Below are 57,233 nucleotides of genomic sequence, written 5' to 3'. Positions count from 1 at the left end.
AATACTCACGTTGGCATAAATCAGAGAGCCACCGCCCACGCCGGCCCCCATGGCTACGCTCATATCGCCAAAATAGCGAAAATCGATCCAGCCATTCTGTTTTTCCGGTTCATCTTCATCCCACAGCCAGTGTTTCTGACTGACTGAAGGGTAATCGGAAGGCAACCAGCGTCGGCCACGCTCAAGCACCAGAACCTTGCTTCCTTTCTCTGCCAAACGGCAGGCCATGACTGCACCACCGAAACCGCTGCCGATGACCAGGACATCCACTTTTTCCATGTTTTCCCCGAATTTTTTATGGACGACGACGTCACTGTCGCGTCATTTTTCCCTATCGAAAAGCACTATAAAATCTGCCGTCAATCCTGTCTATTTTGGCTACTTTCAAGTACTCTCTGCGTCACATTTTCTTGTGTCTGATTGCCCTGCCCCATGGAACAAATTGATTTTGTCAGCGTTGAAGAACAACAACGCCCCCGCAAACGTAACGGTGTCAACGTCAAGGCAGCAGCTCGCGCAAGTAACGGCAACCGGACTACCCGCCAGGGGGCCGCTCGGGAAGGCTATCGACGTCTCACCGCAGATATCCCTGCCGATCTGCACAAGCGCCTGAAGATGCAGGCATTGATGGAAGACCGCTCTGTCACCGAGCTGATCGTTCAGGCTGCTGAGAGCTTCCTGCGCAACCGCGACTGACCTGCAGGCACCCCGCACACCGTCATCACAGCTTCATTGTCCTGTCATGCTTTCGTACCGGAGGCATCGCAGCATGGCGATATATCGTCCATGGAGTTTCACTATGGCTGCCGATCTGTTTCTGCTCGTCTGCGCACTGGTTGCTGCAACCAGTTTCCGCTTCCTGTTTCGACATCTGCCAGAAGAGCGCTGGCAATTCGTTGCTTCTCTGCCCCTGAAGAAAAATGACGATGGCTCCTGGCGGGGACTGAACCTGACGTTCTACGGATTATTCACCGGCCTGGCAGGCGGTATCGGGGTGGCTACGTTCATCCTGCTGACCGCTTCTGTGCAGGTACCACTGGCCACTTCTCTGCTGCTGACGCTTGGAGTGCTGGCCATCTGCCTGCCTGCCGCCAAGATCATTGCCACAGTAGTGGAAAAAAATCGCCACGGTTTTACGGTGGGAGGAGCCAGCTTTGTGGGTATCCTGATCGCCCCGCTGTTTCTGTGGATGGCAGACCGGCTCTGCCAGCAGTATTTGAATTTCTCCCTGCCAGTACTTCCCATGCTCGCCGCAATGGCCATTGCCTATGTCATTGGCGAAGGGATTGGCCGATTGGCCTGCATCAGTTTCGGCTGTTGTTATGGCAAGGCATTGGCGCAATCCCCTCTCTGGGCAAGACAACTGTTTGCCACGCTTCATCACGTCTTTATCGGAAAGACCAAGAAGATTGCCTTTGCCGGAGAAATGGAATCGGTACGGGTCATCCCAATCCAGGCTGTCACCTGTGTGGTCTACACCGTACTGGCGCTGGTCTGCAGTGCACTGTTCTTCCACAGTGAATTCGGATTGGCTTTTTCAGTGGCCCTGATCGGCAGTCAGCTTTGGCGAGCCTGGTCGGAAACCCTGCGCGCGGATTATCGCGGTGGCAGTAAATTGTTCTCTGCCTATCAGGCAATGGCCCTGTTCGCGGCCATCTACGGGATTGCTATCACCGTTATCATGCCCGCCCATAGCGGGCTGACACCAAGCCTTACCAGCGGTTTAAACGCCCTCTGGACGCCCGCTGTCATCCTCAGCCTGCAACTGATCATGGTGATCATGTTCTTCTTCTCAGGCACCAGCACCATCACTACCGGAGAATTACGCTTCGGGCTGGCGGCAGACTGGCGCTCGCAGGCGGGATGCGAAGAGGAAGGGTGTGAACGTACGGGGAATGCGGCCGTCTGAGAGGGACTAGCTGCAAGCTACAAGCTACAAGCTGCAACGCGGGTTGAGGAGGCGATGATTTTGAAAACATGGAGGCCGCGCCCAATCGATGTGCGCGGGCAGCAACGCCTGGGTTCGGTAGATCATTCGTCGCGTTGTAGCTTGTAGCTTGTAGCTTGCAGCTTGAAACTCAAAGCTCGCCGCTCATAGCTGGAATTTAAACCAACGCCACCGCCTTCACCTGCGCAAACACCGCCTCCCCCGCCACAATATTCAATTCCCTCACCGACCGGGATGACAACCTGGCCAGCAGCACCTGGGATTGCAGCGACAGCCGGACCAGATGCTGCCCTGCACCCAGCGGGGAGACCTCATCAACGGTGACCGGCAGAATGTTGAGAATACTGGATTGCTGTGGCGGCTGGCGGCACAGGCTGACATCACGGGCGGCAATTCGCAGCCTGACTGACGCCCCCCTGGCCCGAATTTGCGCACTGGGGACCAGCAAGGATGTCTGTCCGACAGTGACGGTTTGCAGGTGATCAGCAGGATCATAATCACCGCAGTCACCACTCAATAGGGAGGTGGCATCACTACGCTGCGCCAGAGGTCCCGTCAGGGAAGCCAGCGCCTGGGCCACCGGCCCCTGGGCGATCAGCTGCCCCTGCTCCATCAGCCAGACCTGATCGGCCAGCATTAGCAGCTCATCCATGCTGTGCGTTACATAGAGAATCGGCACGGTTCGCGACACCGCCAATATCATGTCCAGCAGGCTTTCCCGGTGTGGCAGGTCCACCGCAGACAATGGCTCGTCCAGCAGCAGCAGTTCAGGCTGGCTTGCCAACGCCCGAGCCAATGCTACCCGCTGCGCTTCGCCGCCGGATAATTGTTGCACGGAACGCCCAAGCAACGGCTCGATGCGGGTGGCTGCAATGATGCCATCCAGATCTTCCGCCTTGCCCCGGCGACGTTGTACGTAATCCAGGTTGCCGCGAACGCTGAGATGCCTGAACAGGGCCGGCTGCTGCATCAGCATACCCAGCGGGCGCTGCCAGACCGGTAACAATGCCCCCTCAGGCTCATCCTGCCAGAGCTGGTCTGCAAACCGGATAGTGCCAGTACAGGGATAGAGTCCCGCAAGCATTTTCAGCAACGTGCTTTTGCCCGTGCCCGACGAACCAAACAGTACCGTCACACCGCTGGCCGGCAGGTGTCCGCCAGCCTGAATCGTCAAGTTACCCGCCTTGCCGGTCAGGGAGAATTCCAGACTCACAGCCAGCTCCCCGCATCACGCCGACGCTGCCAGCGAAACAGCCCCCATAACATCACCAGCGACATCACCAGTAGCACCGCCGCCAGTCGATGGGCGTTACTGTAATCCCCGGCTTCCACATGCTCATAGAGTGCCACCGAGGCCACCCGGGTCTCTCCTGGCAAACTGCCACCGATCATCAGCACCACACCAAACTCCCCAAGGGTGTGGGCAAAACCGAGCATGGCAGCACTCAGGTAACCTAGCCTTGCCTGGGGAAGCACCAGACTGAAAAAGCGATCACGGGGGCTGGCGCCGCACACCGACGCCATGGCCAGCTGATTATTGTCCAGGGTGGCAAAGGCGTTCTTCAGGGGCTGCAGCACAAACGGCAGTGAATACACCAGCGAGCCAATCACCAGCCCCGGAAAACTGAACGCCAGGGACCGCCAGCCGGCCAATTGGGCAAACCAGCCGCCCGGGCCATTAGGCCCCAGCATCAGCAAGAGATAAAAACCCAGAACCGAAGGCGGCAACACCAGTGGTAGCGCAAGACTGGCTTCCACCAGTGACTGTCCCGGCCACTGCCGACGTGCCAGCCACCATGCCAGAGGCGTACAGATCAAAAGCAGAAGGATGACCGTGACCAGCGAGAGCTGGACGCTGACCCATAACGCCAACCAGTCCGCGCTACTGAGCATCTGCAACCCGGTAACCATGACGCTGGATGACCTCACGGCCTTCCTTGCTGAACAGATACTGATAGAACCGGGAAACCGCCGGCGAGGGATTCAACTGGATGGCTTGCTGGAGGATGGCTGGATAATCGTTTTCCGGGATCTGCCATAGTGAGCCGCTTAGCTCGCGCACCTGACTATAGGCCACGAAGGCAGCGGCAGCCCCGCCACTATGGGCAAAATGAAAACTCTGCCCCACATTTTCCGCCTGTACCAGCTGCACGCTGGCAGGGATATCCAGTTCATCAATCACGTAACGGGCAGCCAGACCGTAGGGAGCTGTACGCGGATTGGCCAGTGCCAGTGGTTCTATTTCGCCGTCGCGAAGCGACTCCGGGGTGAGATTAAGATCCGCTTGCGGAGACCACAATACCAGCACGCCGCGGGCATAACTTTTTACGCTGTCCGACACCCCGATTTCTTCTTCAGCAAGTTCACGGGGGCGACGGGCATCAGCAGCGAGGAACACATCGTAGGGAGCCCCCTGGCGGATTTGTGCCGCCAACTTGCCGGTGGAGGCCACCGTCAGGGCAATGTCAATGTCGGGATGCAGCTGTTGATAATTCGCCACCAGCTCACGTAGAGGCTGGGCAAAATTGGCAGCCACCGCCACCTGGATGCGACTGGCATTGGCCACCAGGGAAAGGCAGCTCAACAGCACGAAGAGAAGCAGACGCATTTGAACCTCGCAGCAACAGGTCTGTTCAGTCTAGGTGAGTCACAGGGGGCTGTCAGGCCTTTCCTTTTTCACTGCTGCTATCTGTGCTGCGGGGGTTTTGCCCACGATGAGCCTGGCCACGCGCCCGGGCCAGTTCAATCTGTTTCTGGCGCTCGGCAAAGCGGGCTTTCTGCTCGGGGCTGGATTCGTCATAACAGTGAGGACAGGAGACACCCAGCTGAAACAGTTCGGACTGCTGGTCCGCTTCGCTGATTGGCCGGCGACAGGCGTGACATTGATCGTATTCACCCGGGTTCAGGTCATGATCCACGGTGACCCGCTCATCGAAGACAAAACACTCCCCTTCCCACAGGGAGTTTTCCTTCGGTGTTTCTTCCAGGTATTTGAGGATGCCGCCCTTGAGGTGGTAGACCTCTTCGAAGCCCTGCTCCTTCAAATACGCGGTGGACTTTTCACAACGAATGCCGCCGGTGCAGAACATGGCTACTTTCTTGTGTTTGGCAGGATCGAGCGTGTCCTTCACATAGTCGGGAAACTCGCGGAAGGTGCGGGTGTGAGGATTGATGGCACCCTTGAAGGTGCCCACTTCCACTTCGTAATCGTTGCGGGTGTCGATGAGAATGGTCTCCGGATCACTGATGACCGCATTCCATTCTTCCGGCGACAGATAGGTGCCCACGGTCCGGTTGGGGTCGATCCCCTCCACACCCATGGTGACAATCTCTTTTTTCAGTTTCACCTTGGTGCGCAGAAACGGATGCTCATCGTGGAAGGATTCCTTGTGCTCCAGATCCACAAGACGGGCATCGCTGCGCAACCAGTCCAGAACCGTATTGATGCCCGCACGGGTACCGGAAATAGTGCCGTTGATCCCTTCGCTGGCCAACAACAGGGTGCCACGCACATCCTGCTTCATCATCAGATCCAGTAACGGCTCCCGCAGCTGCTCGTAGTCTTCCAGCACCACAAACTTGTAAAGGGCTGCCACGACAATACTGTCGGCCGTTTCCACAGAATGACGGTTACTCACTTGCCAACTCCAATCAGGATCTGAAACCAGAAAACCCGCTAATCACGGCCAGGCTGTTCAGCCGTTGCCGAATTCAGGGTCGTGCTTGCTGCCGCCGAGACAATCCGGCGAGTCAGCGACTTCACCGCCCAGCGCAGTCCATTCCGCAACGGTATGGGTATGCAGCGCCAGCGCATGTACCGGACCGGCCAGCTCGTCTGCCAGCAACTGATACAACATCTGGTGGCGACGCACCGGCATCATGCCGGCAAAGGCATCGCTGACCAGTACCAGCTTGAAATGGGTTTCCGAATTCGGCGGTACGCTGTGCTTGTAGCTCTCGTTTTCCAGTGACAAATGCGCCACCGGCATGGCATCCCTGATCTTGCTTTCAATCTGCTCTGCAACCGCCATGGGCTCACCTTGAAACGATAAATTCAGTCCCGCCTCAAGGAGGCGGGCGCGTATTCTACGTCTTTTCGACAGCGGGAGAAATGTCAGCGGGCGGTTGCCGGGACAGGGATAATGGCTTCCCACAGCGCTTCACCCTGCGCATCAAGCAGGCTCACCAGTGAGTCTCCCGGACCGAATTGTTGGACCTGTCGGCCCTCCCTCCAGGCGGGCCAGTCCGGCGCATCACCATGAGCGAATCGACCCCAGACATTCATTACCTGTTCAGAGAGAGCCCGGGCATCGTCTCCGCCTCCGGTGAAATACACCCCCGCGGGGGTGTCGGTAACCCCGAACACGAAGGGAATATCCACGACATGACAGGCACCCAGCGGCACCCCGAATGGCGCACTCGGCCAGGTGAACTGGAAACCCCAACAGGCCGGGTTCTGATTTGCCTGGGCATCCAGCAAACGCAGGGTCGGTACCCTGAACAGGCGATCAGATTCCATGGCAGAGAGGCGATCCAGCTCGGTTCGTTGTGGATCCGGTGTCACCGTGTCCCGGTAGTAACAATCAGCCGCCTCTCCATGGCCCGGAAGCCCTCTTTCAAAACGGCGCAGCAATTCCGCATCATCAATCTCGCGCAGGGCTTCCATGGTGGTTTGCCCGGCCAGCACACCGCCGTACTGGAAAAAGGTGTACTCATCGGCACAGACCCCCGCCAGCAGGCGCTTGTCTCGCGCAGCACCCGCCGCTATGGCATCGATGGGTAATTCAGGCAGCAGATCGCCATCTACTACCGGCAGGAAATTCATCGCAAATTGCGGTGTGGTATCACGCAGGCCACGATTCACCAGCACCTTGATCGAAGCATTCTGAGCCCTGATCCAGTCCTTGTCAGAACAGCTCTGCAGGCGCTCTGCGGCACTGCCCTCCCCCGGCAAGGCAGCCACCATGGCGCTGGCCACCTTGTTGGCCTCCTCATGGCTGAGGGCAAAATCCGCAGCCCCGGATTGCACAATGGCTCCGTGAAACAGGGGGCTGGCAGCGGGACAGGCCAATAGCGAACAGACACTGAAGCCCCCGGCAGATTCGCCGAAAATGGTCACGGCATCGGGGTCGCCTGAGAAGGCGACAATGTTTTCGGCCACCCATTCCAGCGCCGCCACCTGATCGCGCAAACCGGCATTGGTGACCGCCTGCAGTTCCGGCGCCACCGCGGAAAAGTCAGCAAAGCCCAATGCCCCCAGACGATAGGCGGCATTTACCACTACAACCTGCTGGGTACGGGCCAGCTCTGCACCGTTGTACAACACCTGGGAAATGGAGCCGGAGAGATAGCCACCGCCATGAAACCAGACCATGACGGGAAACGGCCCCTCCCCCTCAGGACGCCAGATATTCAGATACAGGCAGTCCTGGCTGGATTCATTCACGCCCATGATGGGATTGTTCATTTGCAAGGAGGCCAGCGGGAACTGATCTGCCCAATAATGCTCCTTGCCTTCCGGCAGCGGTTCGGGAGCCTTGAACCGACGCTCCCCCAGCGGAGCCTGGGCAAACGGGACACCCCGGTATTCCCAAACTCCCTTGTGCTGAAGGCCTTGATACTGCCCCTGACGAATCACTGCTGTCATGAGGTCTCCCTGGTAGAAAGTGAATGAGAAATAGCGCTTTTGTTACTGATTCGTAACTGAATCCAACTCATGTTTTATTGTTCTACAACAACCAATCCCGGCCCTGAAGCCTGACCTACACTTGCCTTGCCATTGCTCACATGGCAGCCAATCAATCTAAGGAGGGATTCTCCAATGAGCAACACTGTTATGACCCAGTTCAATGAGCGCTACGAGCAGATCAATGCGGAAACCCGTGCTGCTGCGGAAAAAGTCAGCAATGCCCTGCGTGGTGCGGCCAAGCGTGTTGAACAATCCAGCACCGAGCTGTTCGACAGTCTGGTAAAGACCGGCGAGAAGCGTCAGCAGGAACTGGCCAAGAGCGCCAAGACTACCGCAAAGAAGGCGGCCGACAAGGTATCCGCGCTGGACGAGCTGCGCAGCAAACTGGCCAGCGCTCTGGGCCTGCCCACCCAGAGCGAAGTGGAAGCCCTGAACAAGAAGCTGAACACCCTGACCCGCAAGGTCAACAAGCTGGCAAAAGACAGCAAGTAATTCAGCTGGCAAGGATTGGCGTGGGGAGCCGGAGGGCCCAATGGGTAGCCATCAAATCGGCCCATGGTGCTTCTCCCTCCCCGCCTTCCTGCCGATCGGCCCATTAGAACGGTTGACTTGAGCGCCCCGCTCTCGTTATCTACTGCTCGAGATAACAACAAATCACGAGCACATGCCCCCCAGTCATTCAACACTGCTGCAACAACGAACCGTGGCCCCTTTCTGGCTGGAATTCCTGCTGGATGCCGCCCTGCGCGCTGGTGTGGATCTCAGCGCTGCACTGGTGGATCTGGGTGTCAGCAATGACGACCTGGAGAATCCACAGTCCCGCATCGCCATGACGATTGAGGATCAGTTGATCCGGCTGGCCCTAAAACACAGCAACGACCCGCTGTTCGGTCTGCACATGGGCGAGGCCATCCGCCCACGCTTCATGGGCGAACTGGGCTACGCCAGTATGTCCAGTGCCACCCTGCGCGATGCCATCGAGTTGATGATCCCTTTCATGAAAGTCACCACCGAATACGCCGCCATGCGTTTCGAGTGGCAGGATGACAACCTGTGGTTGATCTGGGACAGCGATATGGAGTTGCTGCCCACCTACCCCATGCGCATCGATGCCAATTTTGCCGCCGCCATTACTTTCGGCCGCTGGATTCTCGGGCAGAACCACAATCCAGAGCAAATTCGTTTTCGCCACCCACCCCAGGGAGATGCGCAGGAGTATCAGCGTATCTTCAACTGTCCGGTGTTATTCGAGCAGGCAGAGAATGCCATCGTACTCAGCAACCAGTTACTGGATCTGCCCCTTCGCGACGCTGACCCGGATGTCCACAAGCTTGCACGCTCGCGCATGCAACGGGCCGTCACCCAGTATCACGCCCGTGACAATCTGCTCGACCAGATCCGTCTGGAAATCCAGAAGTGCTTTCAGCATGGGGTGCCGCAACTGGAGCCTATTGCGGATGAACTCGGTGTCAAACCCTGGACACTGAGACGACAACTTCGAGCCGAAAACACCGACTTTTCCAGCTTGCTGGAAGAGGAACGCCGCCGCCTGGCCTGTGACTGGTTACTGCACAGCCAGCGATCAGTGAACCAGATCGCCCTGGACCTGGGCTACTCCGAGCAAAGCGCTTTCAACCGGGCATTCAAGCGCTGGTTCGGGATTACCCCGGTAAGCTACCGGGAACAGGGCCATGAGGCGCCACCGCCACTGTGAATTGCCGGACATAACCTAACCTCACAGCGCACCAGCATATGCACGCCCACCAGCGTGGCCCTGGCATTAGGCCAGACTGGTGGCCCCGCGCCAGCGGCGTTTGCACTGTCCAAGGGTGTAACCGCGGGAAAACCCGTCCACCAGGGTCTCTCCCAATGTACCTTTCAGGATCGGCACAGAAACCGGTAGCAGGCCATAGAACAGCGCGGAAAGCTGCTTTACCTTGACCAGCTCCTCGCGCCAGTCCTGCAGTGAATCCCGGTATTTTTCAGGTTTGCCCGCCAGCAAGGCTTCAGCCACCAGCTGGCCACTCAATACGGCGCCGTAAATCCCCTCACCCAGCAAGGCCTCGCTACAGCCGGCCGCATCACCGGCAAACAGGATCCGCCCCTGTTGCAATCGTGCCTGCGGCAGCCAGGTACCCAGCGGAAAGCCGGAAACCTTGTGTGGCTTGACCCCCAGACGCTGCAGACAATACTGGTCCAGGGCCTTGCGATCGGTGGGTGCCAGGCCATGCTTCCAGATATACAGCCCCACATTAATGTGATCCCCCTTGGGGAACAGCCAGCCGTAGCCGCCCTTGATCGCCTGAAAATCCAGCGTCATACCCGGATAGTGCTTCAGGTCGGCGCGGTCAATGTGTCCCTCGATAGCCATGGCCCCTTTCCAGGAGGTTTCCCCCAGCAAATGGCGCACCTTGCTGTTGGCGCCATCAGCGGCGACAAGGTATCCCGCCCGATACTGTTTTCCTTCGCGGGTCGTGACCATCACGCCGTTCTCGTCCTGCCGAACCGACTCGATCCCCCGGGTCTGCTCGAACACGGCACCCTGTTCCCGGGCCTGATCCAGGCAATAGCGATCCAGTTCGCTGCGCTCGGTCATCACGCAGAATGGAGCAGGCGCCTTGAGCGCACTTTCCTGGTGGGGGAAACGGCTGACATAGAGGGTGTCCACAGTCTCTCGTGCCAGTGGCGCAATGGAAAAGCGGTAGCGGTTTAGGGTTTTCAGCGTGACTCCACCCGCACAGGGCTTGCCCGCCCCGGCCGTTCTTGCCAGTACCAGTACCCGCTGTCCGGCAGCGGCCAGATCCCAGGCCGCAGCACTCCCCGCTTGCCCTGCCCCTACTACCACTACATCCCAGGTATTCATATTCCTCCTTAGGAGTTCGTGCGATTAGTCGCCGGCTCCTTTATAATGCGCGCCGTTCGGACCTCTGACCCATGCACGGCATGGTTCAGAGGTTCATCGTTCTGCCACCTCTCCCGAATTAAAGCTAGGAGATTGTTCATGAAAGCACCCGTACGCGTAGCCGTTACCGGCGCCGCTGGCCAAATCAGCTATTCCCTGCTGTTCCGCATCGCTTCCGGCGATATGCTCGGCAAAGACCAGCCCGTTATCCTGCAGCTGCTCGAAATCACCCCCGCTCTGGAAGCCCTGAAGGGCGTCATCATGGAGCTGGAAGACTGCGCATTCCCGCTGGTTGCCGGCATTTCTGGTACCGATGACGCCAACGTGGCCTTCAAGGACGCTGATTATGCACTGCTGGTTGGTGCGCGTCCGCGTGGTCCGGGCATGGAGCGTAAAGATCTGCTCGAAGCCAACGCTGCAATCTTCTCTGCCCAGGGCAAAGCCATCAACGACAACGCCAGCAAGGACATCAAGGTCCTGGTAGTCGGCAACCCGGCCAACACCAACGCCCTGATCGCCCAGCGTAACGCGCCGGACATCAACCCGCGCCAGTTTACTGCCATGACCCGTCTTGACCACAACCGTGGCATGGCGCAGCTGGCCACCAAACTGGGCAAAACTGTCAACGACATCAAGAAGATGACCATCTGGGGCAACCATTCCTCCACCCAGTACCCTGACCTGCACCACTGCGAAGTGGACGGCAAGGTTGCGGTAGACCAGGTTGAGCAGGACTGGTACGAAGGCACCTACATCCCGGAAGTTCAGCAGCGTGGCGCCGCCATCATCAAGGCCCGTGGCGCGTCTTCTGCCGCTTCTGCTGCCAACGCCGCCGTGGACCACATGCGTTCCTGGGCACTGGGCACTGCCGAAGGTGACTGGGTTTCCATGGGCATCTACAGCGATGGCTCCTACGGTATCCAGGAAGGCCTGATCTACTCCTACCCCTGCACCTGCAAGGACGGCGACTGGACTATCGTTCAGGGCCTGGAAGTCAACGACTTCTCCCGTGCGCGCATGGAAGCGACCGAGCAGGAACTGGCGGAAGAGCGTGATGCTGTTTCCCACCTGCTGCCGTAAGGCGTAGCGCTGAAGCACAAAAAAAGGCCGATCATTTGATCGGCCTTTTTTGTGGGCCGCTTCGCGGCCGCATCATTCTTCACGCAACAGGCAACACGCAACGCCTGCTGGCATCAGCGATCACTGGAAGTTTTCGAACTGCATTTGTGCCTGTTCGGCACGCTGTACATAGTCGGAATAGGCATCAATGGTGATCGGCATCAGCACGCCGAAATACCCCACCATCAACAACAGCATCAGCGCAAAGGCCACTTTCACCCCACCGGAATTACTCACCGGAGCAGCACCATAGTTGTTTCCGCCCTGGCTACCCTTCTTGAAGATCAGGATCAGGGCCAGGATGAAGTTCACCAGCGGCACCAGCATCAGCAGACTCAGCCAGCCACTGGCATTGATGTCATTGAGCCGTCGCACCATATAGCCCCACGATATGATCATCATGCCGATGAAGGCGGCCAGCCCCACCATGCTCAGAACAATGGCAACAATGCCCATGGCGCCTTCGCTGCCTGCGGCAAAAGCCGGCACCAGTATCGCCGCTGCGACACCCACGACCAGATAAAACAGTATGCTAAGACCGGTGGCATAAACGAAATATCGCATCCGCCCGATACGCCCGGACAAGGACAGGAATTGTGGTTGGTAGGTCTCGTTGCTGGATACAGCAACATCGGCACCAGGTGCCTGGTACGGCTGGTTCATGAATATCCCCCTAAAGGATCGTTATCAAAATAGAAAAGGTCAGGAAGGGTTACGGTTGAAATCATCCATGGCCCGCAACAAATCACGACGACTGATCTGCCCCACCAGCTTGTCGTCATCGACCACCGGCAAGCGCCGGCGATGATCCGCGAGAAAGATTTCCGCGGCATCGAGAATGGATGTCTGACCGTTCACCGTCTGCAGGTCAAGAGTCATGTACTCACTGACGGTGCCAATCTCGGTATCGTGGTAACTGGCCTGCAATGCCCCCTTGAGGCAATCTGACTCAGAAAACATGCCAATCAACTGGCCGTTCTCATTGACCACCGGAGCACCGGAAATCTGGTTTTCGAGTAGTACACGAATGGCATCGTGGACGGATTGATCGGGAGAGAGGGTAATGACCCGGCGGCTCATATAGTCCGCCACCAACATGGATTTGAGCATGACACGTCCTTGCCGATAAGTGGGCTTCGCCCAATGATTCCTTTCTGTCTTTATAACAGAAAACGCCAGTGAAACCAGAGTCCTAGCCAAGTTTTGGACCTGTAGCTGGGCTTTCCTTACATGACCTGAACCCGGGTACCATTCAGATAAACGGTTATGGAAAAATCAAATCATGAAATGCTATTTTGTGTATATAAAAAAAGTAACAAACACCAACGTCATGGGGGAAGAGCATGGACTGCCGAGAGGACGATCAGAACCAGAAGACCTGGTTCCGTAGCGACCGATTCTTCAATGAAGGCCCGGACTGGTATTTTTCCACTCGTGAAAACACGGTGGAAGGCCCTTTCAGTAGCCGCGAAGATGCTGAAGCCGGCTTGATGATGTACTTGCGTGACATGCAGGTGCGGGAACGATACGGACTCAAGCCGGACACAAAGGTGGCGAACTGAGTCACCACCCCGGTTACGCCCCGTGTCACCTACAAAAGTGATACCGGTGCAGTAATGATACCGTTGTTGTCGGCGTAGACATATTCGCCCGGACGGAATGTCACCCCACCGAATTCGATATCGATATTCAGCTGCCCTTCATCGCGGCGTACTGATTTAATCGGCACGCAGCCCAGGGTTACCACTCCGATATCCAGCTGGGCCAGTGCATCCACATCACGACAGGCGCCGTAGATAATAACCCCTTCCCAACCGTTCTTGACCGCATTCTCCGCGATCATGTCACCGATCAACGCATTACGCAGGCTGCCACCGCCGTCCACAACCAACACCTTACCCGTGCCATCAGTACCCAGGTGCTCTTTTACCCGGCTGTTATCTTCAAAGCACTTCACCGTGACAATTTCACCACCAAAGGCATTGCGGCCACCAAAGCTGAACCAGTTGAAGCCGGTCACCACAGACACCTTGTCGGCATTGTCATCACACAGATCACAGGTCACGAACGTCATATCTACTCCTTGGTTGTATCCGCATTGCGGCGAAATTATTGCCCGGTTTTTGCCTGTCTTTCGCGCAGCTTGCCCGAGTAGACCAGAAAATCCCGGTAGCGCAGTTTGTAAAGACCGGAATCCGGTCCTTCCAGGGCCATACCGACCATGCCTTCAGCCACCTTGCTGGCATCCACCGGCAACCAGTGGGCATCGGTCCAGCGGGTCAGCGGTTCGATAATGCGGTTGATCAGGTTACCCCAGTCTTCAGCGGGCCGCTTGTCATCGCGCTGACCGCGCAGCAGGGAGGGCTGCACCAACACCAGCAGAGGCAACTCAAGATCCTTCAATGCACGCTCCATCTGTCCCTTTACCCTTGAGTAGAAGAACGGTGAACGGGAATTGGCATTGATGGCCGACACCACCAGGAAGCGCTGTACACCCGCACGACGTGCCATCTGTCCTGCCAGCACCACCAGATCATGGTCCACGTGCCGAAACGCCTGTCGTGAACCCGCCTTCTTCATGGTGGAACCCAGACAGCAGAACACATCATCTACTTGAAAGTGATCTTGCAACCCTTCCATGCGGTCCAGATCCACGACCTGCCAGTTCAGTTTGGCATGTTCAATCTCACCAGCACGGCGGGACAGGACGGTCACTTTTTCGTATTCGTCACTGTCGAGAAGCTGCTGCAGGCAGTGCTGGCCAACCAGGCCGGTCGCCCCCAACAGCAAGGCAGTTCTTGTCATTATTCTTCCTCGTTATTTTCTGCCGGCTGCTCGGGCAGCCAGCGCCGCAATACGGTTTCCAGTGCATCCAGATGCACCGGTTTGGCAAGAAAATCATCCATCCCTGCCGCCAGACACCGCGCCTGCACGCCTTCCGCCGTATTCGCGGTAATCGCCACCACCGGCGTGCGTTCTGCGCCGCGGGTCTTTTCCAGGTCACGTAATTGCCGGGTGGCCTCGAAACCATCCATTTCCGGCATCATGCAATCCATCAGCACCAGGTCAAAGTCTTCCTGCTCAAGCAATGCCAATGCGGTTTCACCATTGCTGACGGTCTTCACCTGATACCCCAGCTTGCTCATCATCCCACGGGTAACCAGCTGGTTGACTTCGTTATCTTCCACCAGCATGACCCGAAAGCGTTTACGCCGCTGACGTTCTTCCGGTGTTTTCAGGGGGGCATCACCCACTGGCACCTGACGCTGCAGGCCCAGCAAACGGGAAAGCGCATGGCGAATACTGGAACGGTGGGCTGGACGGACCAACACCACCAGATCATGCCGATCCACCATTTTCTGGATCGCAGGAAGACCACGCTCCTCGATCGTCGCCATCAGCACCAGCCGAACCGGTCGCAAGGAAGGATCTTCCATCACATTACGGCACAGGTTCAGCGCCAGCTCCGGCCGCGAACAGGTATCGACAAACAGCAGGTCAAAATCGGTCTGTTCTCGATGTCCAGCGCGTAACGCTTGCAGGGCATGATCGTAGCCCTCGGCGGAGGAACACTGACAGTCCAGCGCCTCCAGTTCTTCCTGCAGGCACGCCACGGTACCGGCAGCCGCGCCCACGACCACAGCCTGGGCGCCATTCAGGGCTCGAATCAGGCTTTGCGCTTCACGCATGTCCGGCTGCATCTGCACCGGCACGGTAAACCAGAACGTGGAGCCTTCACCGGGTACGCTCTCGGCATTGATATGGCCACCCATGGCGTCCACCAGGCCTTTGCACACCAACAAGCCAAAACCGGTATGGTTGCTGCTGTAGGCGTCCTGGCCGTCTTCAAAGAATCGGTCCAGGAACAAATGGCGAACCGTTTCCGGATCCATGCCTGCGCCCTGATCACTGACCCGTACCCTCAGTACGCCATTACCCTCACTCTCCACCGTGAAATCCACATCGAGACGAATTTCACCGCTATCGCTGAACTTGATCGCATTGCTGAACAAGTTATTGAGAATCTGCATCAGCCGTTCGCGATCACCACGAATCCGCTTTGGCAACATGCTGTCGATCACACAGGTCAGTTCAAGACCGCTGGCCTGGGCCATGGGACCAAACGCTTCCAGGGCTTGCTCAATGGCGCTGCGAAAATCGAAAAACTCAGAATTGAGGGTGACGCGGCCGGACAAGATGCGGGAATAATCGAGCACATCATCAATCAGGGTAAGCAACAGCTTGCCACTGCGCCCGGCCACCTGCATGTAATCCTTTTGCTCGTCATTCAGGTGAGTATCTTCCAGCAGGGACATCATCCCCATCAGGGAATTCATCGGGGTACGAAGCTCATGGGCCAGTCGATAGACCAGGCTTAGCTGGATTTCAGTATTGGTCCGGGTGGGCTGCTGACTGGTCTGCGATTGCAGCCGCCGTTCGCGGGTTACCGCATGCCAAAAAGTTTCGTACTGGCCCCGATACAGGCGGAACAGATAAAACGCATAACTGGCGATCAGGATGGCAATCACCCAGTCGTGCAAGGCTCCGGTCACAAACAGCACCAGCAAAGTGGGCAGGAACATCAGCACGATATAGGCCTGCCGTACACGCAGACCCGCCATCCACGAGGAGCCCAGTGCCGTGGTCACACCCACGTTATAGAGCAGGATGGCAAAGAAATTGAAACCGGTGCCGACACGGGAAGCCAGCCATGCCGGAATCAGCCCCCACAACAGGGCATGGAGCACCAGCCCGACGCCGAACAACTTTCTCCAGCGTGCCGGACCAGCGCCATACAGCGCATCGAAGCGGGCAAACAGCCACAAACGGTAAGCAGTTACCACCAGTACTGCTCCGCCACCGACCAGCGCTTCCAGTTCATGACTCTGGTACACCTGCCCCCAGGCGAACACCAGCGCATAAACCAGCAAGGCCGCCAGCACTCCCATCAGGGAATTCTTGGCGGCCCCGTAATCGACCTTTCTTAAAACCTTGCGATCTTTCTTGTACGTCACAGTGTATGTTCCGTAGAACCTGTTATGTGGCGCTACGTTAGCACTGCTTTCCCGGGCTGGCTAGGCCCGGATTGTCTTGCGTCTGCGGTCCAGCGCCACCAGCAAGGGAACGAAAAAGAAGAAGTCGACAATCAGTGCCATGGCGATGGTAATCGCCGACAGCAGGCCCATACTGGCATTGGGGTAGAAATGGCTGGTGCCGATGACGGCAAAGTTGGCGACCAGCACCACAGAAGTCGCCACCAGCGCCACCCCGACGGTACGCAGGGCGTATTCCACGGCTTTTTCTGTATTGAGACCCAGCTCGCGTTTTGCCCGTACATACTTGCTCAGGAAATGAACAGTGTCGTCCACCACGATACCCAGCGTCATACAGGCCACCACCGACACTGCCAGACCGATTTCACCATTAATCAGACCCCACAGGCCAAACGCCATGCCCGCCGGAAGCAGATTGGGGATCAGCGACAGCATGCCGTAGCGGAACGAGCGTAATGCCAACACCAGCAGCACCGATACACTGATCAAGGCGATCAGGGCACCGGACAACATGCTCTGAATATTGCGCATGGTCACATGGCCAAACAACACATCCATGCCGGTGCCCTTGGTCTGCATGTAATCCGGCCAGTTGGCCGCCATCCAGTCTTCCACTTTCTGGTTGAATTCCAGCACCGGATGCGAACCGATATTTTCCAGCATGACAATCAGTCGCGCCTGGGATTTATCGATATCCAGCTGATCCTCAAGGCCCAGGCCCTGCGGCAAGGACAACTCATACAGCAGCGTGTACTGGGAAATCAGCTCACGGGATTCAGGAATGCGATAGTAGGCCGGATCACCGCCGTGCATGTCACGGTTCAGGCGCTTGATCACGTTGGTGTAGGCAGTGGCATAAACTACATGATCCTGCTGCTCAAGCCAGTTCACCAGATTATCCAGATTGCGCAGGTATTCCGGCTCCATGGCGCCACCGGAATCCGCCGACGGTACCGCATAGTCGATTCGGTGCATGCCGGTGAGTTCTGCCATGGCAAAATCATTGACCCGACGCACCTCGAAGGTTTCATCGAAGTACTCATTGAACACATCATTGATGCGGTTCATGCCAATGCAGCCCATCAGCACCACTACCACCACCGACATCCCCATCAGCCATGACCGGTAGCGGCGAGTAATATGCCTGGCCAGGCTGGCCATCAATGGAGAAAAGTCCCGCTGCTTGCCCGGCTCAATCTTGTGAGGCACCAGCATCACCAGGGCCGGCAACAACACCACAGAGAACAGAAATGCCAGCAGCACACCGATCAGCACCACGTTCCCCAGTGCACGGAACGGCTGGGATTCGGAGAAGTTGAGAATGGCAAAACCGATGGCGGTGGTCAGACTGGTCAGCCACACCGGCTGCAGGTTGATGCGCAGACTCTCGACAATACTGGCTGCCTTGTCCTTGCCCTCCAGCCGTTCATGACGATAACTGGCAAGGATATGCACCGAGTCTGCCACCGCCAGTGTCAGGATCATGGCCGGAGCCATGCCGACAATGGGCGAGAACTCGATCCCAAGCCACATGGCCACCCCCATGGCAGAGGCAATCGAGAAGTTGATGATGAACACGGTCACCACCACAAACATCACACTGCGCAGAATCAGCCACAAACACAGCAACATGATCACGAAGGCCAGCGGCAAGGTGCTGGACATGGACTGTTCTGTGGCTTCCGCGGAAGCCTGATTGAAAACCACGGTACCGGTCACCATGAACTCGATATCGGGATAACGCTGGTTATATTCCCGCGCCATCTCCCGGGCTGCAGCCGTAATTTCCGGGGCTTCGGTTTTTCCCTCCCCCATGGTCACGGTGGCAGCAATACCGGCAACATGTCCCTTGGCGGACACCATTCGGCCCACCAACGATGGCTCATTGACAGCGATCTCGCGTATGCGGGTCAGATCCTCATCGGAAAGGGTATCGGCGTACTCTACCAGTGGCGCCACGTATAATTCGTCGCCCTCCACTTCGGTATGCTGGAAGTTTGCCAGGGAATCCACCCGGGTGGCATGGGGTAACAACCAGGCATCCTCAGTGAGGGACTCGATGGCGGTCAGGGTCTCATTGGTAAACAGATCATCATCTTTGGGATGAATCACGAACAGCACCACCTCGTTGGCAGTGAAACTGTCTTCCAATGAAATGAAACGTTTGAAATCCGGGTTGTCTTCAGTAAAGAAGATGCGTGGATCGTTATTGTTCTGGAACTTGGTCAACCCACTGGCCAGCGCCACCGTCAACGCGATACAGCCCAATAGCACCCACACAGGATGAGCGACCACCCAGCGACTCCAAGCGTCTTTCATGCCTTCCCCTTAGATTAGCGATCACGCATTTCGCGCTTTTTTGCATACCCTGTATTAAACAAAACAAGGAAATTTTCAGCCTGAAGTCTATTCAGGGGTAAACACCGTGTCACGGACCGATAAGGCCAAAACCGGATCAAAAGTTACAGCTTTACGTTAACGTAAACTTCCCCTACTCTTTCCCCATGAACAAAAAACAGACTTACAGCATCGGCGAGCTGGCACGGGAATTTGACGTGACCACCCGCACCATCCGGTTCTATGAGGATCAGGGACTGGTGTCCCCTGCCCGTCGCGGACAGACCCGAGTCTACTCCCCGGCGGACCGGGTCACCCTGAAACTGATCCTGCGCGGCAAGCGACTGGGATTCTCCCTTGCCGAATCCAAAGAGCTGATCGGCATGTACCAGCCCAGTGGCGACAACCGTCATCAGCTGCTCGCCCTGCAGAACAAGATCCGCCAGCGGCGGGACCAACTCGAACAACAACTGCGCGATATCCACGCACTTCAGCAGGAACTTGATGACGCTGAACAGCGCTGTGTGGATGCAATGAATGATCTGGAGAAATGACCATGTTCAACAGCAACTTCAACTTTGATCTGGACGAGACCCTGGTGGCCCTGAGAGACAGCGTCCGTCAGTTTGCCCAGAAGGAAATCGCCCCGATTGCCGCCGAGGTTGACCAGAGCAACCAGTTCCCGCTGGAGATGTGGAAAAAGCTGGGTGATCTGGGAGTGCTGGGTGTCACCGTGAGTGAAGAGTACGGTGGTGCCGACATGGGCTACCTGGCCCACACCCTGGTCATGGAAGAGATCTCCCGTGCCTCCGCTTCCATCGGTCTGTCCTATGGCGCCCACTCCAACCTGTGCGTCAACCAGATCTACCTGAACGGCAACGATGCCCAGAAAGCCAAATACCTCCCGGGACTGGTCAGTGGCGACCAGATCGGAGCCCTGGCCATGAGTGAGCCGGGCGCCGGCTCGGATGTAGTGAGCATGGGCCTGCGCGCCGACAGAAAAGGCGACCACTATGTGCTCAATGGCAACAAGATGTGGATCACCAATGGTCCCGATGCCCACACCTACGTGATCTACGCCAAGACCGACACCAGTGCCGGCCACAAAGGCATTACTGCCTTTATCGTGGAGCGCGACTTCCCCGGGTTCTCTCGTGCCCAGAAACTGGACAAGCTGGGGATGCGCGGCTCCAACACCTGTGAGCTGGTGTTCGAGGATTGCCAGGTCCCTGCCGAGAATATCCTTGGCCAGGAAAACCAGGGCGTAAAAGTGCTGATGAGTGGCCTGGATTACGAGCGTACCGTGCTGTCCGGCGGCTGTACCGGCATCATGCAGGCCTGCATGGATGTGGTAGTGCCCTATGTCCATGAACGCAAACAGTTCGGTCAGGCCATCGGTGAATTCCAGCTCATGCAGGGCAAGCTGGCGGACATGTACGTCACCCTGAATGCCAGCCGCAGCTATCTCTATAACGTGGCAAAAGCCTGTGACCGTGGCGAAACCAACCGCAAGGACGCCGCCGGAGTCATTCTCTATTGCGCCGAAAACGCCACCCAGATGGCCCTGGAAGCCATTCAGACCCTGGGCGGAAACGGCTACATCAACGAGTACCCCACAGGCCGCCTGCTTCGCGATGCCAAACTCTACGAAATCGGCGCCGGCACCAGCGAAATCCGCCGCATGCTCATCGGCCGCGAGTTATTTAATGAGACCGCTTGACGCCAGATGCACGATGCCAGACGAAAACAATGGGGTGTCAGGCGCTAAGCGTCTGGCGTCCAGCGAGACATGCCATGCCAAAGATTAACAGTCAGATCAATGCTGCCAGTCCTGAGTTTCAGGCTAACCGGGAGCACAACCTCAAGCTGCGTGAGCAACTACGCGCCAAACTGGACCATATCGCCCATGGGGGCGGCGAGGCCGCCGAGCAGCGTCTGCGCGAAAGAGGCAAGCTGCCGGTGCGTGAGCGGATCAATCTGCTGCTGGACCCGGGGTCCCCGTTTCTTGAAATCTCCGCTCTCGCCGCCGAGGGCGTTTATGGTGAAGACGTCCCAGCCGCCGGTTGCGTCGGAGGTATCGGTCAGATCCAGGGCGTGGAATGCATGATCGTGGCCAACGACCCCACCGTGAAAGGCGGCAGCTACTACCCGCTCACCGTGAAGAAACACCTGCGCGCCCAGGCCATCGCAGCAGAAAACCGTCTGCCCTGTGTCTACCTGGTGGATTCCGGTGGCGCCAACCTGCCCCGCCAGGATGAGGTGTTTCCGGACCGGGAACATTTTGGCCGTATCTTTTTCAACATGGCCAACATGTCGGCCCGTGGCATTCCGCAAATCAGTGTGGTGCTCGGCTCCTGTACCGCCGGTGGCGCCTATGTGCCGGCCATGGCCGATGAAGTGATCATGGTAAAGGAACAGGCCACCATTTTTCTGGCCGGCCCGCCACTGGTGAAAGCGGCCACAGGTGAAGTGGTCAGCGCAGAAGAGCTGGGTGGCGCCAATCTGCATTGCGAACAATCCGGTGTGGCGGATCATCTGGCTGAAGATGAACCTCATGCCCTGGACCTGGCCCGACGCTGCATCGCTCACCTTAACTGGCACAAGCCGGATCAAGTCAAACGTCAACCGGTGCGTCCGCCTGCGTACCCGAGCAACGAGCTCTATGGTGTGATCCCGACAACGACCCGCCAGCCCATGCCCGCCCGGGAACTGATTGCGCGCATTGTGGATGGCTCGGAACTGGATGAGTTCAAGGCGCGTTATGGCACCACCCTGGTGTGCGGCTTTGCCCATATCCATGGCTACCCGGTGGGCATTCTCGCCAACGATGGCGTGCTCTATTCCGAGTCCGCGCAGAAAGGCGCCCATTTCATCGAGTTGTGCAATCAACGCAAGATACCGCTGCTGTTCCTGCAGAACATCACCGGCTTCATGGTCGGCAAGAAGTACGAATCGGAAGGCATCGCCAAGCATGGCGCCAAGATGGTCAATGCTGTGGCCTGTGCCAGCGTACCGAAATTCACCGTGATCACCGGCGGCAGCTTTGGTGCCGGCAACTACGGCATGTGTGGCCGCGCCTACGATCCACGCTTCATGTTCATGTGGCCCAACGCGCGCATCTCTGTCATGGGGGGCGAACAGGCCGCCAGTGTACTGACCCAGGTCAAACAGGCTTCCCTGAAGAAGAAAGGCGAACAATGGAGCGATGAGGAAGCTGCGGCCTTTCAGGCCGACATGACCGAACGCTATGAGCAGATGGCTCAGCCTTTCTATGCCAGTGCTCGACTTTGGGATGACGGCGTGATCGACCCGGCGGACACCCGGGATGTGTTGGGCCTTGCCATCTCCGCCAGCCTGAACGCACCGATTGAAGAGACACGCTATGGCGTATTCAGGATGTAGGAACGCTGGACGCCTGATGCCAGACGCCCGACGAAGAACAGGAAGCACAGAATGACCGTAAGCACACTAAACGATGGTCCGGTAGCGCGCATCACGCTGGACAATCCCGACAAAAGAAATGCGTTTGATGACCGCATTATTGCTTCGCTGACCGAGGCATTTGAGACGGTTGGGTGTGATGACAGCATTCGCGTAGTGGTACTGCAGGCCGCCGGGAAACATTTTTCCGCTGGCGCGGATCTCAACTGGATGCGTGCCATGGGCAAGCTTGATGCTCAGCAGAACCGTGACGATGCCCTTCGTCTTGCCCGGTTGATGCAGGTAATCGACCAGTGTCCCAAACCCGTCGTTGCCCGTGTTCAGGGTGCGGCCTTTGGTGGCGCATTAGGATTGATCTGTGCGGCGGACATGGCGGTGGCGGCTGATAACGCCCGTTTCTGCCTCAGCGAGGTAAAGCTGGGGATTGTGCCGGCGGTGATCAGCCCTTATGTGGTCCGCGCTCTGGGCGCCCGCCAGGCAAACCGCTATTTCATGACCGCCGAAGTCATCCCCGCCGAACGGGCCGTGGCTCTTGGCATCGTCCATGAAGTTGTTGCCGAAAGTGAGCTTGATACCAGCGTCGATGCACTGGTGGCGTCCTTGTTGAGCGCCGCGCCACAGGCGCAGATTGAAGCGCGAGAGCTGATTGCGCAGGTGAGTCACGGCCCCATTGATCAGGCCATGCTCAACCACACCGCCGATCTAATTGCCCGCTTGCGCACCGGCGCAGAAGGCCAGGAAGGCTTGAGTGCCTTTCTGGAAAAACGCAAACCGAACTGGAGGTAAGCAACAAGCTTCAAGCTACAAGCTGCAACGCGAGTCCAGGTCTGTGCCCATGCCAGCATTTGAATTCACGCGCCCATACCGCTTTTGCGCGGGCACGTAATGCAAAACATGACCAGCCAGCACGCGTTGTAGCTTGAAGCTTGAAGCTTGAAGTTAAACCATGGCCAAGATAAGAAAACTGCTGATCGCCAACCGCGGGGAAATTGCCCGTCGTATCATGCGTACCTGCCGCCAGCAGGGGATTGCCACCGTGGCGGTCTATTCCGACATTGATGCCACCCTGCCCCACGTCCGGGAAGCAGATCAGGCGGTGTGCCTGGGAGCCGCACCGGCACGGGAAAGCTATCTGGTGATCGACAAGATCATTGCCGCTGCCAAAGACACCGGCGCAGACGCCATCCACCCGGGTTATGGCTTCCTGTCAGAAAATACCGAACTGGCTGCCGCCTGTGAAAAGGCCGGCATTATTTTTGTCGGCCCCAATGCCCGGGCCATCGAGGTCATGGGCGACAAGGCCGCGGCTCGCCAGCTGATGGCTGCCAGCAAGGTGCCGGTATTGCCGGGTTTCGATGAAGAAGGGGCCAGTGATGAAGCCCTTGTCAAAGCCAGTACCGATGTGGGTTTTCCGTTGCTGATCAAGGCCGTTGCCGGTGGCGGTGGCAAGGGCATGCGCGTGGTCAACAGTGAGGCTGAATTCAATGAAGCCTTGGCTTCTGCACGCCGCGAAGCGCGCAATGCCTTCGCTGACGATCGCGTACTGCTTGAGCGTTATCTGCCGGCGGCACGACATGTGGAGGTGCAGGTATTTGCCGACAATCACGGCAATGCCGTGCACCTGTTCGAAAGGGACTGCTCGGTGCAGCGTCGGCACCAGAAGATCATTGAAGAGGCGCCGGCACCGGGACTGGATGAAGCCACCCGCCAGGCCTTTGGCGAGGCCGCCGTACAGGCGGCCAGGGCCATCGACTACCGCGGCGCCGGCACCGTGGAATTTCTCTATGCGCCCGCCAGCGGCGAATTCTTCTTCATGGAAATGAACACCCGATTGCAGGTGGAACATCCAGTCACCGAGATGATCACCGGCGAAGATCTGGTGGCCTGGCAGCTGGCGGTGGCAGGCGGAGCCCCCCTGCCGCGCAGTCAGCAGGACATTCGCCGTCACGGCCATGCAATGGAAGTGCGGCTCTACGCGGAAAATCCACAACAGGGCTTCCTGCCCTCCTCCGGGCGACTCCAGCATTTACGCTGGCCCCATGAGTTGGCTCGGGTAGACGCCGGCTACGAATCCGGTGACAAGGTAGAAGAATACTATGACCCGATGATCGCCAAACTGATCTGCTTTGGTGAAGACCGGGATGCAGCCCGTCAGCAGCTGATCAGTGCGCTACAAAATCTGGAGCTGCATGGCATTCATCACAATGCCCCCTTCCTGCTCCGGGTGCTGGCTGATGATGCCTTTGCCAATGCGGACCTGGACACTCGCCTGCTCGAACACCGGCCGTACCTGATGGAGGCCAGCACCACCGCCCCCGAATTACTGGCATTGGCTGCCGGTCGTTTGCTTGCTGATGAAACACAGCACGACAGTAATCCCTGGCAAGGTCTGCACGGTTGGCGCCCGCTTGGCCGTCAGTTCATCCTCAACCAGCTGAAAGTGGATGAAGCCCTGATCACCGTGCGTGAAATGGACGGCAGCACGACAGTGGCAGAACAGGACCATGCTCTCGACGTGACGGGCGACGGACAGCGCTTTCGACTGCACTGGGGCAACCAGGGTCTGCAGGGGCGCTATGCGCTGCTGGATACCGATACCGTTTTGCTGTTCGTCGATGGGCAGGCCCATTGCATCATCCGCAACCCCAGTCGCGACAGTGCCCAGCAGGCTTGCGAAGGCGGCTTTGTAGCGCCCATGAGCGGCGCCATCGTCGCACTGCATGTGGCGCCAGGCAGTCAGGTTGATGCGGGCGATGCGGTAATTACACTGGAAGCCATGAAGATGGAACATACCCTGCGCGCCACCGCGCCGGGCACCGTTCATGATTTCCATGTGGCGGAAGGCGACAGTGTCAGCGAAGGCACCTTGCTGGTGGAATTCGAGGCGAGTTCCGAATCATAGCCCGAAGATAGTCCGCAGGCGGAGTTTCCCTGCGGGGAATTTCCGCCCTGCACCCCAATCAAACACCCCAGGGTGGAAATGACTGTCAGCCCGTTTCCGCCATTTGCAGGAGTTCTCCATGGCATCCCCACTTTGGCAACCCGGCCCGCAACAACAGCAAAGCCAGCTGGCCCGATTCTGGCAAAAAGCCAGAGACAACAGTGGCCAGCCGTTGACGGACTACCGGGAACTGCACCGGTGGTCCGTAGCGCAGCCGGAAGTGTTCTGGCGGCAGGTCTGGGATGACTGTGGCGTGGTGGGCCAACCCGGCGATACCGTGCTGAAAAAGGGAGACCGTTTCCAGGACACCCGCTGGTTCCCGAACGGCCAGCTCAACTATGCGGAAAACCTGCTGCGCCGAAACGACAAACACCCGGCTCTGGTCAGCGTGCTGGAAGACGGCCGCCGTGAAGAGATCAGCTATGCCGGCTTGAGGGTGGCCGCCGGCCAGGTGGCCGCACAATTATTGGCCGCAGGCATTCAGCCCGGTGAACGTGTAGCCGGTTACATGCCTAACCGGATTGAAACCGTGGTAGCGGCTCTGGGCGCCGCCTGGATTGGTGCCGTCTGGTCGTCCTGCTCACCGGATTTCGGAGAGTCCGGAGTGCTGGACAGATTTGGCCAGATTGAACCCCGCGTGCTGGTTGCCTGCGATGGCTATCATTACAACGGCAAGTGGATTGACCTGGAAGATCGCATTAACGCCTTGCATGATGCGCTGAAACCAGAGCTGCTGGTGGTCGTTCCCGGCAAAGGTAGCAGCAGCCGCGTACAGAAAGCTCTGATCTGGCAGGCCTGGTTGGAAGCCGCCGGGCCGGCGCCGGCATTTGCACAACGGCCCTTCAATCATCCACTGTTCATTCTGTATTCCTCTGGCACCACCGGTCAGCCCAAGTGCATTGTTCATGGAGCCGGCGGCACGCTGCTGCAGCAGACCAAGGAACTCCAGCTGCATGGAGACGTTAGCCGTGATGACACCCTGTTCTATTTCACCACCTGCGGCTGGATGATGTGGAACTGGCTGATCTGTGGCCTGCATACCGGTGCCACCCTGGTGCTATACGATGGCAACCCCGGCTTTCCGAACACGGCACGGCTTTTTGATCTGGTGGACGAAGAAGGTATTACCCACATGGGCACCAGCGCCAAGTTCATTCAGGCGGTGGAAAAATCAGGTCTGGTGCCAAGTGAGAGCCATGACCTCGGCACCTTGCGCACCCTGTTCTCGACAGGCTCCCCCCTGCTGCACGAAAGCTATGACTTTCTCTATCAGCAGGTCAAAAACGACCTGTTGGTGAGCTCCATTTCCGGTGGCACCGACATTATTTCCTGCTTTGCTCTCGGCAACCCGCTACTGCCGGTTTATCGCGGTGAGCTGCAGTGTCCGGGCCTCGGTATGGATGTGGCAGTTCTGGATGATAACGGCAATCCCCTGACCGGCAGCAAGGGCGAACTGGTCTGCCTGCAGCCCTTCCCCTCCTGCCCGGTGCAGTTCTGGAACGATGCCGACGGAAGCCGTTTCCACAAGGCCTATTTCGCCCGCTTCGAGGGTATCTGGGCCCACGGCGACTATGCCGAGGTGGTAACCCATGAACACCATGACGGCCTGATTATTCATGGCCGATCGGATGCAGTGCTGAACCCGGGCGGAGTCCGCATCGGTACCGCAGAAATCTACCGTCAGGTGGAAGCCCTGGGAGCCATACGCGAAGCCATTGTAGTGGGCCAGGAATGGCAGGGAGATGTACGCGTGGTGTTGTTTGTGGTGCTGGCGGAAGGAGAGACACTAAGCGATGAGCTGCAGGCCACCATCCGTAAGGCCATCCGGGAAGGCGCCAGCCCACGTCACGTACCTGCCGTCATCCTTACCGTGCCCGAAATTCCCCGCACGGTGAGCGGCAAGATCGTGGAACTGGCGGTGCGTGAAATGATTCATGGCCGTGAGGTGAGCAACCGCAACGCCCTTGCCAACCCCGGCGCCCTGCAGCATTTTGCCCACCGCAGCGAACTTGAAAGTTGAAGCCACTCCGGCGAAGCCATTGACGGGCCGGCAGAAAGCGTCATCATGTGCAAAACCACAGTGATGTGACACAGAACACATGAAGAAGAACGACTTTTGCCGGCTTGCCGTTTTCCTGGCGCTTCTGGTTCTTCCCTTTAGCCTGAACGCTCAGATCGTCACCCTCACCGGTGCCGATTTCACTCCGCTGCATGGAAAGCAGACCGGTCTTTACTCTTTTTTTGCTGTGCGGGACGGCAGGCTTCAGCCCGTTCCACATCAGTGGGTGCAGTGGTCCGAGCAGGGCTACCCCTTCTTTGACGAAGATGACAGCACCACCCTGTCTGGTGATCCGACCCGCATCGATGAACAGGATCGGCTGCTATTGCGCTTCGAAGATGGCGGCAGTCCACTGAGCGGACATACCACGGAAAAGGTCGTCGCCGAATTATCAGTACATCAAGGCCAGCAAACCCGACTCTTCTATCTGGTCAAAAACGCCTATCTGCAGAGCACCGAGCGGTATGTGCAGTTCGATCCAGAGACTCTGACCATCAAGAGTACGGATTTCGCGCTCTCCATGGCCGACAAGAACCTGTTCAAATGGAACGATTTCTATTTTCGTGGATTCCAGGGCGAAAGCGGCAAAAGGCAAAGCATCCTCGACACGCTCAAACTACGCCTCAGCGCCGGTCTGTTTGGCGAAAAAAATCGTATTACCCTGAACAACGACAACCTGGACCCCAAGGTAAAACAGATCATCAGCGGGCCCCTCGCCTCGCTGGTCTACGCCGCCACCTCGGTGAAAGTGGCCCGGGTACCGGTGCTTCGCATCCATAACTACTTTCTGGTGATGCCGCAGCAGGTGGACATCCACAGTCGCTTCACCCTTCCCGGCCTTGCCGACACGGTGCTTGAGCGTCCCGCCCTGGACATCTCCCTGGACGGCAATGCGCTTTACAACAGCAAGCTGGTCACCAGCTGGACCGGCAATAACGTGGCCATTACCGATGGCAAGCTGTCCAAATCCGAGAAAGCCATGCTTGAGCAACCCCTCAAGGGAGATAACTGGCTGTGGTTTGGTACCGGACGCGGTTTTGACCTGCTTGCCCAGCTGGCCTTCGTAAAGGGATTCGACACACCGGCACGGTTGCTCTATCAGGATGACGCTAGCCAGATCAATGATCCCGAACGCTTCGTGGGACAACTGCCCAATGTGGGCTTCTCATTGACCGATCTGCCCTTTGGTCAGGAGTACTATTTCATCACCCGTTTGTATTTCAGCAAGGACAGCAACCAGATGAACCCAGGCCAGTATGCTGAAAGCACTCTCGCCATGCCGAAAGCCAGCCTGACCCTGAAATAACGCTAAAATAAGCGGAAACACCGTGTTCACCACAGAGGTCACCGAGTGCACTGCGTAAAACCGTTTTATCTCTGTGTGCTCCGTGGCCTCTGTGGCGAGCACGCTCTTGCATCGAAAAGGGAATGGCGCCGCCTTCGCTGAAGGGCAAAAGAGCGACGCGTCGGTGGGAGATCTTCTTGATCAAGCGTATCAGCTTTCTCGAACAAGCCGCTGATAGATATGGTCTTTCAGCTGAAGGCGCTGGTGTTTCATGGTCTCCATTTCGGTATCCCCCAGCGGGCTTTCCCGCATTTCCAATCCCCTGATCTGCTTGTCCAGTTTGTCATGCTGCATAACCTGATCCCTGAAAACCGGATCCTCACGGGTAAGATGGTCGATTTTGTCGTGAAGGTCGGGAAATTCATGATGAATGCTGTGATTTTCGCCCAACATGTTTATGACTCCTGTCGCCAGATGGGGGGTTACCAGTGACATACCAAGATGCTCACTGAACTCAACTAAATCACCACAATTCCTGATTAGATTCAAACGCTCATCGCCGTACCATTGATAAGCATCAAGGACGGTGTACTGATCCGCACCCTGCTGTCAGATCGCCGCAAGCTGGCCCGGGATGGCCAGCCCCCTCAACCACACAGGGAGGCGTGGAAGATGGCATTACCTCACCTTGTTACCCGGCACGATATCGAGGCAGGTATCGGCAAGGCCAGCGAACCCTGCCAGCAACCGGATGCAGGCCTGTTCGGTCCCGGTTCTGTCAGCTGGCAATTATTGCGGGAAAACATCACGGTACTCGGTCAGGGGCGCATGCTGGTTCTGGCACTGGCCCATAGCCGGCTGGCACAACTGCTTCAGGATCCTCACAGCGCCGTTCAGCGCCTGCAACACAGCCAGCGTTTTCTGATGAAGATCGTTTTTGGCAATCAGGAACAGGCACTGATGACACTGGCTAACAGGTCGATGCGTCGAAAAACCCTGTTTGACGTCCAGGACGGGGGGACCCTCCTCTACGCCATCAGCGCCTGGATGGACTCCTGTCTGACCCTCTACGAAGAGGTGATCGGACCACTGACCAGTGCCCTTGAAGAACGGTTGTTTGAGGAAACCATGCTGCTGGCCAGCGCCATGGGGGTACCGAAAGCACAGCTTCCTGAACACTGGCATGCCCAACGTAGCTGGTGGCGGCAGCAGCTTGCCAGACCGGCGTCAGTGAGCCCAGCCAGACGGGAACTGGGGCATCTTCTGATCCGTGAACAGGGCTTTCCTGAACGGGTACCCTTCGGCAGTTTCAATCCTCTTGCCAGCTTCACAGTCCCGGGACCGCTGGTAGACACCTTCAGGCTGGAAGCGGTAGATCTGGCCAACCATCGCCGCTATCAGCGCCAGCTAAAGCGGTTGATGGAGATTACCCGCCGCCTGCCCGAAGCCCTTCGCTTTCAACCGGTCTATCACGAGGCCTGCCAACGCCTTCAGGGACGCGCCCGAGCCGGGCTGGCAACACGCCTGCTGAATCGCTGGTGGAGCGGAGAAAGCGAGCTGGTCAGCAGCGGCTGGGCGGTACCACGGGAACAGCGGCGTACGGGGGTCAGCTTCTAGCTACGAGTACGTGTTTCGACAATCAGAACCGGCGAGCGCCCGGTATTCGATTACTCGTGACTCGAAACTCGTCATTTGATTGCTGATTCCTGCCGGCCTAGCGAAATCCGCGATGCTCCTTGAGCATGTCGTAGGCCTTGCTGATTTCAGCGGTCTTTTCCGTGGCCAGGCGAATCATTTCCTCCGGCACTCCACGGGCGGCAAGCTTGTCCGGATGATGCTCGCTCATCAGCTTGCGATAGGCCCGTTTAATTTCCTGATTGGAAGCTGACTCTGCCACCCCCAATACCTGGCAGGCCTGGGACAGGGGCGGTCGCGCTCGGCCAGGGGCGGATTGCTGGCCGCCATAAGCACCTTGCGGCCCTGCGCCACCAAACTGGGCCTGGGCCAACAGCATGTTGAGAATCTGGCGAAATTGCTGTGGCGGCACCCCGAGACCTTCTGCCACCTTGAGCAGAACCGCTTCTTCTTCCCTGTGCAGGTTGCCGTCCGCCAGAGCGATCTGCAGCAGGATCTCAAGAAACACCAGGATCAACTGCTTGCGGTGCCGAACAGACGACGCAAACGTTGCAATGGTGGCCTCCAGGGGAAAGTCTGCAGATTTGCCCTGATTGAACAAGGCGATGGCCGCCTTGCGCTGCTCGTCATCAAGTTGCATCCGATCCATGACCGCACGCGCCTGGGCGATCTCGTCCTCGCTGACCCGACCATCTGCCTTGGCCAGATGCCCCATCACCGAGAATACGGTGTCGAACAGGGCCTTGTGGACAGCCTCCTGTTCACCGGGACCATAGGGGCGGAACGGATTGAAGCTTTGTACCCGCTCGGCTCCCCGGTCGAGCATGTGACCAATGAAAAGGCCGATGATCAGGCCCACCGGGCCGCCCACCAACATGCCAAGCAAGCCCAGAATGATCTTGCCACCCCAATTGAATTGCATCATGAATCCGTAGCGTTGAATGAATTACTGGCCAAACCAGCCCAGGCTGGATGCCGTATCTGTTTGCGGATGGTATTCCGCACTGACCCAACCGTCGTAGGGAAGACTGTCTATATGGCGAAACAGGTGCTCAAAGCAGATTTCCCCCGTCCCCGGCTCATGGCGACCCGGATTATCGGCAAACTGGATATGCCCTATATGGGAACATAATTGCGAAAGGGAACGGCACAGATCCCCTTCCATGATCTGCATGTGATAAATATCGTATTGCAGACGTAGATTGTCCCGCCCCGCCGCCTCGATAGCTGCCACGGCAATACCCGAACAATCCAGGAAGAAACCCGGCATATCCACCTTCGAGTTGATCGCCTCCAGCGTCAGGGTGATCCCTTCTGCTGCCAGCAGATCCGCAGCAAAACGCAGGTTCTCTACCAGGGTGTCAAAAGCCACTTCATCTGGCAGTCCATCCGGCTTGAGTCCAGCAAGACAGTTGATGCGCTGGCATTTCAACCGGCGAGCATAATCCAGGGCCTCAAAGACCCCTTCCCGGAATTCTTCAACGCGATCCGGCAGACAGGCAATACCCCGCTCACCCCGCTCCCAATCGCCCGGAGGCAAATTGAACAGCACCTGTTCCAGCTGGTGAGTCTTTAGTTGCTCTGCCAACTGATCGACGGGCCACGCATAGGGAAACAGATACTCAACGCCGCGAAAACCGGCGTTGGCGGCAGCGGCGAAACGCTCCAGAAACGGCAGTTCAGTGAACAGCATGGTGAGGTTGGCAGCAAAGCGAGGCATCAGGAATCCTTGTCCGTGACTGCAGCGTTATCCAGTCTGACGCCATTGAGCCTTTCCAGTTCCAGCAACAGGCCACTGTGGTCCACTTCTCCATGGCCACTGGCCAGCAACGCACGGTATTCCTCGAACACCCGCTGGCTCAGGGGCAGGCTTAGCCCTTCTGTGCGGGCTTCATCCAGGATCATGCGCAAGTCCTTGAGCTGGATACGTGACGGTGCGCCGGGCTGGAAGTTGCGCTGCAGCATACGCTCACCGTGTTGTTCGAGGATCTTGCTGCCGGCAAAGCCGCCGAGCAGGGCCTCGCGAACCTTCTCCGGACGCGCGCCTCCTTTGGCCGCCAACAAAAGTGCCTCGGAGACGGCGCCGATGGTAATGCCGACAATGGCCTGATTGGCCAGTTTTGCCAGTTGCCCACTGCCAACCGGGCCGATCGAGGTGGCACGCCCCATGGCCTGAAACACCGGCATGGCTCGCGCAAAGGCATCATCCTCCCCACCGGCCATGATCGACAAACTACCCGCCTCGGCTCCCCGCGTCCCACCGGAGACGGGTGCGTCAAGATAGCTGCCGCCCTGTTTCGCGACCACCACGCCATGCTCCCGGGCACGGCCGGGTTCGATGGAGCTCATATCGATCACCAGCGCCCCCTGCTTGAGCTGCCGGATCGCACCACTGCGGTAAAGCACCTGATCGACCACCTCACCGTTTTCCAGCATGGTGATCACCACATCGGCATCGGCCACAGCATCGGCTGCGGATCCGGCAATACGTACACGGTCGGCAAAGTGCTCTGCTTTTCCGGCAGTCCGGTTCCACAATGTGAGATCGAAGCCGGCATCGAGCAGACGCGACACCATGGGTGCCCCCATCAAGCCAACACCGAGAAAACCAATAGATCGAATCGAAGACATGGCAACTTATCCCGAACAAAACAGCAGGCAAAAGCAAAAACGGCAGGACCGCAGCCGCGATCCTGCCGTATGGGCAGGGATTATCCCTGAAACGCCGGACTATCTCACCCGCTCAGACAGGCATCAGCCTGTCACGCTGCCTGTTGCCGGCCCCGTAACCAGAGGAAGACACCCAACGCGACGGCCACGACCTGTGCCAGCACTCCCTGAATGGTCGGGTGTAGCCCCAACCAGTCGATGGTCGGCACATTCAGGTAGAAGGCACTGATCAGGCCCGCTTCCTGCAACGCAGCAATGCCCTTGCCAAGCAGAATCACCGACAGGACCAGCAGCACAATACTGGTGCTACGGAAGAACAGACTCAGCGGAAGCTTCATGCCGATGCGGAAGAACATTACGCACACCACCGCCAGCGCCGCCACCGCAGAGGCAATCCCGTAGAACAGATACGGCTTTGTCAGCGGTGTGACCTGACTCCAAAGAGCCTGATAGAACAGCACGGTCTCAAAAATTTCCCGGTAAACGGAAATGAACGACACAAACGTCAGGGCCCAGACGGTGCCGTTGCCGAGGGCATCATCCACCTTGTTACGAATATAACCGAGCCACTTCTGGCTGTTGCTGTTGCTGTGCATCCAGAAGCCAACGTAGAACAGGATTAGCGCGGCAATGATACCGGCCACACCTTCGGTGGTTTCCCGGGAAGCACCACTGAAGGTCACCATGGTACTGGCCACGTACCAAGTCAGCCCTCCTGCCACCAGCGCGGTTATCCAGCCAACATGAATATGCCGGGTGGCCCGGGAGGCATTGGCCTTGCGGGTAAAGGTAAGCAGTGCAGCCACCACCAAAAGGGCTTCCAGTCCTTCCCTGAAAAGAATGAAGAAGCTGGCAGAAAGCGTAGCCACGGGGCTCAGGCCGTCGCCGGCCAGTGCCGACGCCACCAGTCCCAGAGTGTCATGGGCCTCAGCAATATGACGGCTTACCTGGTCAGTACTGCGATCGCGTTCAATCCCTTCCCGCACGGCCATGAAGCGTGATTCCGCCAACCGCATCAGTTCCGGGTCCACCGCCGCCACCTGCTGTTCGATCATTTCGTAACCGTCCAGGTAGGCAGACAACGCTGCCGCCTTGGCCCCAGACTTGTCCCCCTGCTGGTAGGCCTGATCGGCTTCGTTCAGCTTGTCATGGCTGAGAGCAATAAAGCGGTTCTTGTTGAACACAGCCTGGGGATGGGTACGCAAGTAGCCCATGGCTGCATAGGCTTCTGCCCCCTGACTATCGAAAACATCTTCCGGGGCCTTGGCCACCAGCGCATCCAGCGATAGTGCCTTTTTCATACCCGGGATGGTGTTGAAAGCACTGCGGCCTGATTCGGCCACCGAGGGCATCACTGCCTTGCTGCCCACATAGAAGGCCAGGTCCCAGCGCTGTTCATCGCTTAACTGACCTTCATAAGCCGCCATGCCGGTGCCTTCCACCCCCTGGGAAATGGTAGTGAAAAGTCCCAGCAGGGAGCGGCCGTCGTAGCGTGATACGTCGGTAAAATCCGTGGGTGCAGGCTCCATCGCCAAACCGGCAGGCCCGTCCCCCTGCCCAGTGACACCATGACAGGCCGCACAATTGGTCTGATACAGGTTGGCAGCACGGCTCATGTCCGGCGCCTGCTTGGGGGCAACCGGTATGCCATAAACCGACACAAGAGACCCACGAATGGATTGGGCAAGAGACTTGATCTGCTGTTCGTCTGCCTGTCGGGCTACCGCCTGCTGCAGCGCATTGGCCTGAGCTTGCAGTGTGGCCTTGCCCTCTGCCTCAGGCAGGGCCGCCACCCCTTCAGCAAGCAGCGTCGAAAACTCGGCCATTTCGGCATATTCAGCGTCACTGACGACTTCACCATCAGCGACAGCGTTGATGTAATCCGCGCCAACGTATTCGACCAGCTGGACAAGCGCGGTCTGATCATTGGCAAAGGCGGGCTGGAAGAAACAGATAAATACAAGCAGGACGGAAAAAAGGCGCCCCGGCATCTGAATGAATGACATGAGAAATCCCACAGGAAATTGGTAAAAGCGACTCATTATCATTTATATGGCGATTACCAGCAACAAGGAACATTGATCCAGAGCAAGGCTTGTGCGGGTTTTTGTTTCCAGCACGGGGATTTGCAGCTCCTTTACAGCCAGCAAGACGGCCAGCAAGCCCTGCCAAATGATCAACCGGGCTATCACCCGACAGTAAACGCCAGCACCTTGCTGATATGGGCCTGGGGCCAGCCACTCTCCTGCTGCCAGGCATTGAATGCCTGTTGGGCTGCGCGCTGGTCACGCTGGCTTGCCGGCGCCTTGTCGATCAGATTTTGCGCCTTTAGCGCCGCCACCACATCATGGGTGGGGTACCAGGTGTCACGTCCGGTCATGCGCAGAAAAGCGGCTCCGGAATTGCCTCCCAACTGCTTGCCCCGCTTCTTGAGCAACATCCACATGCCTACCGTATCGTCAGCGGGCCAACCAGCCAGCCATTCCCCGACACTGCCGTATTCCTCGGCCAGATCCAGCACAAACTGCGCGTTATGGCGGATGGCTTTCATCTTCCCCCAGTGACGAATCAGACGTGTGTCCTGCATCCGCTCGTCCAGCATGGTATCTGGCATCAGTACCAGCTTTTCAGGATCGAAACCGAAGAAGGCGTCTTCAAAGGCCGACCACTTGCTGTCCACCAGGGAATGCTTCAGACCGGCCCTGAAAATGCGGCGGGTCATCACCGACAGGTACCAGGCATCATCCCGGCTTTTCAAGGTGGCCGCATCAGCCACCCCGGGCAGTTGCTGCTTTACCACTTTCAGGCTGCCCTTGCGGTTCACGGCCAGGGCCAGAAGATCCTTGAAGGGGGTCATCGTTTACTCCATTTTCCCATTTCCCCTGCGGGCGGTGTGATCTGTCCCTAACGGATGGATCAAACCCTGACGCCGCGTATACAGTATTTTAGCAGCGATGTAGAATCGCTGTTTGGCCCACTTTCAGCAATAACGGGAAGCGCATGAGCAGCGATCAATACCACGTCAACAAGTCTGACAAACTCAAGGGTGTCTGCTATGACATCCGCGGCCCGGTGCTGCGTGAAGCGCATCGCCTGGAAGACGAAGGGCATCGTGTCATCAAGCTGAATATTGGCAACCCTGCCCCGTTTGGTTTCGATGCGCCGGAAGAACTGCTTCAGGACGTTATTGCCAACCTGCCCGAGTCAACGGGCTACTGTCACTCCAAAGGCCTTTTCCCGGCACGCAAGGCGGTCATGCAATATACCCAGACCAAGGGTATTGAAGGCGTGACGGTGGACGATGTGATCATCGGCAACGGCGTCTCCGAGCTGATTGTCATGGCCATGCAGGCGCTGCTCAATCCCGGCGACGAAGTGCTGCTGCCCGCCCCGGATTACCCTCTGTGGACAGCCTCCGTACGGCTGTCTGGCGGCACCCCGATCCATTACCTGTGCGACGAGCAACAGGACTGGCAACCCTCCCTGGAAGATATTCGCGCCAAGGTCAGCAAGAACACCAAGGCACTGGTGATCATCAACCCGAACAACCCTACCGGCGCCAACTATGAGCCGGCAATGCTGCAGGAATTGCTGCAGATTGCCCGGGAAAACAACCTGATCGTGTTCGCCGACGAGATCTACGACAAGATTCTCTATGACGGCGAGGAGCACACATCCATCGCCTCCATGGCCGATGATGTCCTGTTCATCACCTTCAACGGCTTGTCCAAAAACTACCGCGCAGCGGGTTTCCGTGCAGGCTGGATGGTCATTTCCGGTGCCAAGCATCGTGCCGAGAGCTATATCGAAGGCCTGGACATGCTGGCCAGCATGCGACTGTGCGCCAATGTGCCCAGCCAGCATGCCATTCAAACTGCACTGGGTGGCTACCAGAGCATCAATGATCTGGTGCTGCCCACCGGGCGCCTGGGCCGGCAACGGGATCTGGCCTGGGAAATGCTGGACTCTATCCCCGGGGTCAGCTGCGTCAAACCCAAATCTGCTCTTTACCTGTTCCCGAAACTGGACCCCAAGGTGTTCCCGTTCGAAGACGACGAAGCCTTCGCCCTGGATCTGCTGCGCGAAGAAAAGGTATTGATCGTCCAGGGCACCGCGTTCAACTGGCCTGAGCCGGATCACTTCCGGGTGGTATTCCTGCCAAGAGTGGACGACCTGGAAGATTCCATCGGCCGCATCGCCAGGTATCTGGACCGGGCACGAAAAAAATAGCGTTTTTCGCTGTTAACTTTTCACTGTTAACTGTTAACTGATTCTATGTCCCATCTCCACATCGACGATTTCAGCCATGACGTAGCCCGCATCCTGATGCAGGCCTACATGCAATTCCCCCGCCCCGGGGCGTTGTATGTGGAGGACATTATCGGCCCTACCGAAGTGGATGATGTGGGCCTGCACAGCAGTCGCCACATGGCCTGCCTCGGCGCCATGATCTGGCTTGCAGAAGAAGGTTTCATTCGCTATCAGGCCACCATCTTTCACGAGGGCCTGGAACAGGCGGTGCTGACCAACAAGGCGTTTGTACTGCTCACCGCACTCAGTGACTTGCGACTGGACAGCACCGACCCGCAACTCCCCGCCACGGTACAACATGAAAAGGCCACCCTGGCCGAGCAATTCATGCAGGCCATCCGCGCCCAGGATTCCGTGCGCACCACCGCCGTGGTGCGTTACCTGCTGTCACGGCAGCCGCAACCGGTCCCCGCGGAAGAGTTCTCGAATCTGATCAAACCGGAGAATCCGGAAAGCGATGAGGAATGGTTATAAAATCAGCAACGAGTTTCGAGTAGCGAGTTTCGAAAACCTGAAAACCCATCCTGGTCTTGATTTTCGCAACTCGTAACTCGTAACTGGAAACTATTCTTCAGTTATCCAGTTCTTCAGGACGGGTGTAGCGATAATGGATGGTCTTCAGGGCCGGCTCCCCGGCCTCGTCAAAGCCTGCCGCGCCGGGCAGACGTGACACCTTCTCCGCACCGGGCAGATTGTCTGCCACGCACTGCTCCAGCCAGTCGTAGTCCAGCCAGGGGGCATTCACGCAGGCGAGAATCTCTGCTTCCGGGGCAAGCAACTTGTGCAGCTTGCGCAGCACCTTGGGGTAGTCCTTCTCCACCATGAAGCTGCCCTTCTGGGCACTGGGTGGATCAATCACGATGATGTCGTAACGCCCCAGGCTGTGCAGCTTTTTCCAGCTGCGAAAGATGTTATGCGGCAGATAATGCACCTTGGCATCCTGAAAACCATTGAGTGCGTGGTTCTGTTTGCCTAGCGTAAGAGCAGCATCGGACAGATCGATATTCACTACCGACTGGGCGCCACCCGCCAGGGCAGCGACGGAAAAGCTGCAGGTGAAACTGAACAGGTTGAGCACCTTCTTGCCTTCGGCGCGCTCACGAATCCAGCGCCGCCCTTCGGCCATATCAGCGAAGAACCCCAGGTTCTGACCTCGCTGGAAATCCAGCTTGTAACGAAGTCCGTCTTCATCCGCAACAGGAAGCTCAGGCAGTTCGCCACACACCAACTCGTTATCGGCCTTGCCGTCATAGCGGTGCTGGATAACCAGCACCGTGCAATCCAGCAGCTGCAGCTGATTCTGCAGACTGTTGCGCAGAGCCATCATCATTTCCGCAGATTGCTCACGGAATACCGTTGCCACCAGCACCGGGGCAAAGCGGTCCACGGTGAGCCATTCCAGTTCCGGGACGGTTTTACCCCGACCATGAAAATAACGAATTTTCGAGGGCTCTCCGGGAACCAGAAAGTCACCAAGCAGGTCTGAAAGACGGGAGGCAGGCATAGGGTACAGTTCAATTGGGCCAACAGAAGGGTGCGAAGTATCGCATACCTTGTGCACGAGCGCCCTGCCCCCATTATCTGAACCTCGTAATCAATGGAGAACACCGACGATGATGCGCATCGCGCTTTATCTGCTGACCAACCTGGCCGTGATTGTCGTGGCCAGCATCACCCTGAGTCTGCTTGGGGTGAACACCTATTTCGCCAACAGCGGTGGCGGACTGGATCTCACCAGCCTGCTGATATTCAGTGCAGTGTTTGGCTTTGCCGGCTCACTGGTCTCCCTGTTTATTTCCAAGCCCATGGCCAAATGGTCAGCCCGGGTCAGGATCATTGATCAACCCACCACCCAAGGCGAGCGCTGGCTGCTGGAGACGGTCAAGGAGCTGTCTGACAAGGCGGGTATCAAGATGCCGGAAGTGGGCATCTTCCCGGCCCAGCAATCCAACGCCTTTGCCACCGGCTGGAACCGAAATGATGCCCTGGTGGCCGTGTCAGAGGGCCTGTTGCAGCGTTTCCGTCCGGAAGAAGCCCGTGCCGTATTGGCCCATGAAATTGGCCATGTGGCCAATGGCGATATGGTTACCCTGAGCCTGATCCAGGGCGTAGTGAATACCTTCGTGATCTTTGCTGCCCGTGTGGTGGGCTACGTGGTGGACAGCTTCCTGCGTCGCGATGACGGCTCCGGCGGCCTTGGCTTTGGTTATTACATTGTGGTGATTGTGGCGGAGATTATTTTCGGCATCGCCGCCAGTGCCATCGTCATGTGGTTCTCCCGTTTCCGTGAGTATCGTGCCGACGAAGCCGGCGCCACCCTGGCGGATCGCAACAGCATGATTGCCGCCCTGCAACGCCTGAAAGCGGAATACGAAGTCCCTAACCAGATGCCCGACACCCTGGTAGCCTTTGGCATCAACTCCGGCTTCAAGCAAGGCATGAAAGCCATGTTCGCGTCCCATCCGCCCCTGGACGACCGCATCCGCGCCCTGCAGAAGCAGTGAACAGCGACGCACGCCGGGTTTGCTGTTAACAGAAACCTGAGAGGCCGCGCCCAGACTATGGGCGCGGCCTCTTAGGTTTAATTCCATGACGCCCCGGACCGCGAAGCTGTTCACTGTTCACTATTCACTGTTAACTGTTAACTGATCCATCCGTCGCCACCCGATACAAAATCTGATCCTCATACCCGGTGATCACCGGCCACAAACCGCACAATGCCTGATCCAGCTCCGCATCACCGCTATCCACCAACAACGGCCTGCCCTCCAGAGTATTGATCTTGGTTCGGGTAGCCAGTATCTGGATGCTGTCCTTGCCCAGGCGCCGGATCAATTCCGGACTGAATTGCTGGTTGCCGCGGCCGAACAGATGTCCCTGCCCACCGATCACCGTGATCACTGCCCGGGCCGGCTGGTCGCCGATCAGCTCCAGCAATTGCCGGGCACCAAGATCCGTTGCCACCACCTCGTGGTTATAGACGGCATCCACGCCAAGCAGGGTGTTCTCCAGCCCCAACTGATCCATGACCACTGCCACGGTGGAACCGGAACCCATCAGGTACCAGGTGTCCTCCTCCATGGAGTCGGCCACCCACGCTGCTACCTCGGTTACCACCAGGTCTTCGACCTCTCGACCGCCACATTTGACCTGTTGCAGGTAGCGAGCCTCGGCGGGGACCTGCAATTCACCGTAGTGGCGGGCTCTCACCACCCCCTGACGAAAGGCGTCCTCATCGATATCACGGACCTCCGCCTGCTGCAGGGCCACCAACTTTCCCTCCGCCAGTTCGGCCAGCAGGCTGCCGGCCGCTTCCGGATTGACCGCATACACAGCTGAATGCATTTTGCATCCAGCAGGCACGCCAAGCACCGGCATGGATGTCCCAACCGCGTCGACCAGGTCCCGCGCCGTGCCATCACCACCGGCAAACAGCAGCAATTCCGCTCCGGCTTGCTGCAGTTGTTTCGCTGCATCACAGGTGTCATCCGGTCCACTCGGCATGGGTGATTCACCCACCACCTGACAGGGCAGTCCTGCTTCCATACAGCTTTGCTCGCCCATGGCCCCGCCCCAGGTCAGTACCCGGATATTGTTCCTGGTGGCCAGGGAGGACAGGGCTCTTGTCATTCGTCGTGGCGCCTGGGGGGTCGCGCCGCGACGCAAAGCCTCATCACGGGTGGTCTCGCCATCACTGCCTTTCAAGGCAACACTGCCGCCAATACCCGCGAAAGGGTTGACCAGAACACCAATAACAAGGACTTGCGGATCTTTCATAAAAGGGTCATATCCAGAAACAAAAATGACGTTGCTGACACCGTGGTGTCAGGCAACCATGGGTATTGTGAACCAGTCGAGGGGCTTCAGCCATGAACGTACACAGCCAGCAGCAACACCCGCAATTCAACGGCGGTGCCATCATTGACGACCAGGGCCGTGAAGTTCCCATCACCGAGGCCATGATCCAGCACGCCTGTGAGAACCTGGCCCGTGACTGGAGTTACCCCCTGCCCCGCAAGGCAAAAGCTACGCCGGAGCAAAAAGCTCGCTGAGAATAGGGGCAAGTGAATCGCTGGCATGGCCCTGCCAATGCCAGCGATGCATTTCTTGTCGAAGCGGATATTGCTTTCTCAGTTGGTCAAAGGCTCTGCCCGGGTCTGCATCATCCAGGCTGGCTTTGAGACGACGGCAGTCATCAGGCAAGCAGTAGGCTTCCTGCAGCAGGGCCAACAGTTCAGCTTCACTTTCCACATTCTTTGTCAGCACCGGCAGGTCTGCCTCTGACGACACCTCACTCGCCGCCACTCCAAGCCACTGGCAGAACGCCTGGTATACCATACCTGTGCCATTCTCCTTGCCCTGCACGCTGTATCCGGCGATATGCGGGCTGCCCTGTTCCACCAATGCCAGTAATGACGCCGGCACCAGCGGTTCATGTTCCCAGACATCCAGCACGGTGGCGGGCCCCTGCCCTTTATCGAGCAGTAACGCCAGCGCGGCATTGTCGACCACCGGGCCACGACAGGTATTAATCAGGATTCGCCCCCGCCCCATGGCCGCCAGTCGATTCGCATCGAGCATGTGCCGGGTGGGCCAGGGACCGCTGTCTGTCAGTGGAACATGCAGTGTCAGCACGTCGCACTCCAGCATTGCTGACAGAGGCTCCAGAGAAAACGCAGCGGTCTGCCCCCGGGCGGCCAACGGTGGATCACAGGCTTTCACCTCCAGACCAAGCGCCGACAACCAGCGCGCAACCCGACTCCCAACATTGCCCATGCCGACAACACCCACGGAAAGATCCGCAGCGCGCCTGCCCTGCCCCTGGCTCACCAGCAGCAACGCTTGCAGCACATACTCGGCCACCGCGCGGGCATTGCAGCCCGGCGCATGGGCAAAATGACGTCCGCTCTGTTGCAGCCATTTCAGGTCAACATGATCGGTGCCAATGGTGGCGGAACCCACAAAGCGGACCGGGCTATCCGCAAGCAGACGTTCGTCCACCCGGGTAACCGAACGTACTAGCAGCACCTCCGCGTCAGCCACCGTCTCCGGGCCAATCTGACGCCCGTCTACCCTGATTACCTCTCCGTGGGGTGCAAAGACATCCAGCCCCGGCATATTGGCATCAGCAATGATCTTCATGGCGAAACATGTCTCCGGTTCAGTCCTGCAGCAATTGACGGGTTACCCGGCTCACCGAATCGGCGTAGCTGGCACCAAACAGATTGAAATGGTTGAGAAGATGGTACAGATGATAAACCTGCCAGGCACGGCGTTCTGAACCACTTGGCAGACGCCCCTGATACGCCAGATAAAAGCCGTCCGGGACGCTCCCGAACAGGGTCATCATCGCCAGATCCACCTGAGGGTCGCCATAGTAACAGGCGGGATCGAAAAAAACGGCAGCATCCTGATGCAGCCCGAGGTTGCCGCTCCAGAGGTCGCCATGCAGCAGCGCGGACGCAGAAGGTTCGGGCAACCATTCAGCAATACGGGAGATCACCTGTTCGATATCGGACTTCAGGGCTGCCGGAAGCCCCACGGCCATGGCCAGCTGCGGTTCAAGCCGATGGAGTGCGCAAAATTCACGCCATGACGTTTGCGGCGTGTTCTGCTGCGGGGTACTGCCAATGTAATTATCGCTTTCAAAGCCAAAATAACTCTGGCGACAACTGTCAGCATGAAGTGCAGCCAGGCTGGCCGCCATTTTTTGCCAGTCCTGCTCTGTGACTGGCCGCCGGATAGACAGCCCCTCCAGAATCAGCACCCCGACATCGTTGATTGCTCCACAGTATTCAACCTGTGGAACACGAACGTATCGGGACATGGCCCCAAGCCCGACGGATTCTGCAAGCAAAAGATCAATATCCGGGTGGAACTTGGCAAACAAATGTCCCGATTTAGTGGCCAAATCAACGGAAAATGCCGTATCTCCTCCCGAACTCAGCTTGTACTGAAAAGGCCCGGTAATACCGATTTCTGATAGCGCCTGGGTGATGATGTGTTGTATTTCCATGCTCTGCGCCTCTCTGCCTATGCCAATTATTGACACCGCCGGCCGGGAAAATTGCCTTCAGGGTCAATATTGAAGGCGCTTCGGCCTTGATTTAAGCCATTCTTCTGAATTACAACTAGTGCAACTGCCGGATACCGGCGAATAACAACAAAATAGCGATCGCAAGCCCATGAAAGCTCTCTTCTCCTTGTGCAGCGCCCTGTTTCTGGCTCTGTACTCGCCGGTTAGTGCCGCCAGCGACGACGGCCTCTCCGAGCAGATTCGCCAGCTCAAGAACCAGGCCCTGGATCTGAACCGTGACCTGACCCTGCTCGAGCGCGAGCTCCTCTATGCCACACCGCAAACCAGTATTTTCGTTTCCGTGGATGTGGGCACACCAATCCGACTGGTGGACATCAATCTCACCATTGATGGCGAGCATGTGGGCTACCACTTTTACACTGACCAGGAATTCGAAGCCCTCACCAAGGGCGGCATCCAGCGCCTTTACACTGGCAACTTGACCAGCGGCCGCCATCAGCTGGAAGCCACCATCACCGGCTACGATCCCCAGGGCAAGGATTACCAGAAAACCACCAGCTACTCTTTTACCAAGGGTGCCGGCAAGAAAATGCTGGAAATGCAGGTAGTCGACGACCTCAACAACCACCAGCACAAGTTTGAATTCCGTGAATGGAATCAACAATGAAGCGTGGACAGCTGAAACAGTGGCTGTTGGCGGCCTGTGTTGCCGGTACCTGCGCCACGGCCCAGGCTGCCAAGGTCGAATTCTTTGACGAAATCGATACCGGCCCTGCCGAGCTCAGCCTTGAGCAGCATCGATATCTCGCCTTTGGCGAAGTCATGTATGACTTTTATCGCCACGCCACCTTTGACGCCATCAACCTGTTGCTGGTGAACCAGCAACAATCCCTGTTTGATGACGATACCGACTACGCCGAGCTGCTGCTGGGCGACCTTTACGTGACATACGGCCTGCCGGACAGCGCGGAAACCATCTTCAACCGACTGCTCAAGAAAGACATCCTCAGTCATACCCGCGCCCAGACCTGGCTGCACAAGGCAGCCCTGCATTACCGCGAGGGCAACCTGACCGAAGCCGCCATGATTCTCGACGACAAGAAAGTCGATGGTCTGGAACCCGAAGAGGAAGCTCGCCGCAAGCTAATGCTTGCCAATATCCTCATGGCCGAGGGGGATTTCAGCGGCGCTCTGGACTATCTGCATGGCGTGCCGGTGGAAACCGATGAAGGCCGCTACGCCACCTACAATATGGGCGTGGCCCTGATTCGTGGCGGCCATGAGAAGGATGGCCTGGCACTGCTCAACTCACTGCTTCCTCTCTCCGCCAGCTCTGGCCAGGCACTGGCGCTTCGCGACCGTGCAGCCCTGGCCGCCGGGTTGACCCAGCTGCGCAGCGGCGAACTGGCCGGAGCCCAGTCCTCCCTGCGTCAGGTTCGCAGTGATGGCCCTTTCTCTGAGGATGCCCTGCTGGCCCTGGGACTGACCAATTACCGGGCGGGAGCCATCAAACGCGCCCTGCCCCTTTGGCTGGAAGCAGTAAACCGCAACAGCAGCCACCCTTCCGTGCAGGAAGCGCTGATGCTGGCCCCTCGGGCTTACGAAGAACTGGGGGGTATGCCCCAGGCACTTGCAGGGTACAAATATGCTGCCACCCAGTACCGGGAAGCCCTCAAGGACATCCAGCGCGCCATCGAGAACATCGGCCAACGGGGATGGGCAGACAATCTGCTGCCGGATGATGTCAACGAAACCGGTTTCCTGCCGGCCAACACCGATACCCTCGCCCAGGGCGGCCAGCTGTCCTATCTCTACAAGCTGTTCTCCAGCAATACCTTTGCCCAGCGGTTCCAGAACTACCGGCAGATACACCAGATCAAATCCATGGTGGAACACTGGGAGCGCTCCTTGCCGGCGCTGATGGAGAGCTACCAGATACAGCAACGGGGCCTTGGCCAGCACCTGCCCAAGGTGCGTCAACAGATTGGGATTCACCAAAAGCAACAGGAAGCGTTGATGCTGGCCAGTGACAAGCTGGGTATGAACATTCCAGACTATGTCGATATGAGCAGTCCCGGGGACGTGGCCAACGCCGGTCAGGCGATCATGTGGAAGAAAGTGGACTCCCTGAGCCGGCAATTTGGCACCCTGCCTGGCTCCAACCACGCCAATGCGCTGCGACTGCGCCGTGTTCGGGGCCTGTTACTTTGGGATATTGCCCACCAGTCGATGGAACAGCGCGAAAAACAGATACAGGCTGCAACAGAACTGGAAGAAGAGAGCCGTATCCTGGCGGAGCGGGTTGCCGCGGTGAGTCTGCAGATCCGCGATGCCACCTTGCGCACCCGCGATGATCTGGGCCAGCGACTGGCACAACAGCAATCAAGGATTGATGAGATAAAAAGGATGTCTGAAGACACTCTGGCAGCGTTGGAACAAAGTATGCAGGCAGATGCACTGGCCCTGCTGCGAGCCAACCAGAAGAAACTGGCGGACCAGTTGGCGGAAGCCCATCTCGCCGTCGCTCGCCTGCAGGACACCTCCGTCACCAGCGATACCAAACAGAGGACCGGATCGTGAACCGTTTTCGCCTGCACAGTCTCGCCGCTGCCGTTATTGCTATCAGCGGCTGTGCCAGCGCCCCACCCAGTGGCACCCTGGATCAACAGGCCCAGTTCGGCGGCACCACGCTGGCAGACCTGGAGAGCACGGATATCGTCATTGAGGAGCAACAGCTCGACAATGCCACCACCCAGGATGCCTTGAGCAGCTATCGTCAGGCGGCGGAGCTGTTCGACGACCCCGAACGCCGCGCCAAGACCCTTCGCCGCATGGCCGACCTCGCCCTCTCTTCTGCTACCGAGCAGGAGATGGCGTCCATGCAGGACGACAACGATCGCATCGAGCGCGAAGTGGACCAAATGGTGTATGAAAACACCATGGACCAAGTGAAGAGCACCGGTGACACCGAACGCAAACTGGCCCTGCTCGATCAGGCCGGCTACATGGCGCCCACCATCGCCGATGAAAACGTGGACTACACCACCGCCATCAGCCTTTACGAAGAGCTGCTCGGCAATACCAACGATCCCACAGAGCGGGCCGAAGCGTATTACCTGTTGTCCAAGGCCTACGCCATGGACGGGGATCTGGAAAAGGCACAGCAAAGCCTTGATGCCCTGGTAGAGCAATATCCCAACAGTGAATGGGCACTGGAAGCCCAGTTCCGTCGCGCAGAAATGCTGTTCTCCGATGGCGATTATGAATACGCCGAACAGGCCTATGCGGATGTCATCCGCCGCGGTGAGGGGAATGAATTCTATAATCAGGCCCTCTACAAGCAGGGCTGGAGCCACTACAAGCTGGGTGATTACAACCTGGCACTGGGCAGTTTCTTTACCTTGCTTGACACCCTGCAGGGCCATGCCGAGCTGGACAATGACACCAGCATGGAAAACAAGCTGTTCCGCGACACCCAAAGGGTCACCGGTCTGGCCTTTTCCAACCAGGATGGTGCCAAATCGGTCCGCAAATGGTTTGCCAAAAATGGCGCACGAGATTATGAACCGGACATCTACCGCACCCTGGGTAATGTCTATCTAAGTCAGGAGCGCTTCCGGGACGCAGCAGAAACCTTTGACATGTTTGTCACCGTGTACCCCGACTCTGAGCAGGCCCCGGAATTCTCCAGCCTGCAAATCGAGTCCTACCAGGAAGGGGGATTCCCTACTCTGGTGCTGCCCGCCAAGGAAAAGTTTGTGCAGCGTTACGGCGTTTCCAGCGAATACTGGCAGCGCCATCCGGATATTCGTGAGCAGTATGTAGCCCTGTTGAAAGGCCACATTCTGGATCTGGCCGAATACCATCATGTGCTCGCGCAGAAATCCGGTGAACCGGCTGAATACCTGATCCCGGCCAGCTGGTACAAGCAGTATCTTGATACTCCGCCCGCCAGTGAAAACCGCGGCGAGGTCAACCATCGGTATGCTCAGGTGCTATTTGCGGCACAGGATTACAACACCTCCGTCGCCGAATTTGAGCGCACCGCCTATAGCCACCCGAATTATGCCAAAGCCCCTGAGGCTGCCTATGCGGCCCTGGTTTCCTATCAGAAGATTCTCAACGATGACAAACTGAGCGCAGAGGAATCCTCCCAGTGGCGCACGCAGAAGATTGCCAGTTCGCAGAAATTCGGTGCCACCTTCCCGCAGCATCCCGAGGTCCCCAATGTACTCAGGAATACTGCGGAAGATCAGCTGGCACTCAACGATATTCCCGGCGCGGTGAAAACTGCCGGCATTCTTGTTAACCGGGAGCCCGCGCCTTCCAACGAACTGCTTCGCTATGGCTGGTCTACCATTGCCAACGGTGAATTCGATCTGGCCAACTACCCGGTGGCCGAGTTCGCCTATGGCAAGCTGCTGGCGCTGGAAATGCCCGCAGCAGAACGTGCCGAATACCGTGAGAAACTGGCTGTGAGCATCTACCGTCAGGCCGAGGCGGCACAGACCGCGGGCAATGTCGATCTGGCCGCAGCGACCTTCCTGCGTGTTGGCCAGACCGTACCGGAAGCCGCCGTTCGCAAGAACGCCGAGTTCGATGCGGCAACGCTTTACATCAATCAGAGTCGGGGCGCCGAAGCCATCCCGGTACTGGAGGCTTTCCGTACGCGTTACCCGGATGATCCACTCACCGAGACCATTCCTGACAAACTGGCCGTAGCCTACGAAGAGCAAGGCAATTACAGCGCGGCCGCCGGCGAGCTGGCGCTTATCGCTGCCAATTACAAGGGGGAAGACGATGAGTTGTCTCGTCAGGCCTTGTGGAAAGCCGCAGAAATGCAGGACCGGGCAGAACAACCGGCTGCCTCCATCGCCATCTACCAGCAGTATCTGCAGGAGTGGCCACAGCCTTACGATTTCCGCTCCGAAGCCCAGTTCCGTCTGGTTGAACTCAATCGCAAGACCGGCAACCAGGAGCAGGAAACCTTCTGGCTGAAACAGCTGGTAGCCAGTTACCGCGAAGCCGGAAACGGCGCCAGCGACCGGGTGGCATGGCTGGCAGCTTACGCCAGCTTTACCCTGGCCGAACCGAACTTCCAGACTTTCAACAGCATTCAGTTGGCGCAGCCACTGAAAACCTCGCTGGCGGAGAAAACCACGGTCATGAAAGCCGCGCTGGCGGATTACCAGGCCGTTGCGGATATCGGTGTGGCCGAGTTCGCCACCGCGGCCAACTACAAGATTGGCGAAATGTATCGGGTGCTGGCCAAGGATCTGATTGCCTCGGAGCGGCCACCAGGCCTTGATGAACTTGAGCTCGAAGAGTACACCATGCTGCTCGAGGACAAAGCCCTGCCCTACGAGGATCAGGCCATCGATATTCTGATTGCCAACGCCGACCTGGTCACCGATGACATCTATGACCAGTGGGTAAAAAAGAGCTTCGGCGCCCTGGCCGAGTTGATTCCCGGCCGTTACGCCAAATTTGAACAGGTTGAGAGCCATGTGGACATCATTTACTGATACACGCCGCCGCCCGCAGGCCTGGCTGGCCCCCCTGTCCCTGAGCCTTGCGCTGTTCATGACAGGTTGTGCCACCAACAGTGGCAGTGGCCTGGAAGGTGGCCCGGAGGGTCACACCAGCCGCTATGAGGGACAGAAAGCCGGCGGGGCCGCTGCGGACAGCGATGCAATCCATATCCCCCCCGTGCCTCATACAGAGGAAGCGGAAAAAGTAGCCCAACAGGCCATGGAGGAATACGCCCGCGCCCTGCAGACTCGCATGGCGGGCAATACCCAGCAGGCGCTGGTGATGTTCCAGTCCCTGGCTGAGCGCTATCCGCAGTTGTCCGGCCCCTGGCTGAATGTGGCCCTGATCCGTATGGAGCAGGAAAAATTCCCGGAAGCCGAACAGGCTTTTCGCAAATGTCTGGCCGTTAATGATGCCAACCCCTATGCCCATAATGGCCTGGGACTGGCACTGCGGGAACAGGGCAAATTCGATGAGGCTCGAAGCCACTATCAACAGGCCCTGACTCTGGACCCGAAATATGCCCGCGCCCATTTCAATCTGGCTGTTCTGGGCGAACTTTATCTGCAGGATCTGAACCTGGCACTGACCCATTTCCGCGCCTATCAGAATCTGCAGAAACAGGCCGACAGCAATGTGGCCAACTGGATTGTCGATCTTGAAAACCGCGCACCTGACGCAGCCAGCCAACCTGTGGCAGGCAACGCCGATGGTGATGACACAGGAGGTGTGAACTAATGCGTTCCCGGATTCTTGCAAGCATCCTGCTACTGGCCTTCACCAGCGGAACCTATGCCGCCGAGGGTAATGAAGGGACAGGCAGCACCAACGTAATTGGTACCCAGGAAGCGCCCACGGTGCTGAACGTGGTGCCCTGGAAAGACCGTGAAGTAAAGCTTGAGAAGAAGGACCCGACCTCTTCACTGCTGGACCGGGTACTTGAGCCTCTCGACCAGGAAGTCCTGATGCGGGAAATCGAGTACCACCAGCTGCTTACCAGCACACCGGACGATGAAGGGCTGTTTCTTGACTGAATCAGTCATGCTGCCCAGTTGTCATGCCTGTTTCATTTAGTGCGTGCACCCTTTTTTTCTGATAAAAATTGACCCTTTGGGGAATCCGGCGGCCAACACCACGGCTGCCGGCCATACAACAACACAAACCTAGAACACCGCAGGAGAAGTCCATGCCCACCACTGCCACCGCTGCCGCTCAGAGTGCAGGTGTCGTCGATACCACCATCTCGTTCATTCAGGATGGCGGCTTTTTCATGTATCCCATTCTGATCGTTCTGGCCCTGGGTCTGGCACTGTCACTGGAGCGTATCATCTACCTGCAGGCCACCAAGGCACGTAACCAGAAAACCTGGAAGGATGTTTATCCGCTGATCAGCAAAGGGCAGTTCCGTCAGGCACTGGACGTAGTCAGCGCCAGCAACACCGGCATGGCAAAAATCATTGGCTATGGTTTGGAACGCGCCAAGACCGCCAAGCGTCACGATGATATCGAACTGGCCATGGAAGAAGGCCTGATGGAAGTGATTCCGCGTCTGGAGACCCGTACCCCCTACATCGCGACTTTTGCCAACATCGCCACCCTGCTGGGTCTGCTCGGTACCATTCTTGGTCTGATCAGCGCCTTTACCGCAGTAGCCAGTGCCGACCCCGCGCAAAAAGCCGACCTGCTTTCCGCTTCCATTTCCGTGGCGATGAACACCACCGCTTTTGGTCTGATTGCCGCTATCCCGATGCTCTTGGCGTTTGCCTTCATCAACTCCATGACTGGCAAGATGGTAGACAGCATGGAAATGGCCTCGGTGAAATTCGTGAATGTCTTCCGCCAGGTATCTGAGCGCAAGAGCGACGGCGAGTAAGCCGACTTCTTGTATTCGCCAACCTGGTGTAAGGATCTGGTATGCGATTTCGCAGACGACGTTCGCACGACACCGAGGCGGAACTGAACATCACTGCCTTCCTCAATTTGATGGTAGTGCTGATTCCATTCCTGCTGATTAATGCCGTGTTCGCTCAGGTATCCATCCTGCAGCTGAACCTGCCGGCCATTAGTGACAGCAGCACCCCCTCGGAAGACGACAAGAAAGACAAGCTGATACTGGAAGTGCTGATCTATGAAAACCGCTATGAAGTGGTGGATCGCAATACCAGTGCAGTCCTGAAAATCGTGAAAAACAATGGCGAAGAGCACGACAGTGCCGCGCTTCACGACTTTCTGATCGACCTGAAGCAGAAGTTCCCCTCGGAAACAGCGGTGACCCTGCTGTGTGAAGATGACACCCCCTACCGGGTCATGATCAAGACCATGGATGTGGTGCGTCTCTACAACACAAAAATCAACGGACAGAACATCAAGAAAGAACTGTTCCCGAACATCAACATCGGCTCAGCGCCCGCTGACAAGGCCGCCAACAACGGAGGTGACGCGTGAAGAAATCCCCCCGCGCCCGCCGCATGGCACGCCATCACGGCAAGCACAAGACAGTTGCAGCGCTGAACCTGACTTCGTTGATGGACATTTTCACCATCCTGCTGATCTTCCTGCTGGTGAACAACAACAACGCCGCCAAGTTACCGGACAACAAGGATATCCAGTTGCCCGAATCCGTGGCACAGGAGTTGCCCAGCGAAGTGCTGACCATTCAGATCAGCCCCACCGATATCATCATCGAGGGGCAGCGTATTGCCAGCACAGAAGCGGTACAGAAGCAGGAAGAACGCACGGTAGAGGCCATCATTGAGGAACTGAAGTTCCGTGCCTCCCAGGCACTGGTCGTCGATCCGGAAGAAGATCGTGAAATCATGATTCTTGCTGACCGGGATGTGCCTTATGTGGTGATCAAGAAGCTGATGCGTAGTTGTATGGAAACTCCATACACCAAGGTGTCCTTCGCTGTGCTGAAAGTGGCAGAGGAGGAAAGCGAATGACGCAGGAGAATAAAAAGAAACTGCGCATCCTGATCGACGGCACCCTGCCCTGGGATAAGCAGGAAGGGGAAGACCGCCGCCTCTACGGGTTTGTGATTGTATTCCTGATTCTTTGTCTGTTGCTGATGTTTGTGGTGGAGTCCGTCACTATCGAAAAGCCTGACCGCCGGGAACAACAGAAAATTCCTGACCGGCTGGCACAGATGGTGCTCGAGAAGAAGAAGGAGCCACCTCCCCCCGAGCCTGAACCGGAGCCGGAGCCTGAGGAAGAGAAGCCAAAGGAAGAGCCCAAGCCTGAGGAGCCGAAACCGGAACCCAAGCCTGAGCCACGTCCGGAACCTACGCCTGAACGGCGGGAGGAAGCCCGGGCTACTGCCAAGGCAAAACTGGAGGAAGATCTCGGTGATTCCCTTGCTGGACTGGATGATATCGGCCCGCTGGTTGCTACTGGCAACGAGCTTCGCACCGGTGGCAGCAGTGAAGCCAAGGCTGAACGTGACCTGATCGGCAAGCGCGCCAGTGCTGGTTCAGGCGGTGTTGCTGTCGCCAAGGCTTCCAGTGGCGGCGGCGGTGGCGGCACCCTGTCCTCCGGTACCGTTGGTGGTGGTCAGGTAGACAGCAAGATTGCCTCTTCCGGCCAGGCAGCCAGTACGACACGTAAGGGTAGTGACGGCAAGAGCCGCCGCACCCAGGAGCAGCTACGTCGTGTCTTCGATCGCTATGCCGGCAAGTTCAACAGCCAGTATCAGCGTGCGCTGCGCAGTAACCCGGCCCTGCAAGGTACGGTGGTGCTGTCACTGGTGATCGCGCCGAGCGGGGAAGTGACCGATGCCAAGATCAAGTCCAGCCAGCTCGGCGACGACAAGCTGGAACGGCGAATCCTGCTGATCGCCAAGGGCATGAACTTCGGCGCCATGAATGTGGAAACCTGGAAAGGCGACTACAAACTGAACTTCTTCCCGAACTGATCCAGCGTCGGAAAGAAAACAAAAAACGCCCTTCGGGGCGTTTTTTTTGGCCGCTCTGCGGCTGCCACACGCGGCACGCAAATCCGGAACCGCACGGTGGGAGTCTGCCTGCAGACGATACGAGCGGAAAACAGTTTCGAGTTTCGAGTTGCGAGAAGCGAGTTTCGAACCCCATGAAACGGCATACTGCCTGATTCGCTTTTCGAAACTCGTTGCTCGAAACTCGCTTCTGGAATCCTTACCTTGCCTAGGCTCGGATCGCTTGCAGGCAAGTTCCTACAGCAGCTTCGTAGAAACGCCGGAATACGGGATCTTTTCAACCTTTCTTGTTCAAATCGAGCAGTAGCTCGTAGCTCGTAGCTCACTGCCCTGCCCGCTTTTTGGTCCAGGCGGTTGCCTGTGCGGCAAGGGGATCTTCCGGCCAGGGGTGCTTGGGGTAGCGGCCGCGCAAATCCTTTCTGACTGCCTGGTAGTTTTCCGACCAGAAGCGGGCCAGGTTATCGGTAATGGCTGCCGGGCGGCCTGCCGGAGTGAGCAAGTGTGCGGTGATCGAAAGTTTCCCGCCGGCCAGGGCTGGTAATTGCTGCATGCCAAACAGTTCCTGCAGCTTCACGGCCAGCACCACATGCTGTCCACGGTAATCCAGAGTCACCTCGCGTCCTGTCGGTATGGTCACCGACTCAGGCATCAGCTGATCCAGCGATTGTTGCCGGGAGTGGTCCAGGAATCCTGCCAGCGCACTTCCCAGCGGCAATGATTTCAGGTCCGCCACCGTTCGCATTCCTGCCAGATAGGGGGCCAGCCATTGCTCAAGGTGATCCTGCAAATACGCATCACTGAGCTCAGGCCACTCATCATCCAGCTCGGCCAGTCGCATCACCCTGGCCTGCCACTGCCGCAAGCGAGGTGTCCATGGCAACAGGTCCAGTCCTTCCTGGCGGACACCGTCCAGCAAGGCTTCCGCCAGTTGTTGCGGATTCAGTGACGGCAAGGGCTGGCTTTCCAGTTCAATTTCGCCCAGGCAACGTTGGCGCCGACCGGTCACCCGTTGCCTCTGCGAGTCCCATGTGACGATTTCCCGGGTTATCGCCCGCTGTTCAAGCAGGGCCGCCATGGTATCGGGCGCTACCGGTATCGCCAGCCTGATTCGTGCATCCCGGGCTTCGCCATCCGTATCCAGGATGACCAGCCACTCTTCGCCCTCCAGCGGATCCCCTTGCGGCAACCCCAGCCCCGGTCCTTCTGCCATCTGGTAACGGCGCTGCTGGCCTGGCCGCTTCCTCGCCAGCTGCATGGGCAGTGCGCCAGCAAGCAGGCGGTCCAGGCCCCCGTGCCAGTCCTCTTCCTGTTCACCGGCACCGCCCACTATTCGGGATGCCTCACTCAGTACATGGAAGTAACGCTGGGGTTGCCGGGCCAGAGCCAGTAACCGGTTCCGCAGGTCCACACCCTGCCCATGGAGGATATCCCGCTCGGACAGCAGCGCAGCAATACGCGCGGCGGTCTTGCCCAGCCCGGCTTGCTGCCCCGACAGCACCAGCGCCGCCAGAGTGGGCTCCAGCCCCATTCGAGCAATCGCCAGCCCGAACTCGGTAATCGCGCCACTTTTCTCCAATGCGCCCATTCCCGTTAGCCTGCTGACAGCGGATTGCCAGGCAGCAGCAGGCGGCACATCCAGCCACTGCATCTGAGACGGATCCAGACAACCCCAACGAGCCAGATCGAGCACCAGTTGATCCAGACCCACGCGACAGATTTCTGGCAACGGATGCCTGGCCATGACTTCATCGGCAGACCAGCAACGGATACAGGTCCCGGGGCCCAACCGCCCTGCCCTGCCGGCTCTCTGCCGGGCGCTTGCCTCACTGATGCGCCGGGTCACCAGCCGGCTGCGATGACGGCCCGGATCATAGACTGGTTCCCGGGCCAGGCCACTATCGATCACATGGCTAACGTTCTCGATGGTTAGACTGGTTTCGGCCACGTTGGTGGTCAGAATAACCAGCGGATCCCCCTGCCTGGCCAGATTCAGGACTTGTTGCTGTTGATCCAGCGAGAGACCGCCGTGAAGCGCCATTACCGTGGCCGATACCTGTTCCCTCTCCAGATGACGACCGACCAGGCGGATGGCGGCCTGACCGGGCAGAAAGACCAGCACCACTTTCGCCTGCGCCTCGACCGCAACCACCTGTCTGGCAACATGCCATTCCCAATGCTGATTTGACGCCACTGGCGCATAGCACACATCAACCGGATAACTGCGCCCTTCACTCTTGACCAGCGGCAGGCCAAGGCGCTCGGTCAGGGGACCACAATCCAGTGTGGCCGACATCACCAGCAGCCCAAGGTCCTCGCGGAACACCTCTCGGGTCTCTGTGATCAGCGCCAGTCCCAGATCCCCCTGCAGGGAGCGCTCATGGAATTCATCAAAGATCACCAGACTGATGCCATTCAGCTCCGGATCGGCAAGCAACATTCGGGTCAGCACCCCTTCGGTTACTACCTCCACCCGGGTGGCGTCACTTACCCGTGTATCAGTTCGGGTCCGGTAGCCAATTGTCATGCCGGGCTTTTCCTGCAACTGTGAAGCCATGAAGGTGGCCACGGATCTTGCCGCTACACGGCGCGGCTCCAGCATCAGGATTCGTCCCTTGCTGACCCAGTCAGTATTCAGCAGACGCAACGGCACACGAGTGGATTTACCGGCCCCGGTGGGCGCCTCGAGAATGGCACCACCGTGCTCGGAAAGCGCGGCAAACAAGGACTCCATGACCGCATCGACAGGAAATGTATACGTCATGATATTTTCTGTCTCGAATCTGACAGGTTAGACATCAGCAAGAAGGAATGTGGTTCAATCAAGACTGTTGAAGATAGCGAGCTATGCTATATTCTGGCTATCACTAATAATATATAACTAGGTGATCCAACCGCCATGATGAACGACTTGGGGATACCTGAACATCTCATCTGGAAACTGAATGACTTTGACAACCACCAGCGGGCTGTCAATTTCATCAAACAGTTTCAGGATACGTTGTGTGTGTACAGCGCCCCGGTGGAGCAACTCTATACCAATTACGAGATTTCACTACCGGAAAGTGATGATCGCTCACTGATCATCCTGCCCAACCCATACGCCTATCATGACACCTTCAACGGCATTGTCGAAGACAGCGTACATGCAAGTGGTATGTACATTGTTCCCGGCGACCTTTTCGGCAAGGAAGGCTTGTTCCTGACATTAAGACTGCTGAAATCCGGCAAACGAGTGGTAAAGCCCGTGCCCCTGAAAGTGGGCCTGTGGGCGTTGATGAAAAAGGAAACCGAGTCAGTGCCCTTCCTGCCGGTCATTACCAAGGGGGATTTGCGCGCTTTCCGCAAGGACTTCCCCTGTCTTCACTTGCACCGCATCATGCCATCCAAACTGACGGACCGCTCTCCCATGGAGATCAAGGCCATCCAGAAAGTGATCCGGGACAAGCTCAAGGTGTATATGTAGTCAGAGAGGGCCCGGCATGCAGGAAATGGCACGCCTGTAAGTTTCCTGCATGCCTCCGGGCCATCACAGCAAGACACCTGACACAATCAGTGAGCTACAGACGGCATGCGTTGCATCCAGCGTCAGGCTTCAGGCATCTCGCAACCAACCTTTTCCCTCCCCGAATCCTGATACAGCCTCCTCACCCAGCGTTGTCGTAGCAGTAATCCAGTGCGTGAATATAGTATTCCAGCCCCTTGAAGGCGGCCCTGTGGGCCCGTTCACGACTGTCATCATCCACACAGATCAGCTTGATCAACTCCATGGCCTCATGGGGATGATCATCATCATAGGAGGCATGGGCCCGCAGCCAGGCCATGGAGTGGCGATTGATGGTCGCGACCCCCTGCTCTTCATAGGCCTTCATGCCTTTCACGACACTCTGGCTCCATTCGCCGGTTGCCCACTCGATGGCCAGGTTGGTGGCGGCGATGCCTTCCTCGAGACTGGACTGGCGGCCAATACTCCACAGGTAATGATTGACGGCATCCATGGCAGCGGGAGGATCTGCGAACTCAAGATCATGGAGGCTGATACCAAAACCCATGGCCCAGTCCTGATACCAGTAGGCATGTCGTTGCTCGATCTTGATGTTGCCGATCAGCCAGTTTTTGGCTTCCTCGTGGCCGGGCAACCTCCCCGGGCGAGTCTTCGCCAGGTTCAGGCCCATGTATTTTGGAAAGTTCTCTACCAGGGGATAGAAATTCAGCAGGGCTGAACGGAACCGGGGAAGACTGAGGGCCCCGCTGCCCATCTCTGCAAACAGGGGGTGGTGCACTACCCGATCCTTGAGAGGGACCAGTTCATCCCAGAACTGCCGGG

Annotated in this window: 54 protein-coding genes (2 of these 54 only partly in view); 28 read left to right on the top strand and 26 right to left on the bottom strand. The window is 57.8% G+C overall.

Annotated features, from left to right (window positions below; translation table 11 throughout):
- Nucleotides 1-279 carry the beginning of a GMC oxidoreductase gene (locus tag MWU49_RS01545; protein WP_246967220.1) on the bottom strand. The gene continues 1,293 nt to the left of window position 1, outside the view, so the window shows 279 of its 1,572 coding nt (coding positions 1-279); it begins with the start codon at nt 277-279; its stop codon lies beyond the left edge, outside the window.
- Nucleotides 280-432: 153 nt separating this feature from the next.
- On the opposite strand from MWU49_RS01545, the gene MWU49_RS01540 reads away from it, so the two are divergent.
- On the top strand, nt 433-696 hold the full coding sequence (locus tag MWU49_RS01540; RefSeq protein WP_246967217.1) for a hypothetical protein: 264 nt from the start codon (nt 433-435) through the stop codon (nt 694-696).
- A 103-nt stretch (nt 697-799) separates the two neighbouring features.
- Nucleotides 800-1,909 carry a prolipoprotein diacylglyceryl transferase family protein gene (locus tag MWU49_RS01535; RefSeq protein WP_246967214.1) on the top strand — a complete coding sequence of 370 codons (1,110 nt, stop codon included), beginning with the start codon at nt 800-802 and terminating at the stop codon, nt 1,907-1,909.
- 196 nt (nt 1,910-2,105) lie between these two features.
- Here the strand turns inward: MWU49_RS01535 and modC are convergent, their stop codons facing one another.
- The 6 genes from modC to MWU49_RS01505 form a co-directional block, all read right to left on the bottom strand.
- The gene (gene modC, locus MWU49_RS01530; protein ID WP_246967212.1) at nt 2,106-3,161 is read right to left on the bottom strand and encodes a molybdenum ABC transporter ATP-binding protein; all 1,056 of its coding nucleotides are present in this window, start codon (nt 3,159-3,161) and stop codon (nt 2,106-2,108) included.
- Nucleotides 3,158-3,841: a molybdate ABC transporter permease subunit gene (gene modB / locus MWU49_RS01525; protein WP_246968050.1), complete on the bottom strand. Its 684-nt coding sequence runs from the start codon at nt 3,839-3,841 to the stop codon at nt 3,158-3,160. The genes modC and modB overlap by 4 nt, the downstream gene beginning before the upstream one ends.
- Nucleotides 3,831-4,556: a molybdate ABC transporter substrate-binding protein gene (gene modA / locus MWU49_RS01520; protein WP_246967210.1), complete on the bottom strand. Its 726-nt coding sequence runs from the start codon at nt 4,554-4,556 to the stop codon at nt 3,831-3,833. The genes modB and modA overlap by 11 nt, the downstream gene beginning before the upstream one ends.
- Before the next feature lie 52 nt (nt 4,557-4,608).
- Nucleotides 4,609-5,586 carry a rhodanese-related sulfurtransferase gene (locus MWU49_RS01515; RefSeq protein ID WP_246967208.1) on the bottom strand — a complete coding sequence of 326 codons (978 nt, stop codon included), beginning with the start codon at nt 5,584-5,586 and terminating at the stop codon, nt 4,609-4,611.
- A 57-nt stretch (nt 5,587-5,643) separates the two neighbouring features.
- Complete coding sequence (locus MWU49_RS01510) at nt 5,644-5,979, bottom strand: BolA/IbaG family iron-sulfur metabolism protein (protein ID WP_246967206.1); 336 nt, start codon at nt 5,977-5,979, stop codon at nt 5,644-5,646.
- An 83-nt stretch (nt 5,980-6,062) separates the two neighbouring features.
- Entirely contained in the window at nt 6,063-7,595 is a 1,533-nt protein-coding gene (locus tag MWU49_RS01505; RefSeq protein WP_246967203.1) for a carboxylesterase family protein, read from the bottom strand.
- A gap of 174 nt (nt 7,596-7,769) precedes the next feature.
- Between MWU49_RS01505 and MWU49_RS01500 the strand changes: the two genes are divergently transcribed.
- Both MWU49_RS01500 and MWU49_RS01495 read left to right on the top strand, forming a co-directional pair.
- Nucleotides 7,770-8,129: a phasin family protein gene (locus MWU49_RS01500; protein WP_246967199.1), complete on the top strand. Its 360-nt coding sequence runs from the start codon at nt 7,770-7,772 to the stop codon at nt 8,127-8,129.
- Between the two features lie 172 nt (nt 8,130-8,301).
- Nucleotides 8,302-9,351 carry an AraC family transcriptional regulator gene (locus tag MWU49_RS01495; protein ID WP_246967196.1) on the top strand — a complete coding sequence of 350 codons (1,050 nt, stop codon included), beginning with the start codon at nt 8,302-8,304 and terminating at the stop codon, nt 9,349-9,351.
- Between the two features lie 66 nt (nt 9,352-9,417).
- Here the strand turns inward: MWU49_RS01495 and MWU49_RS01490 are convergent, their stop codons facing one another.
- Nucleotides 9,418-10,500 (bottom strand): geranylgeranyl reductase family protein, encoded by a 1,083-nt coding sequence (locus MWU49_RS01490; RefSeq protein WP_246967193.1) that lies wholly within the window; start codon nt 10,498-10,500, stop codon nt 9,418-9,420.
- 138 nt (nt 10,501-10,638) lie between these two features.
- On the opposite strand from MWU49_RS01490, the gene MWU49_RS01485 reads away from it, so the two are divergent.
- Entirely contained in the window at nt 10,639-11,619 is a 981-nt protein-coding gene (locus tag MWU49_RS01485) for a malate dehydrogenase (protein WP_246967191.1), read from the top strand.
- Nucleotides 11,620-11,739: 120 nt separating this feature from the next.
- Here the strand turns inward: MWU49_RS01485 and MWU49_RS01480 are convergent, their stop codons facing one another.
- Together MWU49_RS01480 and MWU49_RS01475 are read right to left on the bottom strand one after the other, a co-directional pair.
- Nucleotides 11,740-12,321, bottom strand: coding sequence for a DUF805 domain-containing protein (locus tag MWU49_RS01480; RefSeq protein WP_246967188.1), 582 nt, complete (start codon nt 12,319-12,321; stop codon nt 11,740-11,742).
- Nucleotides 12,322-12,360: 39 nt separating this feature from the next.
- A complete protein-coding gene (locus tag MWU49_RS01475) occupies nt 12,361-12,768 on the bottom strand; it encodes a CBS domain-containing protein (protein WP_246967186.1) in 408 nt (135 codons plus the stop codon).
- A 233-nt stretch (nt 12,769-13,001) separates the two neighbouring features.
- Here MWU49_RS01475 and MWU49_RS01470 point away from each other — a divergent pair, with 233 nt between their 5' ends.
- Nucleotides 13,002-13,220: a DUF6316 family protein gene (locus tag MWU49_RS01470; protein WP_246967183.1), complete on the top strand. Its 219-nt coding sequence runs from the start codon at nt 13,002-13,004 to the stop codon at nt 13,218-13,220.
- Nucleotides 13,221-13,249: 29 nt separating this feature from the next.
- Here MWU49_RS01470 and rraA read toward each other — a convergent pair whose 3' ends face one another.
- The 4 genes from rraA to MWU49_RS01450 are packed head-to-tail and all read right to left on the bottom strand — an operon-like array spanning nt 13,250 to nt 19,031.
- Nucleotides 13,250-13,732 carry a ribonuclease E activity regulator RraA gene (gene rraA, locus MWU49_RS01465; protein WP_246967179.1) on the bottom strand — a complete coding sequence of 161 codons (483 nt, stop codon included), beginning with the start codon at nt 13,730-13,732 and terminating at the stop codon, nt 13,250-13,252.
- A gap of 35 nt (nt 13,733-13,767) precedes the next feature.
- Nucleotides 13,768-14,463, bottom strand: a complete 696-nt coding sequence (locus MWU49_RS01460) for an NAD(P)H-binding protein (protein ID WP_246967175.1) — start codon at nt 14,461-14,463, stop codon at nt 13,768-13,770.
- On the bottom strand, nt 14,463-16,673 hold the full coding sequence (locus tag MWU49_RS01455; protein ID WP_246967171.1) for a response regulator: 2,211 nt from the start codon (nt 16,671-16,673) through the stop codon (nt 14,463-14,465). Before MWU49_RS01455 ends, MWU49_RS01460 begins: the two co-directional genes overlap by 1 nt.
- A 60-nt stretch (nt 16,674-16,733) precedes the next feature.
- Nucleotides 16,734-19,031 (bottom strand): MMPL family transporter, encoded by a 2,298-nt coding sequence (locus MWU49_RS01450; protein WP_246967168.1) that lies wholly within the window; start codon nt 19,029-19,031, stop codon nt 16,734-16,736.
- A gap of 185 nt (nt 19,032-19,216) precedes the next feature.
- Between MWU49_RS01450 and MWU49_RS01445 the strand changes: the two genes are divergently transcribed.
- The 7 genes from MWU49_RS01445 to MWU49_RS01415 all read left to right on the top strand — a co-directional run bounded on the left by MWU49_RS01445 (nt 19,217) and on the right by MWU49_RS01415 (nt 28,796).
- Nucleotides 19,217-19,603 (top strand): MerR family DNA-binding transcriptional regulator, encoded by a 387-nt coding sequence (locus tag MWU49_RS01445; RefSeq protein ID WP_246967165.1) that lies wholly within the window; start codon nt 19,217-19,219, stop codon nt 19,601-19,603.
- A gap of 2 nt (nt 19,604-19,605) precedes the next feature.
- Complete coding sequence (locus MWU49_RS01440) at nt 19,606-20,769, top strand: isovaleryl-CoA dehydrogenase (protein WP_246967162.1); 1,164 nt, start codon at nt 19,606-19,608, stop codon at nt 20,767-20,769.
- 74 nt (nt 20,770-20,843) lie between these two features.
- Nucleotides 20,844-22,451, top strand: coding sequence for a carboxyl transferase domain-containing protein (locus MWU49_RS01435; protein ID WP_246967160.1), 1,608 nt, complete (start codon nt 20,844-20,846; stop codon nt 22,449-22,451).
- Nucleotides 22,452-22,502: 51 nt separating this feature from the next.
- Nucleotides 22,503-23,276, top strand: coding sequence for an enoyl-CoA hydratase/isomerase family protein (locus tag MWU49_RS01430; protein ID WP_246967157.1), 774 nt, complete (start codon nt 22,503-22,505; stop codon nt 23,274-23,276).
- A 160-nt stretch (nt 23,277-23,436) separates the two neighbouring features.
- Nucleotides 23,437-25,392, top strand: a complete 1,956-nt coding sequence (locus MWU49_RS01425; RefSeq protein ID WP_246967154.1) for a biotin carboxylase N-terminal domain-containing protein — start codon at nt 23,437-23,439, stop codon at nt 25,390-25,392.
- Nucleotides 25,393-25,510: 118 nt separating this feature from the next.
- Nucleotides 25,511-27,451: an acetoacetate--CoA ligase gene (locus tag MWU49_RS01420; RefSeq protein ID WP_246967151.1), complete on the top strand. Its 1,941-nt coding sequence runs from the start codon at nt 25,511-25,513 to the stop codon at nt 27,449-27,451.
- 79 nt (nt 27,452-27,530) lie between these two features.
- Nucleotides 27,531-28,796, top strand: coding sequence for a hypothetical protein (locus MWU49_RS01415; protein ID WP_246967148.1), 1,266 nt, complete (start codon nt 27,531-27,533; stop codon nt 28,794-28,796).
- Between the two features lie 189 nt (nt 28,797-28,985).
- On the opposite strand, the gene MWU49_RS01410 is transcribed toward MWU49_RS01415, so the two are convergent.
- On the bottom strand, nt 28,986-29,270 hold the full coding sequence (locus MWU49_RS01410; RefSeq protein ID WP_246967145.1) for a DUF465 domain-containing protein: 285 nt from the start codon (nt 29,268-29,270) through the stop codon (nt 28,986-28,988).
- A gap of 177 nt (nt 29,271-29,447) precedes the next feature.
- Here MWU49_RS01410 and MWU49_RS01405 point away from each other — a divergent pair, with 177 nt between their 5' ends.
- Nucleotides 29,448-30,392 (top strand): oxygenase MpaB family protein, encoded by a 945-nt coding sequence (locus MWU49_RS01405; protein ID WP_246967142.1) that lies wholly within the window; start codon nt 29,448-29,450, stop codon nt 30,390-30,392.
- Nucleotides 30,393-30,489: 97 nt separating this feature from the next.
- Here the strand turns inward: MWU49_RS01405 and djlA are convergent, their stop codons facing one another.
- The 5 genes from djlA to MWU49_RS01380 form a co-directional block, all read right to left on the bottom strand.
- Entirely contained in the window at nt 30,490-31,332 is an 843-nt protein-coding gene (gene djlA / locus MWU49_RS01400; RefSeq protein ID WP_246967139.1) for a co-chaperone DjlA, read from the bottom strand.
- 24 nt (nt 31,333-31,356) lie between these two features.
- Nucleotides 31,357-32,130, bottom strand: coding sequence for a hydroxypyruvate isomerase (gene hyi / locus MWU49_RS01395; protein WP_246967137.1), 774 nt, complete (start codon nt 32,128-32,130; stop codon nt 31,357-31,359).
- Complete coding sequence (locus MWU49_RS01390) at nt 32,130-33,032, bottom strand: NAD(P)-dependent oxidoreductase (protein WP_246968048.1); 903 nt, start codon at nt 33,030-33,032, stop codon at nt 32,130-32,132. The genes hyi and MWU49_RS01390 overlap by 1 nt, the downstream gene beginning before the upstream one ends.
- Nucleotides 33,033-33,172: 140 nt before the next feature.
- Entirely contained in the window at nt 33,173-35,086 is a 1,914-nt protein-coding gene (locus MWU49_RS01385) for a cytochrome c/FTR1 family iron permease (RefSeq protein ID WP_246967135.1), read from the bottom strand.
- A gap of 182 nt (nt 35,087-35,268) precedes the next feature.
- Nucleotides 35,269-35,937, bottom strand: coding sequence for a DNA-3-methyladenine glycosylase I (locus MWU49_RS01380; RefSeq protein WP_246967133.1), 669 nt, complete (start codon nt 35,935-35,937; stop codon nt 35,269-35,271).
- Between the two features lie 143 nt (nt 35,938-36,080).
- Between MWU49_RS01380 and MWU49_RS01375 the strand changes: the two genes are divergently transcribed.
- Both MWU49_RS01375 and MWU49_RS01370 read left to right on the top strand, forming a co-directional pair.
- Nucleotides 36,081-37,310, top strand: coding sequence for a pyridoxal phosphate-dependent aminotransferase (locus MWU49_RS01375; RefSeq protein ID WP_246967132.1), 1,230 nt, complete (start codon nt 36,081-36,083; stop codon nt 37,308-37,310).
- Between the two features lie 45 nt (nt 37,311-37,355).
- Nucleotides 37,356-37,865, top strand: coding sequence for a hypothetical protein (locus MWU49_RS01370; RefSeq protein WP_246967131.1), 510 nt, complete (start codon nt 37,356-37,358; stop codon nt 37,863-37,865).
- Between the two features lie 97 nt (nt 37,866-37,962).
- Here MWU49_RS01370 and MWU49_RS01365 read toward each other — a convergent pair whose 3' ends face one another.
- Nucleotides 37,963-38,895 (bottom strand): class I SAM-dependent methyltransferase, encoded by a 933-nt coding sequence (locus tag MWU49_RS01365; protein WP_246967130.1) that lies wholly within the window; start codon nt 38,893-38,895, stop codon nt 37,963-37,965.
- A gap of 109 nt (nt 38,896-39,004) precedes the next feature.
- On the opposite strand from MWU49_RS01365, the gene htpX reads away from it, so the two are divergent.
- The gene (htpX, locus tag MWU49_RS01360; protein ID WP_246967128.1) at nt 39,005-39,895 is read left to right on the top strand and encodes a protease HtpX; all 891 of its coding nucleotides are present in this window, start codon (nt 39,005-39,007) and stop codon (nt 39,893-39,895) included.
- A gap of 130 nt (nt 39,896-40,025) precedes the next feature.
- Here htpX and MWU49_RS01355 read toward each other — a convergent pair whose 3' ends face one another.
- A complete protein-coding gene (locus tag MWU49_RS01355) occupies nt 40,026-41,168 on the bottom strand; it encodes an ATP-NAD kinase family protein (protein ID WP_246967126.1) in 1,143 nt (380 codons plus the stop codon).
- A gap of 92 nt (nt 41,169-41,260) precedes the next feature.
- On the opposite strand from MWU49_RS01355, the gene MWU49_RS01350 reads away from it, so the two are divergent.
- Nucleotides 41,261-41,443, top strand: coding sequence for a PA1571 family protein (locus MWU49_RS01350; protein ID WP_246967124.1), 183 nt, complete (start codon nt 41,261-41,263; stop codon nt 41,441-41,443).
- Here MWU49_RS01350 and MWU49_RS01345 read toward each other — a convergent pair.
- Entirely contained in the window at nt 41,418-42,533 is a 1,116-nt protein-coding gene (locus MWU49_RS01345; protein WP_246967122.1) for a 4-phosphoerythronate dehydrogenase, read from the bottom strand. The genes MWU49_RS01350 and MWU49_RS01345 overlap by 26 nt on opposite strands.
- A gap of 19 nt (nt 42,534-42,552) precedes the next feature.
- Nucleotides 42,553-43,407 carry a fructosamine kinase family protein gene (locus MWU49_RS01340; RefSeq protein WP_246967120.1) on the bottom strand — a complete coding sequence of 285 codons (855 nt, stop codon included), beginning with the start codon at nt 43,405-43,407 and terminating at the stop codon, nt 42,553-42,555.
- A gap of 169 nt (nt 43,408-43,576) precedes the next feature.
- On the opposite strand from MWU49_RS01340, the gene MWU49_RS01335 reads away from it, so the two are divergent.
- From MWU49_RS01335 to MWU49_RS01295, 9 genes are all read left to right on the top strand, one after another.
- Nucleotides 43,577-44,095, top strand: coding sequence for a hypothetical protein (locus MWU49_RS01335; RefSeq protein ID WP_246967118.1), 519 nt, complete (start codon nt 43,577-43,579; stop codon nt 44,093-44,095).
- Nucleotides 44,092-46,008, top strand: a complete 1,917-nt coding sequence (locus MWU49_RS01330; RefSeq protein ID WP_246967116.1) for a tetratricopeptide repeat protein — start codon at nt 44,092-44,094, stop codon at nt 46,006-46,008. Before MWU49_RS01335 ends, MWU49_RS01330 begins: the two co-directional genes overlap by 4 nt.
- Nucleotides 46,005-48,953 (top strand): tetratricopeptide repeat protein, encoded by a 2,949-nt coding sequence (locus tag MWU49_RS01325; protein WP_246967114.1) that lies wholly within the window; start codon nt 46,005-46,007, stop codon nt 48,951-48,953. The genes MWU49_RS01330 and MWU49_RS01325 overlap by 4 nt, the downstream gene beginning before the upstream one ends.
- Entirely contained in the window at nt 48,934-49,698 is a 765-nt protein-coding gene (locus MWU49_RS01320) for a tetratricopeptide repeat protein (protein ID WP_246967112.1), read from the top strand. The genes MWU49_RS01325 and MWU49_RS01320 overlap by 20 nt, the downstream gene beginning before the upstream one ends.
- Nucleotides 49,698-49,994, top strand: coding sequence for a hypothetical protein (locus tag MWU49_RS01315; RefSeq protein ID WP_246967110.1), 297 nt, complete (start codon nt 49,698-49,700; stop codon nt 49,992-49,994). The genes MWU49_RS01320 and MWU49_RS01315 overlap by 1 nt, the downstream gene beginning before the upstream one ends.
- Before the next feature lie 152 nt (nt 49,995-50,146).
- A complete protein-coding gene (locus MWU49_RS01310) occupies nt 50,147-50,833 on the top strand; it encodes a MotA/TolQ/ExbB proton channel family protein (RefSeq protein ID WP_246967108.1) in 687 nt (228 codons plus the stop codon).
- Between the two features lie 41 nt (nt 50,834-50,874).
- Nucleotides 50,875-51,405: a biopolymer transporter ExbD gene (locus MWU49_RS01305; RefSeq protein WP_246967107.1), complete on the top strand. Its 531-nt coding sequence runs from the start codon at nt 50,875-50,877 to the stop codon at nt 51,403-51,405.
- Nucleotides 51,402-51,902, top strand: coding sequence for a biopolymer transporter ExbD (locus MWU49_RS01300; RefSeq protein ID WP_246967105.1), 501 nt, complete (start codon nt 51,402-51,404; stop codon nt 51,900-51,902). Before MWU49_RS01305 ends, MWU49_RS01300 begins: the two co-directional genes overlap by 4 nt.
- Entirely contained in the window at nt 51,899-52,870 is a 972-nt protein-coding gene (locus MWU49_RS01295; protein ID WP_246967104.1) for a TonB family protein, read from the top strand. Before MWU49_RS01300 ends, MWU49_RS01295 begins: the two co-directional genes overlap by 4 nt.
- 361 nt (nt 52,871-53,231) lie before the next feature.
- Here the strand turns inward: MWU49_RS01295 and hrpB are convergent, their stop codons facing one another.
- Nucleotides 53,232-55,670 carry an ATP-dependent helicase HrpB gene (gene hrpB / locus MWU49_RS01290; RefSeq protein ID WP_246967103.1) on the bottom strand — a complete coding sequence of 813 codons (2,439 nt, stop codon included), beginning with the start codon at nt 55,668-55,670 and terminating at the stop codon, nt 53,232-53,234.
- A gap of 135 nt (nt 55,671-55,805) precedes the next feature.
- Between hrpB and MWU49_RS01285 the strand changes: the two genes are divergently transcribed.
- Nucleotides 55,806-56,372, top strand: a complete 567-nt coding sequence (locus MWU49_RS01285; protein ID WP_246967102.1) for a hypothetical protein — start codon at nt 55,806-55,808, stop codon at nt 56,370-56,372.
- A gap of 181 nt (nt 56,373-56,553) precedes the next feature.
- On the opposite strand, the gene MWU49_RS01280 is transcribed toward MWU49_RS01285, so the two are convergent.
- Nucleotides 56,554-57,233 carry the 3' portion of an iron-containing redox enzyme family protein gene (locus tag MWU49_RS01280; protein WP_246967101.1) on the bottom strand. The gene runs 55 nt beyond the window's last position, so the window shows 680 of its 735 coding nt (coding positions 56-735); its start codon lies beyond the right edge, outside the window — the gene reads right to left on this strand; the stop codon is at nt 56,554-56,556.

This window comes from Alcanivorax sp. S6407, from assembly GCF_023016115.1.
Taxonomy (GTDB): Bacteria; Pseudomonadota; Gammaproteobacteria; order Pseudomonadales; family Alcanivoracaceae; genus Alcanivorax.
Note: the sequence above shows the minus strand (reverse complement) of the source record. Positions and strands in the feature narration are given on the sequence as shown.

Excerpts from the sequence above, each read along its gene's own strand:
- MWU49_RS01540 (WP_246967217.1), top strand. The coding sequence starts at position 433 with ATGGAACAAATTGATTTTGTCAGCGTTGAAGAACAACAACGCCCCCGC.
- MWU49_RS01535 (WP_246967214.1), top strand. The coding sequence starts at position 800 with ATGGCTGCCGATCTGTTTCTGCTCGTCTGCGCACTGGTTGCTGCAACC.
- modB (WP_246968050.1), bottom strand. The coding sequence starts at position 3,841 with ATGCTCAGTAGCGCGGACTGGTTGGCGTTATGGGTCAGCGTCCAGCTC.
- modA (WP_246967210.1), bottom strand. The coding sequence starts at position 4,556 with ATGCGTCTGCTTCTCTTCGTGCTGTTGAGCTGCCTTTCCCTGGTGGCC.
- MWU49_RS01510 (WP_246967206.1), bottom strand. The coding sequence starts at position 5,979 with ATGGCGGTTGCAGAGCAGATTGAAAGCAAGATCAGGGATGCCATGCCG.
- MWU49_RS01505 (WP_246967203.1), bottom strand. The coding sequence starts at position 7,595 with ATGACAGCAGTGATTCGTCAGGGGCAGTATCAAGGCCTTCAGCACAAG.
- MWU49_RS01500 (WP_246967199.1), top strand. The coding sequence starts at position 7,770 with ATGAGCAACACTGTTATGACCCAGTTCAATGAGCGCTACGAGCAGATC.
- MWU49_RS01495 (WP_246967196.1), top strand. The coding sequence starts at position 8,302 with ATGCCCCCCAGTCATTCAACACTGCTGCAACAACGAACCGTGGCCCCT.
- MWU49_RS01490 (WP_246967193.1), bottom strand. The coding sequence starts at position 10,500 with ATGAATACCTGGGATGTAGTGGTAGTAGGGGCAGGGCAAGCGGGGAGT.
- MWU49_RS01485 (WP_246967191.1), top strand. The coding sequence starts at position 10,639 with ATGAAAGCACCCGTACGCGTAGCCGTTACCGGCGCCGCTGGCCAAATC.
- MWU49_RS01480 (WP_246967188.1), bottom strand. The coding sequence starts at position 12,321 with ATGAACCAGCCGTACCAGGCACCTGGTGCCGATGTTGCTGTATCCAGC.
- MWU49_RS01475 (WP_246967186.1), bottom strand. The coding sequence starts at position 12,768 with ATGCTCAAATCCATGTTGGTGGCGGACTATATGAGCCGCCGGGTCATT.
- MWU49_RS01470 (WP_246967183.1), top strand. The coding sequence starts at position 13,002 with ATGGACTGCCGAGAGGACGATCAGAACCAGAAGACCTGGTTCCGTAGC.
- rraA (WP_246967179.1), bottom strand. The coding sequence starts at position 13,732 with ATGACGTTCGTGACCTGTGATCTGTGTGATGACAATGCCGACAAGGTG.
- MWU49_RS01460 (WP_246967175.1), bottom strand. The coding sequence starts at position 14,463 with ATGACAAGAACTGCCTTGCTGTTGGGGGCGACCGGCCTGGTTGGCCAG.
- MWU49_RS01450 (WP_246967168.1), bottom strand. The coding sequence starts at position 19,031 with ATGAAAGACGCTTGGAGTCGCTGGGTGGTCGCTCATCCTGTGTGGGTG.
- MWU49_RS01445 (WP_246967165.1), top strand. The coding sequence starts at position 19,217 with ATGAACAAAAAACAGACTTACAGCATCGGCGAGCTGGCACGGGAATTT.
- MWU49_RS01440 (WP_246967162.1), top strand. The coding sequence starts at position 19,606 with ATGTTCAACAGCAACTTCAACTTTGATCTGGACGAGACCCTGGTGGCC.
- MWU49_RS01435 (WP_246967160.1), top strand. The coding sequence starts at position 20,844 with ATGCCAAAGATTAACAGTCAGATCAATGCTGCCAGTCCTGAGTTTCAG.
- MWU49_RS01430 (WP_246967157.1), top strand. The coding sequence starts at position 22,503 with ATGACCGTAAGCACACTAAACGATGGTCCGGTAGCGCGCATCACGCTG.
- MWU49_RS01425 (WP_246967154.1), top strand. The coding sequence starts at position 23,437 with ATGGCCAAGATAAGAAAACTGCTGATCGCCAACCGCGGGGAAATTGCC.
- MWU49_RS01420 (WP_246967151.1), top strand. The coding sequence starts at position 25,511 with ATGGCATCCCCACTTTGGCAACCCGGCCCGCAACAACAGCAAAGCCAG.
- MWU49_RS01415 (WP_246967148.1), top strand. The coding sequence starts at position 27,531 with ATGAAGAAGAACGACTTTTGCCGGCTTGCCGTTTTCCTGGCGCTTCTG.
- MWU49_RS01410 (WP_246967145.1), bottom strand. The coding sequence starts at position 29,270 with ATGTCACTGGTAACCCCCCATCTGGCGACAGGAGTCATAAACATGTTG.
- MWU49_RS01405 (WP_246967142.1), top strand. The coding sequence starts at position 29,448 with ATGGCATTACCTCACCTTGTTACCCGGCACGATATCGAGGCAGGTATC.
- djlA (WP_246967139.1), bottom strand. The coding sequence starts at position 31,332 with ATGCAATTCAATTGGGGTGGCAAGATCATTCTGGGCTTGCTTGGCATG.
- hyi (WP_246967137.1), bottom strand. The coding sequence starts at position 32,130 with ATGCCTCGCTTTGCTGCCAACCTCACCATGCTGTTCACTGAACTGCCG.
- MWU49_RS01385 (WP_246967135.1), bottom strand. The coding sequence starts at position 35,086 with ATGTCATTCATTCAGATGCCGGGGCGCCTTTTTTCCGTCCTGCTTGTA.
- MWU49_RS01380 (WP_246967133.1), bottom strand. The coding sequence starts at position 35,937 with ATGACCCCCTTCAAGGATCTTCTGGCCCTGGCCGTGAACCGCAAGGGC.
- MWU49_RS01375 (WP_246967132.1), top strand. The coding sequence starts at position 36,081 with ATGAGCAGCGATCAATACCACGTCAACAAGTCTGACAAACTCAAGGGT.
- MWU49_RS01370 (WP_246967131.1), top strand. The coding sequence starts at position 37,356 with ATGTCCCATCTCCACATCGACGATTTCAGCCATGACGTAGCCCGCATC.
- MWU49_RS01365 (WP_246967130.1), bottom strand. The coding sequence starts at position 38,895 with ATGCCTGCCTCCCGTCTTTCAGACCTGCTTGGTGACTTTCTGGTTCCC.
- htpX (WP_246967128.1), top strand. The coding sequence starts at position 39,005 with ATGATGCGCATCGCGCTTTATCTGCTGACCAACCTGGCCGTGATTGTC.
- MWU49_RS01355 (WP_246967126.1), bottom strand. The coding sequence starts at position 41,168 with ATGAAAGATCCGCAAGTCCTTGTTATTGGTGTTCTGGTCAACCCTTTC.
- MWU49_RS01350 (WP_246967124.1), top strand. The coding sequence starts at position 41,261 with ATGAACGTACACAGCCAGCAGCAACACCCGCAATTCAACGGCGGTGCC.
- MWU49_RS01345 (WP_246967122.1), bottom strand. The coding sequence starts at position 42,533 with ATGAAGATCATTGCTGATGCCAATATGCCGGGGCTGGATGTCTTTGCA.
- MWU49_RS01340 (WP_246967120.1), bottom strand. The coding sequence starts at position 43,407 with ATGGAAATACAACACATCATCACCCAGGCGCTATCAGAAATCGGTATT.
- MWU49_RS01335 (WP_246967118.1), top strand. The coding sequence starts at position 43,577 with ATGAAAGCTCTCTTCTCCTTGTGCAGCGCCCTGTTTCTGGCTCTGTAC.
- MWU49_RS01330 (WP_246967116.1), top strand. The coding sequence starts at position 44,092 with ATGAAGCGTGGACAGCTGAAACAGTGGCTGTTGGCGGCCTGTGTTGCC.
- MWU49_RS01320 (WP_246967112.1), top strand. The coding sequence starts at position 48,934 with ATGTGGACATCATTTACTGATACACGCCGCCGCCCGCAGGCCTGGCTG.
- MWU49_RS01315 (WP_246967110.1), top strand. The coding sequence starts at position 49,698 with ATGCGTTCCCGGATTCTTGCAAGCATCCTGCTACTGGCCTTCACCAGC.
- MWU49_RS01310 (WP_246967108.1), top strand. The coding sequence starts at position 50,147 with ATGCCCACCACTGCCACCGCTGCCGCTCAGAGTGCAGGTGTCGTCGAT.
- MWU49_RS01305 (WP_246967107.1), top strand. The coding sequence starts at position 50,875 with ATGCGATTTCGCAGACGACGTTCGCACGACACCGAGGCGGAACTGAAC.
- MWU49_RS01295 (WP_246967104.1), top strand. The coding sequence starts at position 51,899 with ATGACGCAGGAGAATAAAAAGAAACTGCGCATCCTGATCGACGGCACC.
- hrpB (WP_246967103.1), bottom strand. The coding sequence starts at position 55,670 with ATGACGTATACATTTCCTGTCGATGCGGTCATGGAGTCCTTGTTTGCC.
- MWU49_RS01285 (WP_246967102.1), top strand. The coding sequence starts at position 55,806 with ATGATGAACGACTTGGGGATACCTGAACATCTCATCTGGAAACTGAAT.